General features: G+C 49.2%; 43 protein-coding genes (1 of these 43 running past the window's edge). 23 read left to right on the forward strand and 20 right to left on the reverse strand.

The window, feature by feature from the left end; all coding sequences use genetic code 11:
- From B5G10_RS03990 to B5G10_RS04015, 6 genes are all read right to left on the reverse strand, one after another.
- Positions 1 to 2, reverse strand: partial view of an alpha-galactosidase gene (locus tag B5G10_RS03990; RefSeq protein ID WP_087423454.1) — a 2-nt sliver only. The gene continues 2,194 nt to the left of window position 1, outside the view; only 2 of the gene's 2,196 nt are visible here; the start codon is cut by the window's left edge — 2 of its three bases fall inside, at positions 1 to 2; its stop codon lies off the left edge, out of view.
- Positions 3 to 21: 19 nt separating this feature from the next.
- The gene (locus B5G10_RS03995; protein ID WP_087423455.1) at positions 22 to 1,908 is read right to left on the reverse strand and encodes a DUF4980 domain-containing protein; all 1,887 of its coding nucleotides are present in this window, start codon (positions 1,906 to 1,908) and stop codon (positions 22 to 24) included.
- A gap of 241 nt (positions 1,909 to 2,149) precedes the next feature.
- Positions 2,150 to 4,513, reverse strand: a complete 2,364-nt coding sequence (locus B5G10_RS04000; protein WP_087423456.1) for a 2,6-beta-D-fructofuranosidase — start codon at positions 4,511 to 4,513, stop codon at positions 2,150 to 2,152.
- A gap of 236 nt (positions 4,514 to 4,749) precedes the next feature.
- On the reverse strand, positions 4,750 to 6,621 hold the full coding sequence (locus tag B5G10_RS04005) for an alpha-L-fucosidase (RefSeq protein WP_087423457.1): 1,872 nt from the start codon (positions 6,619 to 6,621) through the stop codon (positions 4,750 to 4,752).
- A 146-nt stretch (positions 6,622 to 6,767) separates the two neighbouring features.
- The gene (locus B5G10_RS04010) at positions 6,768 to 7,490 is read right to left on the reverse strand and encodes a LytTR family DNA-binding domain-containing protein (RefSeq protein WP_087423458.1); all 723 of its coding nucleotides are present in this window, start codon (positions 7,488 to 7,490) and stop codon (positions 6,768 to 6,770) included.
- Complete coding sequence (locus B5G10_RS04015; protein ID WP_087423459.1) at positions 7,487 to 8,497, reverse strand: histidine kinase; 1,011 nt, start codon at positions 8,495 to 8,497, stop codon at positions 7,487 to 7,489. The genes B5G10_RS04010 and B5G10_RS04015 overlap by 4 nt, the downstream gene beginning before the upstream one ends.
- Positions 8,498 to 8,727: 230 nt before the next feature.
- On the opposite strand from B5G10_RS04015, the gene B5G10_RS04020 reads away from it, so the two are divergent.
- The 3 genes from B5G10_RS04020 to B5G10_RS04030 are packed head-to-tail and all read left to right on the forward strand — an operon-like array spanning position 8,728 to position 14,380.
- Complete coding sequence (locus B5G10_RS04020; RefSeq protein ID WP_087423460.1) at positions 8,728 to 9,843, forward strand: efflux RND transporter periplasmic adaptor subunit; 1,116 nt, start codon at positions 8,728 to 8,730, stop codon at positions 9,841 to 9,843.
- Between the two features lie 9 nt (positions 9,844 to 9,852).
- The gene (locus B5G10_RS04025) at positions 9,853 to 12,999 is read left to right on the forward strand and encodes an efflux RND transporter permease subunit (RefSeq protein WP_087423461.1); all 3,147 of its coding nucleotides are present in this window, start codon (positions 9,853 to 9,855) and stop codon (positions 12,997 to 12,999) included.
- Between the two features lie 22 nt (positions 13,000 to 13,021).
- Positions 13,022 to 14,380, forward strand: coding sequence for a TolC family protein (locus B5G10_RS04030; protein ID WP_087423462.1), 1,359 nt, complete (start codon positions 13,022 to 13,024; stop codon positions 14,378 to 14,380).
- Positions 14,381 to 14,497: 117 nt separating this feature from the next.
- On the opposite strand, the gene B5G10_RS04035 is transcribed toward B5G10_RS04030, so the two are convergent.
- The 6 genes from B5G10_RS04035 to B5G10_RS04060 all read right to left on the reverse strand — a co-directional run bounded on the left by B5G10_RS04035 (position 14,498) and on the right by B5G10_RS04060 (position 20,410).
- Complete coding sequence (locus B5G10_RS04035; RefSeq protein WP_087423463.1) at positions 14,498 to 16,102, reverse strand: MFS transporter; 1,605 nt, start codon at positions 16,100 to 16,102, stop codon at positions 14,498 to 14,500.
- 4 nt (positions 16,103 to 16,106) lie between these two features.
- Positions 16,107 to 17,141 (reverse strand): HlyD family secretion protein, encoded by a 1,035-nt coding sequence (locus B5G10_RS04040; RefSeq protein ID WP_087423464.1) that lies wholly within the window; start codon positions 17,139 to 17,141, stop codon positions 16,107 to 16,109.
- A 6-nt stretch (positions 17,142 to 17,147) separates the two neighbouring features.
- A complete protein-coding gene (locus B5G10_RS04045) occupies positions 17,148 to 18,479 on the reverse strand; it encodes a TolC family protein (RefSeq protein WP_087423465.1) in 1,332 nt (443 codons plus the stop codon).
- Between the two features lie 241 nt (positions 18,480 to 18,720).
- Positions 18,721 to 19,152, reverse strand: a complete 432-nt coding sequence (locus tag B5G10_RS04050) for a MarR family winged helix-turn-helix transcriptional regulator (RefSeq protein WP_087423466.1) — start codon at positions 19,150 to 19,152, stop codon at positions 18,721 to 18,723.
- Between the two features lie 294 nt (positions 19,153 to 19,446).
- On the reverse strand, positions 19,447 to 19,851 hold the full coding sequence (locus B5G10_RS04055) for a DUF4878 domain-containing protein (RefSeq protein WP_087423467.1): 405 nt from the start codon (positions 19,849 to 19,851) through the stop codon (positions 19,447 to 19,449).
- 31 nt (positions 19,852 to 19,882) lie between these two features.
- Positions 19,883 to 20,410: a YiiX/YebB-like N1pC/P60 family cysteine hydrolase gene (locus B5G10_RS04060; RefSeq protein WP_241147709.1), complete on the reverse strand. Its 528-nt coding sequence runs from the start codon at positions 20,408 to 20,410 to the stop codon at positions 19,883 to 19,885.
- A 124-nt stretch (positions 20,411 to 20,534) separates the two neighbouring features.
- Between B5G10_RS04060 and B5G10_RS12680 the strand changes: the two genes are divergently transcribed.
- Positions 20,535 to 20,684, forward strand: coding sequence for a hypothetical protein (locus B5G10_RS12680; RefSeq protein WP_158098770.1), 150 nt, complete (start codon positions 20,535 to 20,537; stop codon positions 20,682 to 20,684).
- A gap of 179 nt (positions 20,685 to 20,863) precedes the next feature.
- Here B5G10_RS12680 and B5G10_RS04065 read toward each other — a convergent pair whose 3' ends face one another.
- Positions 20,864 to 21,268, reverse strand: a complete 405-nt coding sequence (locus B5G10_RS04065) for a DUF4878 domain-containing protein (protein ID WP_087423469.1) — start codon at positions 21,266 to 21,268, stop codon at positions 20,864 to 20,866.
- 503 nt (positions 21,269 to 21,771) lie between these two features.
- Here B5G10_RS04065 and B5G10_RS04070 point away from each other — a divergent pair.
- The 12 genes from B5G10_RS04070 (at position 21,772) to B5G10_RS04130 (ending at position 41,469) form a co-directional block, all read left to right on the forward strand.
- Entirely contained in the window at positions 21,772 to 21,975 is a 204-nt protein-coding gene (locus tag B5G10_RS04070) for a hypothetical protein (protein ID WP_143241049.1), read from the forward strand.
- Between the two features lie 173 nt (positions 21,976 to 22,148).
- Positions 22,149 to 23,426: an SPFH domain-containing protein gene (locus B5G10_RS04075; protein ID WP_087423471.1), complete on the forward strand. Its 1,278-nt coding sequence runs from the start codon at positions 22,149 to 22,151 to the stop codon at positions 23,424 to 23,426.
- A gap of 34 nt (positions 23,427 to 23,460) precedes the next feature.
- Positions 23,461 to 24,165: a hypothetical protein gene (locus tag B5G10_RS04080; RefSeq protein ID WP_087423472.1), complete on the forward strand. Its 705-nt coding sequence runs from the start codon at positions 23,461 to 23,463 to the stop codon at positions 24,163 to 24,165.
- Positions 24,166 to 24,180: 15 nt separating this feature from the next.
- Entirely contained in the window at positions 24,181 to 26,391 is a 2,211-nt protein-coding gene (locus B5G10_RS04085; protein ID WP_206396546.1) for a hypothetical protein, read from the forward strand.
- 40 nt (positions 26,392 to 26,431) lie between these two features.
- On the forward strand, positions 26,432 to 27,352 hold the full coding sequence (locus tag B5G10_RS04095; protein ID WP_087423473.1) for a hypothetical protein: 921 nt from the start codon (positions 26,432 to 26,434) through the stop codon (positions 27,350 to 27,352).
- A 2-nt stretch (positions 27,353 to 27,354) separates the two neighbouring features.
- Positions 27,355 to 28,380: a hypothetical protein gene (locus B5G10_RS04100; RefSeq protein WP_087423474.1), complete on the forward strand. Its 1,026-nt coding sequence runs from the start codon at positions 27,355 to 27,357 to the stop codon at positions 28,378 to 28,380.
- 2 nt (positions 28,381 to 28,382) lie between these two features.
- The gene (locus B5G10_RS04105; RefSeq protein ID WP_087423475.1) at positions 28,383 to 29,354 is read left to right on the forward strand and encodes a hypothetical protein; all 972 of its coding nucleotides are present in this window, start codon (positions 28,383 to 28,385) and stop codon (positions 29,352 to 29,354) included.
- A gap of 224 nt (positions 29,355 to 29,578) precedes the next feature.
- Complete coding sequence (locus B5G10_RS04110) at positions 29,579 to 30,673, forward strand: alcohol dehydrogenase (RefSeq protein WP_343285884.1); 1,095 nt, start codon at positions 29,579 to 29,581, stop codon at positions 30,671 to 30,673.
- 826 nt (positions 30,674 to 31,499) lie between these two features.
- Positions 31,500 to 35,828 carry a choice-of-anchor J domain-containing protein gene (locus B5G10_RS04115; protein WP_087423477.1) on the forward strand — a complete coding sequence of 1,443 codons (4,329 nt, stop codon included), beginning with the start codon at positions 31,500 to 31,502 and terminating at the stop codon, positions 35,826 to 35,828.
- A 60-nt stretch (positions 35,829 to 35,888) separates the two neighbouring features.
- Positions 35,889 to 38,084 carry a choice-of-anchor J domain-containing protein gene (locus tag B5G10_RS04120; RefSeq protein WP_143241050.1) on the forward strand — a complete coding sequence of 732 codons (2,196 nt, stop codon included), beginning with the start codon at positions 35,889 to 35,891 and terminating at the stop codon, positions 38,082 to 38,084.
- A 19-nt stretch (positions 38,085 to 38,103) separates the two neighbouring features.
- Entirely contained in the window at positions 38,104 to 40,308 is a 2,205-nt protein-coding gene (locus B5G10_RS04125) for a S8 family peptidase (RefSeq protein WP_143241051.1), read from the forward strand.
- A gap of 15 nt (positions 40,309 to 40,323) precedes the next feature.
- The gene (locus B5G10_RS04130) at positions 40,324 to 41,469 is read left to right on the forward strand and encodes a hypothetical protein (protein ID WP_143241052.1); all 1,146 of its coding nucleotides are present in this window, start codon (positions 40,324 to 40,326) and stop codon (positions 41,467 to 41,469) included.
- 88 nt (positions 41,470 to 41,557) lie between these two features.
- Here the strand turns inward: B5G10_RS04130 and B5G10_RS04135 are convergent, their stop codons facing one another.
- The 5 genes from B5G10_RS04135 to B5G10_RS04155 form a co-directional block, all read right to left on the reverse strand.
- The gene (locus B5G10_RS04135; RefSeq protein ID WP_087423481.1) at positions 41,558 to 42,157 is read right to left on the reverse strand and encodes a YqiA/YcfP family alpha/beta fold hydrolase; all 600 of its coding nucleotides are present in this window, start codon (positions 42,155 to 42,157) and stop codon (positions 41,558 to 41,560) included.
- 27 nt (positions 42,158 to 42,184) lie between these two features.
- A complete protein-coding gene (locus B5G10_RS04140; protein WP_087423482.1) occupies positions 42,185 to 42,484 on the reverse strand; it encodes a glutaredoxin-related protein in 300 nt (99 codons plus the stop codon).
- A 125-nt stretch (positions 42,485 to 42,609) separates the two neighbouring features.
- Positions 42,610 to 43,278, reverse strand: coding sequence for a hypothetical protein (locus tag B5G10_RS04145; RefSeq protein WP_087423483.1), 669 nt, complete (start codon positions 43,276 to 43,278; stop codon positions 42,610 to 42,612).
- Positions 43,279 to 43,493: 215 nt separating this feature from the next.
- Entirely contained in the window at positions 43,494 to 44,174 is a 681-nt protein-coding gene (locus B5G10_RS04150; protein WP_087423484.1) for a flavodoxin, read from the reverse strand.
- A 247-nt stretch (positions 44,175 to 44,421) separates the two neighbouring features.
- Entirely contained in the window at positions 44,422 to 45,732 is a 1,311-nt protein-coding gene (locus B5G10_RS04155; RefSeq protein ID WP_087423485.1) for an Ig-like domain-containing protein, read from the reverse strand.
- A gap of 268 nt (positions 45,733 to 46,000) precedes the next feature.
- Here B5G10_RS04155 and B5G10_RS04160 point away from each other — a divergent pair, with 268 nt between their 5' ends.
- The 5 genes from B5G10_RS04160 to B5G10_RS04180 all read left to right on the forward strand — a co-directional run bounded on the left by B5G10_RS04160 (position 46,001) and on the right by B5G10_RS04180 (position 50,121).
- Positions 46,001 to 47,236 (forward strand): site-specific integrase, encoded by a 1,236-nt coding sequence (locus tag B5G10_RS04160; RefSeq protein ID WP_087423486.1) that lies wholly within the window; start codon positions 46,001 to 46,003, stop codon positions 47,234 to 47,236.
- Positions 47,237 to 47,686: 450 nt separating this feature from the next.
- On the forward strand, positions 47,687 to 48,103 hold the full coding sequence (locus B5G10_RS04165; protein WP_087423487.1) for a hypothetical protein: 417 nt from the start codon (positions 47,687 to 47,689) through the stop codon (positions 48,101 to 48,103).
- A gap of 23 nt (positions 48,104 to 48,126) precedes the next feature.
- On the forward strand, positions 48,127 to 49,290 hold the full coding sequence (locus B5G10_RS04170; protein ID WP_158098771.1) for an OmpA family protein: 1,164 nt from the start codon (positions 48,127 to 48,129) through the stop codon (positions 49,288 to 49,290).
- Positions 49,291 to 49,323: 33 nt separating this feature from the next.
- Positions 49,324 to 49,704, forward strand: a complete 381-nt coding sequence (locus B5G10_RS04175; RefSeq protein ID WP_143241053.1) for a hypothetical protein — start codon at positions 49,324 to 49,326, stop codon at positions 49,702 to 49,704.
- Between the two features lie 75 nt (positions 49,705 to 49,779).
- A complete protein-coding gene (locus B5G10_RS04180; protein WP_087423490.1) occupies positions 49,780 to 50,121 on the forward strand; it encodes a hypothetical protein in 342 nt (113 codons plus the stop codon).
- A gap of 155 nt (positions 50,122 to 50,276) precedes the next feature.
- On the opposite strand, the gene pepT is transcribed toward B5G10_RS04180, so the two are convergent.
- Positions 50,277 to 51,644, reverse strand: a complete 1,368-nt coding sequence (gene pepT / locus B5G10_RS04185; protein WP_087423491.1) for a tripeptide aminopeptidase PepT — start codon at positions 51,642 to 51,644, stop codon at positions 50,277 to 50,279.
- 1,141 nt (positions 51,645 to 52,785) lie between these two features.
- Here pepT and B5G10_RS04195 point away from each other — a divergent pair.
- Both B5G10_RS04195 and B5G10_RS04200 read left to right on the forward strand, forming a co-directional pair.
- Positions 52,786 to 53,412: a hypothetical protein gene (locus tag B5G10_RS04195; RefSeq protein ID WP_087423492.1), complete on the forward strand. Its 627-nt coding sequence runs from the start codon at positions 52,786 to 52,788 to the stop codon at positions 53,410 to 53,412.
- A complete protein-coding gene (locus B5G10_RS04200) occupies positions 53,409 to 54,236 on the forward strand; it encodes a nucleotidyl transferase AbiEii/AbiGii toxin family protein (RefSeq protein ID WP_011966733.1) in 828 nt (275 codons plus the stop codon). The genes B5G10_RS04195 and B5G10_RS04200 overlap by 4 nt, the downstream gene beginning before the upstream one ends.
- Positions 54,237 to 54,354: 118 nt before the next feature.
- On the opposite strand, the gene B5G10_RS04205 is transcribed toward B5G10_RS04200, so the two are convergent.
- Positions 54,355 to 55,461, reverse strand: coding sequence for an ATP-binding protein (locus tag B5G10_RS04205; protein WP_087423493.1), 1,107 nt, complete (start codon positions 55,459 to 55,461; stop codon positions 54,355 to 54,357).
- Between the last annotated feature and the right edge of the window lie 125 nt (positions 55,462 to 55,586).

Raw genomic sequence — 55,586 nt, forward strand, 5'->3', positions numbered from 1 at the left:
ATGGAATACAAGTGATAGGAATTACAGATTCAATTGGTACACGTTCAGATTCTTGATTTGAGCTTCGCCGTTGACCGAATAGAAACGCAGGGCGCTATAAGGAGCGGTGGGGAATACCAGGTTGGTCATGGCAATGCGGCCACCGTCAACAAATATCTCAATCGAACATTTGTCCACAAACACATCGAGGTGATAGCTCTTGCCGTTGCAGAGCGAGAGGGGTGCCCAAGTGCCCAGCGCAAAGTCGTTGATATAGTTTACCGACATGGTCTTGCGATGGTCGTCGGTCTCCTTTTGGTGTACGGTCATTTCGCCATAACGGCTCAGGTCGGTGATACCGCTTTGTGTACGGTCCATGACCAGACGGCCGGCTTTCATGTCGAGATAGATGTTGACCTTTTCGCCTTTTGCGTTGTAGAGCTCAAAACCTACGGTATCGGCCTTACCCGGCGTGATGTCCATTTCCAGTTCGCAAGCACCTTCGGGACCGGTCTTAATCGGGTCGATGGTATATTCGTTTTTCAAGTCGATGGCGTTGACCGTCGAAGTACCTTTGCGCAGAGCCTGAGTCTCTTTCACCGCATTGGCAGCCATATAGATTTCGCCGTCTTTAGTGTAGAGCGAGAGCTCACGAGGCAGGGCGTTGGCACTGCGGTATTGGCGGGTAGGGGTAGCGTTGGCATACTGCCAGTTGCTCATCCAGGGTACGGCAATGGTGCGGTCGCCCGTGTTGGAGAAACAAACCGTAGCATAGTGGTCTTTACCGAAGTCGAGCCATTTGGTCACGCTCTTGTCGTTGTCGCATTTGAACTCTTTGCCGTCAAACTCGCCCACGAAATACTCGGTGGCGCTACCGCCGAAGGGGCAACCCGGGTTGATGTTGACAATCATGACCCACTTCATGTGGTTCTTGTCGCCATCGACAGGCAGTTGAATAAAGTCGGGACATTCGAACTGGTTGGGCTGAACGCCATATCCTTCGCCAAACTGGCTCAGGTATTCCCAGTGCTTCAGGTCGGTCGAGTTGTAGAAACGCATGTCCTTGTCGGCCGATACGATCATGTACCATTTCTTGGCCGGTTCATACCAGAATACTTTCGGGTCGCGGAAGTCTTTCAAACCGTCGAACGGGGTGAGAATGGGGTTACCCTCATACTTGGTGTAGGTGCGTCCGTTGTCGGTGCTGTAGGCCATGCACTGAATCTGGCCGTGCTCGTCGCTGGCCGAGGTATAGAAGGCAATCAAGGCATCCTTGCCATAGCCGGCACTGTTGAAGTGATCGACAACCGAGCTGCCCGAGAAGATGTGGCCCAGGGTGTCGCGGGCGATAGCCGGAGCCAAGTGCTCCCAGTGGATGAGGTCTTTGCTCACCGAGTGACCCCAGTGCATGTTGCCCCATTTAGACCCGTAGGGGTTGTATTGGTAATAGAGGTGATACTCACCGTCTTTGTAAACCAGACCGTTGGCATCGTTCATCCAGCCATAGAGCGGGGTGTGGTGATAGACGGGACGGTAGTAGTCGGTATTGGTCGTGTCGAAGGTGTCGGCCAGGCGCAGGCTGTCCCAACATATGGCATTGTCAGCTACTTTGCCTATGGTTACGGTAGCCTCTTTGGCTCCTTCGGGCAGGGCAAGGGGCACATAATAATCGACACTATCCACGGCCAGGCGGATATCCATGGTCACATCGGCCGGGCTGCCGGTATCGAGTTTCACTTTACCTTCGGGGCGAGACTCCTGGATGGGGAGAATCAAGTATTTCGAGGGGTTCGTAATGTGAACGATAGTGAGGCTGTCGCCCTGATGTTCGAGGCTGATGTTGCCTTTCTGCGACTGGCAGGCTGCGAGAGCCATTACTGCAGCTGCAGTAGCCAGTACATTTGCTGAATGTCTGAAATTTATTTTCATGGTTCTTGTAATTAATTGAATTTCCTAATAACCTTACTTTGTAAATAACCTAAAACAAATCTTTTTTACCTGTTCCTATTTATCGAGCCTGAGCAGGCAAGGCTTGTGATGGTCCGGGTCGGATTGTGCGGGTTAAGTGTCGGTTTCAACTTGTCCCGCCTCTCTTTTGTATTTTTGCTGCTTCTTATGTTGGAGATTTTTTCCGGCCCGGGAATTAATACCTGATGTATGTATGTGATCGTTAGAATTTGAGACTGGCGCTGAACTCGACGGTGAACGGCCGTATGTAGCTGCCCGCCATCACATGTCCGGCATACTGCCCGGCATCCTCTTTCTCGATGAGCTCGGCACCGGCGATACTACCTTTGGCTCCCGTCTGGTTCAAGAAGTTGACTACCGTGCAACCCAAAGCCAGCTTGTCGTTGACCTGCCAGTTCACACCGCCGAAGGTCTCCCAACGGCCGTTGAAGTAGTAGGCATCGTTGATGTTGGCGTAGGTCTTGCTGAAGTAGCGGAAACTGGTCCAGATTTTCAAGTCGTCGGTAATCATATAGCTGGGGTCGATCTCGATGATGATTTGCGGAATCTCGGCTACGATGTTGCCGGTAGCATTGATTTGGCCTACATAACCATCGGAGAAGGTGACCGAAGTCTCATACTTTTTGTAGGTAGGTTGCTGGTAGGTGAAGAGGAAGTGGAGGTCAAACCCTTTGAAAGGACGGGTTACCACGTCGGTTGTCCACCCCAGCGTCTGTATGTCGAAGTTGAGCGGTGCAGCCATGATTTCGGTCTGCCCGGCAGCCGTCTTGTGTTGCAGGTTCAGCGTCGAGTTGTTGTTGGTCTTCGAGATGTAGGAGAAGAGCGAAGTCAGGCTCAACCAGCTGTTGTTGTAGTAGATACCGGCACGGCCCAGAGGTACCGAAATCTGTCCCACGTTGGGCAGAGTGGCCGGTGCGAAGTTCTCGATTTTGGGGTGTTGGGTGATGTAGGTGAAGTCGCCCGTGAGACCAAACTGCTTGGTCAGCTTATAGGTAGCAGCGGCGGTGAAAGCATAGTTGAACCAGTCGTGGTCGATGTTGGTAGGAGCGATTTTGGTCACCCCGTCGGGAGCGGTTGCCCCCAGATAGTAGTTGGCAAAACGTCCCACATATTCACCGGCAGCATTCTTTACGGCTGCGTTTTCACCTCGCAGGGCCTGGTATTCTACCCGGGCACCGTAGTAGAGGTTCAGTGCGTTGGTGATATCCCAGTCGTGGGTGAAGTAGAGTGCTACTTTGTTTTCATATCCCTTGTAATACTCCGAGGCGTTCTTGTTGAAATCGTAGTAGTATCCGTTGCCGGCGTAGGTGCGTTTGGTGTAGGTGGCATAGTCGGCATTGTAGAGTCGCACGGGATAGCTGCCATCCATGGGTACCGACTGGTCATACATGGTGGTCGATGAGGTGTAGTCGATGTGGTAGTACCACTCGTTCACACCCAGACGCCAAGTGTTGTTGGTATTTTTTTTCGACAGTTCGCTGGTGAACATGAACGAGTTGATAAAGCCGCGGTTCAGACACGACATACGGCTCTGTACATAGTCACCGGTGTAGGGTTGCATGCTGCCGTCGGCCGATTCGTAGAGGTAGTTGATACCGGCTTCGTTCTGGTCGAGCGACATGGGCGTCTGATAGACGCACGAGCCGGTCGAGTGGTCATATTTCATAACGGCTTTCCAGCTGAGCCCGTTGTCCCACGTGTAGTTGTTCATGAGGGTCACCATGCTACCTATATTCTGCGTGGCATCGTAGAGGTTGGTCTTCTTAACCTCGCCGGTGCGCATGTCGCGATAGACCATCTCGTTGTCTATCGGCAGGTACGAGGTGGTACCCAGGGCAAAGTCGCCGAACTCGCGCACACTACCGTCGCCTACATAGATGAAGGGCGCCGATTGGGTGGCATAGTTGTAAACCGGGTGGCTGTTGCTGTAGTGGTAGATGGCGGTCAGTTCGCCCCGGTTGTCGTTATAGCGTTTGGTGAGGGCGAATTTGTAGATTTGCGTACGGTCTTGGAACGGAGTCGATTTGATCTTGAACGTTCCCGGGTCGAAGTCCTGGTAGATGCTTCCGCTGTAATACCAGTCCTTGGCGATGCCGCCGTTGACGTTGAGCGAGAACTCTTGCATCCCGAAGTGGTTGCTCTTGTAGTTGAGGATGCCGTGGAATCCCTTTTCGCCCAGCTGGGTGAAGGAGTTGACGGCATAACCGATGTTTCCGGTCGTGATAGCCGTCTCGGAGATTTTGAGCAGACCTACATGGCTCAGACTGGCATCGGCACGCCACAGGGTGTTGACCGTGTGGGGGTTGGTGGCGTAGGTCACGAGCATACCGTTTTCGAGCACGTTCACATCGGCCGAGGGTAAACCTATTTGTATTTCGCGGGGTCCGTTGGCGCTGGCGGCGTTGAGCATCACGTTGCGGTTTCCCTCTTCTTTAGAGGTAGAGGCTTCGTCGGTCTGAGCTGCATCGTTTTGCTCTTGAGCCTGGGCGGTTCCGCACGTCAGGGCAACAAGCAACAGGGCCAAACCTGTTTGTTTGAGAATTTGATTCATAATACCTTTTTTCATGGTAATGTAAAATTTGTAAGTTCTGTTTTTTGCGCTTAGCGAGACAAAAGTAGAATATTGTTCACCCCAAGGCATAGAACAAATGTTTCGAAAACTGTTACAAATGTTACACGAAACCCTATTGACAGCGAATGTAACATTTTTGACACGCGTTGGCAGTGGAATAAATGCACCGACCCCCGGTCTCGTGGTGAAGATCGGGGGTCGGCGGTATGTTGTAGTATGCAGGGGAAGGGTCAAGGCAACATGACACCCAACTCGGCTACCGAGGTTTGGGCTTTGCCATTGATCTCTTCGATGGGCTCGAGCTTCAAGTACCGAGTGGCCGGCAGATTCTCGAGAAGTACATACTGGGGAATGGGGTTGTTCTTGATGTTGCTGAACTCCTTGTTCCCGACGATGCGTTCCCAGCTCTTGCCGTCGTTGCTGCGGTAGAGATTGTAGCGGAAAATGGTACCCTCGGTATTGCCTCCTTCGGCTACGGGGGTATAGCAGAATCCTTTTATCGTCATCGCTTCGCCCAGGTCGATGATGAGTGGCACGAGTCCTTCGCAATAAACCACCGTCGAGGGGTCGCCGTCGATGGCTTGGGGCGCCTTGTGTTCACCCAGCAGGCAGCTCTTGGGGGTGAAGAGGGCCGTACCTTCGGTATCGGTGGCTTCGATGATGGGCTGGGCATAGAACAGCCCGGTGCGACTGATGGAGAAATTGGCCCTTGAGCGGTCGATGGTCACTCGCAACTTGTCGGCAACGAGGTCGTCGAATCGCACGAGCCGTTTGTAGCCCACGGTTGTCCCCTGGACTATCTGTCTCCAGCTGCCGTCGATCGAGGCTTCTACGGTGAAGGCTTCGATACGCTGTCCCTCTGCAATGTTCTCTTGCAGCATCAGGGTGTTGACCGAGGCATTGTCTTTGATTTCGATTTCGAACGAGTCGCCCTCGCGGCCGGTAATCTTGCGGTTGCCGTCGAGACTGTAGTCGGTGGCAAAGGTGCGGTCGATATATTGTCCCAATTCATGCAGGCGCCGGGCATCGTTTTCGTGAATAAGGCCCCGCGTATCGGGCGGGATATTGAGCAGCAATACCGAGTTGTAGCCTACCGACTCGAAATAGATATCGACAAGACGGGCCAGCGATTTTACCTGGTTGTCTTCGGCCGGGTGATAGAACCATCCCGGGCGGATGGATACATCGACCTCCGACGGGTACCAGAAGAGCTCGTGGGCACGAGCCAGCAGGTCGCGGCTACCCAGGTCTGCGGTCTTGTTGTTCAGTCCCAAGGCCTGGTTCACACTGTCGGCCCGTTGGTAGATTCCCGGGACGAGAGCCGTCGCGCTCCATTCGGTTTCGCGGCCGAATCCTTTTTCGTTGCCCACCCAGCGCACGTCGTCGCCCATGATGGCCATGACGGCATGGGGTTGCAGCCGTTGTATGGTAGTATAGAAAGCGTCCCAGTCATAGACCTGTTTCTTACCGTTTGGACCCTCGCCACAGGCACCGTCGAACCACACTTCATGTATTTCGCCATAGCGGGTGAGCAGTTCGGTGAGTTGTTGGATGAAAAACTGGTTGTAGCGGGGGGAGTCGCCATAGCACTCGGCATTGCGATCCCACGGCGACAGATAGACACCGAATTTAAGTCCATACTTGTCGCAGGCCTCTTTCAACTCTTTCACCACATCACCTTTGCCATCCTTCCAGGGCGACGAGGCCACCGAGTGCCGGGTGGTTTCGGTGGGCCACAGGCAGAACCCGTCGTGGTGCTTGGCGGTGAGTATCACCATTTTGAATCCTGCTTCCTTCAGGGTACGTGCCCATTGCTCGGCGTCGAGCTGGGTAGGGTTGAATAGGCGGGGATCTTCCTGTCCGTCGCCCCACTCTTTATTGGTGAAAGTGTTGATTCCGAAATGCAGGAAGGCTGTCAGTTCCAGCTCTTGCCATTGCAGTTGTTGGCGTGAGGGAACCAGGTGTGCGGCCATATCGACTTTCTGTTCGAGCGTAGCACCTTCGGGAAAGACGAGATGTTTTTCGTAATACTGGGTTTGGCTTGCCTGGCAGCTCATGAGCAGCAGACCGAGCAAAGCGCTGGTAATGCCTGTGTGTTTCATTGCGAGTAATTCATTGGTCTTGACGACAAAAGTAAGAATAAAAAGTAATAAATCGAAGAAATAAAGTCAAGTTGTTGATAAATAGTTTTTTTATGCTATTGATTGCGGCCGGTATTGAGCCTGTCCGCAGGTAGAGACTTGGATGGTCAGGCGTTGGGAAGTATGCCTCCCGAGTTGCAGGCGATGAGCATGTCGTAGATGTGGTTGGCAAACTGCCGGCCTACGGGTAGGAAGATATCCTGACCTACGAGTTTGATACGCTTTTTGGAAAACATTTCAACCTTGTCGATGGGCACGATATAGGAGCGGTGTATGCGCAGGAAACTCTCCTCGGGCAGAATCTCCTGAATGGCCTTCATGTTGGTGCGCGACAAGATGTAGCCGCCGCTCACTCTGAATATTTTGGTATAGTTCTCCATGGCCTCGACATAAAGGATATCGTTCACGGGGATGGTCACATTGTTGTACTCCTGTTTGACCACGATACTTTCGGGGGTGCGGTCGCGCCGGGTTTCGATGCGGCGGATGGCCTTCTCGACCGCTTTCTCGAATCGCTCGTAGGCAAACGGCTTGTGCAGAAAATCGACGGCGTCGAGCTCGAATCCGTTGAGGGCATACTGGGCATGGGCCGTGGTGAAGATAAAGCAGCACTCCTCGGGCAGGTCGCGGGCAATATCGAGACCGCTGATGCTGTTCATCTCGATATCGAGAAACACCAGGTCGGGTTTGCGGCGGCGTATCTCCTCGAGCCCCACGAGTGGTTCGCTGAAGGTGGTAAGCTCCAGCCCGCCGAATCGTTCGCAAAACTGGGTGATGACGAGCAGCGCCAGGGGTTCGTCGTCGATTGCCATGCAGGTTGTCTTTTTCATTGCAGTTGAATGGTTAGTTGGGTTTTGAATTGCTTGCCCTCCTGGACCGTCGTGAGCGAGAATCGGTCGGGGTAGAGCAACTCGAGCCGCTTGCGGCAGTTCTCGATGCCGATGGCAGGCGTGTTTTCCTTCTTCTCCTTCATGATGGTGTTTTCGGTTGCGAAGTGCAGCACACCGTTTTTCACGGCAATATGGATATAGATGGTGCAGTCGATATCCGACGAGGTCCCGTATTTGAAGGCATTCTCGACAAAGGTAATGAGAATCATGGGCGGTATTTGAGCCTGCTCGTCGTCGGTTTCGGTGTGGAAGTCGATATGCGTGTGGCGGTTGAGCCGGAGCGACTGCAAGTCAACGTATTGCCTGATGTACTCGATTTCGTTGCAGATGGGTATGGTGTCGAGTGTCGTTTGGGTGTACATGTATTTGAGGATGTCGGAAAACTGGATGAAGGCCGACTCCGTTTTGTCCGACTTGGTGAGCACCAGTCCATAGAGGGCATTGAGCGTGTTGAACAGAAAGTGGGGGTTGATTTGCGCCTTGTAGAGCGATAGCTCGGCCTTGTTCTTCTCGGCCTCGATCTCTTGTTTTGATAGTATTTGCTTGAAAAGTTCAAACATGAGTTCGATAGCCAGGCTGAACCCCGTGACCACGAGGAAGAAGAACCACACGCTCAGGCTCCTGATGTGCTGGCGTATGCCCCAGTCGCGCGGTGAGTTGATGAAGTCGTCTTTGGGGATAGGTATCTGGCTGATGGCCCAGGTGATGAAGAGGAGGACCGCCATCAACAAGACTACGATTCTGAACTTCCGTTGCATGATGAGCCCTGGAATATTGACCTTGCGGTAGGTGAAGTAGAGCAGGTAAATATAGATAATGAGGGTGAGCATGAAGTAGGTGTGGTGGATAATCCACTTCTCTACCGGCACCAGCATGATGAGGAGCGGCAGGATGATGAGGCAGAAAATCAAGTCGATATAGATGCTTATGCGAGTGTAGTTGGTCATGGTGGCTGAAGCAATTTGACTTGACGGGGCACAGCCCGTCCACTATGACAAAGGTAGTTTATTCTTGTGAATCTGTCAAATATTCACATTTGCCGTTCGGCATCACTTTTTTGTCGTTTATCAATAAAAATTCTTATATTGGCAGATAGTTTATAAATTTGAGAAACGGTTTAAGATAGGGAAATAATCAATACGCATTAATTAGTAATTTATCACATAAAACAGCAACCATGAAACGATTTATTATTCTGGCTATGGCAGTATTGTCTTTGCTCACGGCCTGCAAAGAGCAGCGTCCGAGCGAAGGTGAAAAATATAAAGTGATTACTGTAGAGCCTAAGGATCAGACGTTGACCTCGAATTATACGGCCACGCTTCGCGGTCGCCAGTTTGTAGAGGTACGACCTCAGGTGAGCGGCATCATCACCGAGATACGCATCGACGAGGGCGATGTCGTGCGCAAGGGCCAGACCCTTTTTGTCATCGACCAGGTGCCCTACAAGGCTGCCCTCGAGACGGCCGTGGCCAATGTGCGCAGTGCCGAGGCCAAACTGGCTACGGCACAACTCTCGGCCGATAGCAAAGAGGCCCTTTACAAGGAACGGGTAGTATCGGAATTTGACCTGCAAACCGCCCAGAATGATTTGGCCGAGGCCAAGGCTTCTCTGGCTCAGGCTAAGGCCCAGGAGATAAATGCCCGCAACGACCTCTCTTATACTGAGGTGAAAAGCCCCGTCGATGGGGTGGCCAGCATGATACCCTACCGGGTAGGCGCGTTGGTGAACAGCTCGATTGCCGACCCCTTGGTAACCGTTTCGGACGATGCCGAGGTCTATGCCTATTTCTCCATGACTGAAAACCAGATTCTCGACCTCATCCAGCAATATGGCTCGTTGCAGAAAGCCAAGGAGCAGATGCCCGAGGTGAAGCTCCTCTTGAGCAACGGATCGACCTATTCCCAGCCCGGCCGAATCGACGCCATCAGCGGTACGGTCGATGAGGGTACGGGTGCGGTAAGCCTGCGCGCTACCTTTGCCAACCCCGACGGTTTGCTGCGCAACGGCGGCAGCGGGTCGGTAGTCATTCCCACAGTCTATAAAAGCAGTCTCGTGATACCCAAGACGGCCACCTACGAATTGCAGAACCGTGTCTTTGTGTGGAAGGTGGTCGATGGCAAAACCCAGTCGGCACCCATCACCGTGTATAAATATGACGACGGGCAAAACTACATCGTACTCTCGGGCCTGACGGCCGGCGATGTAATCATTGCCGAGGGTGCCGGACTGTTGCACGAAGGCATTGTCGTCGATATAGCACAAGAACAATCGTCAACCCCTGCCAAATAACAGAGCCCTATGAAGATAAGAACATTTATCGATCGTCCCATCTTTGCCGGGGTTATCTCGGTATTGATTCTCATCCTGGGGCTCATAGGCTTGACTCAATTGCCTATCGAGCAGTTCCCCGAGATAGCACCTCCTACGGTGAGCGTGTCGGCCTCCTATACCGGAGCCAACGCCGAGACCGTGCAGAAGAGTGTTGTCGTGCCTCTCGAGGAGGCTCTCAACGGTGTGGAAAACATGACCTACATGACCTCCACTTCGTCCAACAACGGTTCGGCCCGCATCACGGTCTATTTCCGTCAGGGTACCGACCCCGACATGGCCACCGTGAATGTGCAGAACCGACTCGCCTCGGCACAAGGTCTGCTGCCGGCCGAGGTGACCCGCAGCGGTGTCAATGTGCGCAAGCGTCAAACAAGTAATATCAAGCAGCTGGCCGTGTATAGTCCCGACGATTCGTTCGACCGGGCTTTCCTGGCCAACTATATGAAAATCAATATCGAGCCACGCCTGTCGCGTATTGCCGGGGTGGGCGAGGTAAATGTGTTTGGCTATGAATATGCCATGCGCATCTGGCTCGACCCGAGCAAGATGAAGAAATACGGGCTTGTTCCCTCCGATATAACCGGCGTGCTCGACGAGCAGAACATCGAGGCGGCTACCGGTACCTTGGGAGCCGAGGCCGAGAACACCTTCCAGTATGTGCTCAAATATCGGGGCCGCTACGAAAAGGAGGTGGACTATGAGAATATGGTCATCAAGTCGCTCCCCAGCGGCGAGGTGCTGCGCCTGAAAGATGTGGCCACCGTCGAACTGGGTACACGCTCCTACGACTATATCGGCGAGGTGAACGGCCACCCGGGCTGTATCATCATGATTTCGCAAACCTCGGGCTCGAATGCCAATGAAATCATCAAAGAGATAGACCGCTCGCTCGAAGAGATTTCCAAGACGTTGCCCAAAGGCATCAAGATTGTCGATTTGATGAGTACCAAAGACTTTCTTGACGCGTCGATCAAGACCGTGGTCAAAACCCTGCTCGAAGCCATTCTGCTGGTAGTGCTCGTGGTATATATCTTCTTGCAGAGCTTCCGCTCCACCTTTATTCCGGCCGTCTCCATTATCGTGTCGCTGGTAGGAACCTTTGCCTTCCTCTATGTGGTAGGCTTCAGTCTCAACATGCTCACCCTGTTTGCCCTTGTGCTGGTAATCGGTACGGTGGTCGATGATGCGATAGTGGTCGTCGAGGCGGTGCAGGCGAAGTTCGACGAAGGATACAAGTCGGCCTACCTGGCCACCATCGATGCCATGGACGGCATCACCTCGGCTCTGGTCACCACCACCTTTGTCTTTATGGCCGTGTTCATTCCCGTGAGCTTCATCGGGGGAACCACGGGTACCTTCTATACCCAGTTTGGTCTCACGATGGCGGCGGCTGTAGCCATCTCGTTGCTCAACGCCCTCACACTCAGTCCGGCCCTGTGTGCCCTCATCATGACTCCGCACCAGACCGGAGCCGACGGCAAGAAACTCAGCTTCTCGTCGCGTTTCCACATGGCCTTCGATAGTGCCTTCCACCGACTGGTGATGAAATACAAGAACGGAGTGTTTTTCATGCTCAAGCGCAAATGGCTGGCCGGTGTGCTGCTGGTGATTGCCTGTGTAGGTTTCTTTGTGCTGTTGAAGACGACCAAGACCGGTCTCGTGCCCAACGAAGATATGGGAACCGTCTTTGTCGATGTGCGCACTTCGCCGGGCAACAGCGTGTATGAAACCCGCAAGGTCATCGAGCAGGTCGATAGCTGCTTGAACACGATACCGCAAATTGAAGTGCTCTCGAGCATCACCGGTAACTCGATGTTGAGCGGGCAGGGTGCTTGCAACGGTATGTTCACCATCCGGTTGAAAGACTGGAGCGAGCGTCCCAGGAAAGAGGATGCCGTCGATGCCATTATCGAGGAGATACAGCGTCGCACCGCCTTCATCTCGAGTGCCGACATTATGGCCTTTACCCGACCCATGATTCCGGGTTATGGAGCCAGCAGCGGTTTCGAGGTCTATGTGCAGGACCAGAAGGGAGGCTCGATTGAGGACCTTCTGAAATATACCCGCAACTTCCTCACCGAACTCAACAAGCGGCCCGAGATTGGCCGGGCCACCACCTCGTTCGATACCAAGTTCCCGCAATACCTGGTTGAGGTCGATGCCGCCCTGTGCAAGCGCAACGGGGTGTCGCCTACCGATGTGCTCAGCACCCTCTCGGGTTACATCGGTGGTAACTATGCGTCGAACATGAACCGCTTCTCCAAGCTCTATCGGGTTATGGTGCAGGCTCCGCCCCAGTTCCGTCTCGATACCGAAGCACTCAACAATATTTTCGTGCGCAACGATGCCGGCGAGATGAGTCCCGTATCCCAATACCTGAAACTCACCCGCATCTATGGCTCCGAGGTTTTGACTCGTTTCAACCTCTTCTCGGCCATTCAGGTGAATGGAGCTCCGGCCACGGGCTACAGTTCGGGCCAGGCCATCCAGGCGGTGAAGGAGGTGGCAGCCCAGACACTCCCCACGGGCTATGGCTTTGAGTTTGGCGGCATGTCGCGCGAAGAGTCCAACACGGGTAACACCACGACGCTGGTGTTTGTCATCTGCGTAGTCTTCATCTACCTCATCCTGTGTGCCCTGTACGAGAGCCTCTTCATCCCGCTGGCGGTGATTCTCTCGGTTCCCTTCGGGTTGGCCGGAAGTTTCCTCTTTGCCAAGATATTTGGACTCGAGAACAACATCTATCTGCAAACGGGTCTTATCATGCTCATCGGCTTGCTCTCCAAGACGGCCATCCTCTTGACCGAGTATGCCTCGGAGCGTCGTCGCCATGGCATGACCATCTCGCAAGCAGCCATCTCGGCGGCTCAGGTGCGGTTGCGTCCTATCCTCATGACCTCGCTTACGATGATATTCGGTATGTTGCCCATGATGTTTGCTTCGGGTGTAGGGGCCAACGGTAACATTTCGATTGGTGTGGGCACCGTGGGTGGTATGCTCATTGGTACGATAGCCCTGCTCTTCATCGTGCCGGTACTCTTCATCGTGTTCCAGACGTTGCAAGAGAAGCTCATGCCTGCCCGCAAGTTGCCGAAGATTGAAGAAAAAAAGTGATATGACTCCAAGACCATTCGATATGAAAAAGATAATGATAGGCTTGTGCCTGTTGACCGGCCTGGCCGGTTGTCAATACCGGACGTATGAGCGTCCCGAAATTGCCGGGGCCGACAGTCTCTACCTGCGCTCGACCGCCTCGACCGATACCGCCTCGATTGCCGACCTCTCGTGGAGGGAACTCTTTACCGACCCTCTGCTGCAGAATCTCATCGATAGCGGCATCGCAAATAATACCGACCTGAACATCGCCCGCCTCAAGGTGGACGAGGCCCAGGCGTTGCTCACCGCTTCGAAGTTGGCCTACCTGCCCTCGATATCGCTTACTCCGCAAGGTACCATCCGGAGTGTCGAGGGGAGCAGTGCCACCAAGAGCTACGATCTGGCTGCCTCGGCCGACTGGGAGATCGACATCTTTGGCCGCATAACCAACGCCAAGCGCGAGGCCAAAGCGGTGCTGGAGCAGAGCGAGGCCTATCGCCAGGCGGTACAGACCCAGTTGGTCGCCACCATTGCCAACAGCTACTACACCTTGCTGATGCTCGACAAGCAACTCGAGATAAGTCGCTCGACGGCCGAGATATGGGCCGAGAATCTGCGGGTGATGAAGGCCTTGAAAGAGGCCGGCCAGACTACCGAGATGGCCGTTGCTCAAATCGAGGCCAGCAAGCTCTCGGTCGATGCTTCGTTGCTTTCGTTGCAACAACAGATTATCGAGATGGAAAACTCCATTTCGACCCTGTTGGGCGATGTGCCCCGCCAAATCGAACGCTCCACGCTCGATACCCAGTCGTTCCCCGACACCCTGTCGGTAGGGGTGCCCCTGCAATTGTTGCAACGGCGTCCCGATGTGCGCCAAAGCGAGGCTGCCTTGGCGGCTGCCTGCTACGTGACCAACCAGGCCTATGCGGCGTTCTATCCCTCGATTACCCTCAGCGGTTCGGCCGGCTGGACCAATGCGGCCGGAGCCGTCATTACCAATCCCGGCCAATGGCTTTTCTCGGCCGTGGGCTCACTGGTACAACCGCTCTTCAACCGGGGACAGAACGTGGCCAACCTCAAGGTGGCCAAGGCTCAGCAGGAGGAGGCTTTGCTATCCTTCCGCCAGTCGTTGCTCGATGCCGGTACCGAGGTGAACAACGCCTTGCTGCAATGGCAGACGGCCCGTCAGCGTCTGGTACTGGACCAGCAGCAGATTGCCGCTTTGCAGTCGGCCGTGCGCAGCTCCGAACTTCTGATGCTGCATAGCTCGCAGAACTATCTCGAGGTACTTACCGCGCGGCAGACTCTGCTCGAGGCCGAACTCTCGGCTGTCTCCGACCGCTTCGACGAGATACAGGGAGTCATCAACCTCTATCACGCATTGGGCGGCGGTTATTGATACTCCTTATAATTGAAATAACAAAGGGCGAGGGCGACCGGCTTCACAGTCGGCCGCCCTCTATGTGTAGGGGTTACTTATGATGAAAAATTGACTTTCTTTTTATCGGTCGTCAGTTCAGGTCTCTATCTGTTTCGATTGGCGTTGAACCACTTGCCAGATTTGGGAGAGCCGCAGCATAGGTCGGGACTTGAGAAGCCATCGGTAGTCCGAGGCCAGGATGGCGAGCAGAATGAGAATAGCGGCAATGACGACAAAACCGTAAACCTCTTTCAGACTCACCAGAAGAATCTGCCGCTCGAATTCGCCATAAAGGGCTGTGAACGACTGGGCCATCGGGTGCATCGCATCGATTTCTCCACTCAGACTGGCTGTGTTTTCCAGACTTACGTATTTGAACAACCGCGAGAGAATCGCCGAGTTGAGCGGGGCTCCGAAACTGGTGCGGATAAACCCAATCACACACATGGCCTCGAAGTAATAAACAAAGGTGACACACCCTGCCAGGGCGTAGGTGAGCGATGTATATACCAGGCTCACCCCAGCCCCCTTGAATACCAGCGGCAGGTAGAGCATATACTTTTCGGTCGAGGCATCGATAAGGAAATAGAGCATCGTTTGGTAGAGCAGGAACGAGAAGAAGCCCGTCAACACGATGTTTTTCACCCGCCATTTCCATCGGTTCACCGCCAGATAAAAGATACCGGTGCCTGTGGCAATCCCGATGAGTACTCCCCAGTTCAGGTCGGCGTTGTGCTGGGCATCGAATCCCAGTATCGCGCTGGTGAAGATATTCTGGGTCGAGGTGGCGGTAGCCGACATCAGGGTCATGCACCCGAATAGGATAAAGATAAACAGCATATTGTGCTGCGAGAAGGTCCCCAGGCTGATGTAGGGGTGGCGTATCGTGGCCGCCCGCTGGATACACATGACCAGCAGCACTACGGCAAAGAGTATGGCTATCCGTATGGGTTCGCCGTCGAGCCAGTCGTAGTAGTCGCCATAGACACAGATAAAGACGATGCAAAGCAGCCACAGGCTCCACAAGATGCAACCCAGGTAGTCGATGCCCTTGAACGGGATGTAGGGACCTTGGCGATAGTTGCGTCGCATCCCGAAATAGACCAGGGCAAAAACCACGATAAAGGTGCCTATCGTGATGCGGTGCATGGCTTGCCAGTCGAAGGCGTAGAGGCTGTATCCCGTGACGATGTTGACCAGTTGCACGCTCCCCAGCACAAAGGTGAAGAGGAAGGGAAAGAAGACGGCAAAGTCGCGTTTGGGAGTAATCTTGAGTTGTACGTTGCTCCAGCAAACAAAGGTCCCCACAATCTTGAAGAAGCCGCTGATGAACGAGAGCAGCACGACCAGCGGTAGAAAGTCGGTGACCATGCACAGATAGTCGCTCACGACAAAGACTCCGGCCGAGAAAAGAAGCAGGTCGCGGGGTTGGAACCTGAACAGAATCCTGAATAACAGGGGGAAGGCGATGGTCAATCCCGTCATCGAGGCATAGCCGGCCATCATGATATCTTCGGTAATCCACGACAGGCTCCCCGACATCTCCGAAACGGCCGACATATAGACGCCTCCCGAAAACATATAGACGATGATGATGAAGAGTATCAGCGGGAAACGCAGGGGCAGAGGTATGAAATCTTTCCATACCTGGATGCGCCGGGCCGATGCAACCTCTTCGGGCGATGGTACTTGTGCGGGCATGGCGTCAATAGTTTACTTCGCACTCTACGTTCATGTCAGAGCGCAGCCGGTTGATGTTCTCACGGCTGTTCTCATCGGTAAAGATAATCTTGATGGGGATGCGCTGCTCTACCTTCACAAAGTTGCCGGCCGAGTTGTCCTGGGGGATAATCGAGTACTGTGCCCCGGTTGCGCTCGACAGGGTGGAAACCTTACCCAGGTAGGTAATTCCGGGCACGGCATCGACCTTGATGCTCACCGGCAGCCCTTCGGCAATGTGGCAGGTCTGGGTCTCCTTGTAGTTGGCGATAATCCACACGTGCTCATAATCGACCAGCGAGAGCAGGGTTTGTCCGGCCTGAATGAGTTGCCCTTCCTGAATGGCCTTTCGCGAGGTTACTCCGTCGCACGGAGCTACGATTACGGTATAGGATAGGTTCAACTCGGCCAAATTCTGGGCTGCCTTGGCCACTTCGATGTTGGTCTGGTTCTGTTCCAGTCGCTGGGTCTGTTCGTCTTTCACCAGCGAGGTGCTTCGTTTCTGTCGCACCAGCATGTCGTATTTGGCTCGAGTAGCCTCATAGTCGGCCTTGGCATTATCGTATTGCTGGCGGGTCACCGCCTTTTGGGCATATAGCTGGTCATATCGGTTGAAGTCGGTTTCGGCTTGTTTCAGTCGAATGTGCAGCTCCTCGATGTTGGCATCCGATACGGTCAGGTTGTTGGCCGTGGTCGAGATGACCGTCTCCATGGCGGTGTTCTCCATGAGTGCCTTTTGGTAGTTGGCCTTGGCCTGCACCACCTTGAGCTTGTATTCCGAACTCTCGATGACGACGAGCGTGTCGCCTTTGTGCACGAACTGGAAGTCATCGAAGCATACCTTCTCGATGAAACCCTGCACCCTCGAGTTGATGGGGATGATATTTCGTCGTATTTGGGCATTGTCGGTATATTCGACCCTCCCGAGGTGGATAAACCGGGAGCATACCCAGCCCAGCCCGCCGAGGATGATGGCTATCACGATAGTGTTGCGTACTATCTTTCTGGTTCTCTTGTTCATAGTCAATTATTCATTTATGGTGTGAATGACCCCTGTGGCATACAGAAGCCGGTAATAGTTGTAGATGATGTTTATCTGGGCGTTTACATATTGCACCTCGGCCGAGAGCCGCAGGTTGTCGGCATCGACCAGATCGGTTACCAGTACCAGGTCGTTGGCATAGCGGTTGGCGATGACCTCGTAGTTTTGGGTAGCAAGTTGCCGGCTTTTCTCCTGGGTCTTGAGCTGTTCGAACGAATCGAGGTAGCGGGTGTAGGCTTCACGCACTCCCAAGGTTACCCGTTCTTCGGCCGAGTGGAGCTCAAATCGGGCTTGCCCGATCGATACTCCCAGCCGCGATACCTCTTTAGGAGTTTTGTAGAGGTTGCCCAGGTTGAACTTTAGCCCTACACCCACATACCACACGTTGATGTTGTTGTTGAGCACGGGTATCTCGTAGGTGATGGGACCGTTGAGATTGTCGCCGGCGATGAGGCTTATCTTGGGCATGTATCCCGATTGGGCTGCTTGTCGTTTGCGGGTGAGCAGATCGATGGTGAGGCGGTTCTTGTTCAGGAGTGGAGCACACTGGAACGCCTGCTCTTGAAAATCATTTTCCGATGCTTGGGGTATGGAACCATGCAGCAGGGTCGTATCGGGGAGAATCTCGGTTTGGGGAGGCAGGTCGAGCATGGTCACGATCTTGTCGTTGTAGATGGCAATCGAGCTCACCAGCTCGGTGCGTTTGTACAGGAGGTTCTGGTACTGTACCTCATACCGGGTGATGTCGTTGTCGAGAGCCACCCCGGCAGCCTCGCGGGCCCGCATGTCGTGTATCACTTGCAGAGTCTGTTCGATGTTGCGGTCATACACAGTGAGCAGGTTGCGATATTTGTAGAGGTCGAGGTAGTAGTCGGTGAGCAGAAAATAGACCTCCTGCCGATGTGCGGCGAGGTCCCACTCGGAAATCTTTTGCTGTGTTTCGAGCGCTTTCACCTGGTGATGGATGGCTCCGCCGGCAAAAATGACTTGCGAAGCTTCGATAGAGAAACTGTTGCCGAAGTGTGGCGATGCGAAGGTCTGCCCGTTGGTAAAGTCGCGATCCGAGACCCATGCATTACCGTTGTAGGTCGCCGAAGCCGAGAAGTCGATGGTGGGGAGGTAGGCATTCTTGGCTACCGATATATCCTTGTCGGCTCCTGTTACGGCCGATTCGAATATCTTGATGCTCTTGCTCTGCTTGTCGGCCAGCGTAAAGAGTTCGTCGAGGCTCATGATCTGTCCCGGGGCCTCACCCCACAGGGTCATGGCACAGGTGAGGAGCGAGCCTGTAAAGAGAAGTTTGTTGATATATTTCATGTTATTGATTTGTAATATAAATAATTTATAATAGCAACGAATTAAATAAAAAAAATATTATTTGCATGGAGTTGCCCCGTACTCTCGCTCATGTAGAAACAAAAGTGCTCTCGAGGGTAGAGGGCCTTGTCATGTGTCCCTTTTTTCCATCTCGGTTAGTCTTCTCGCCAGCAAAAGTATTGTCGTGGAGCGAAGGCACATTCTCGTCTTTCGCCTGGGAGGTCGGGTAGGGTAGTCCGTCTTACAGACGATTGGCTCGTTGGGAGATACGGTCGATGACATCGAAAAACACCTCCACCTTTTCGGCCGGTATTCCTTCGAGCAGTTCGTTTGAGAGCCGCTTCTCGATAGCCTGGTATTGGGTTACCACCTCGGCCCCTTTTTCGGTAATGCTGAGCAGGTTTTCACGTCGGTCGTCGGGGTTGACCGTGCGTTTGGCCAGTCCTTTTTCCTCGAGGGCGTCGATCATGCGCATCACTACCGATTTGTTCTTGCCGGTAGCGATGGCAATGTTTTGTAATATCTGGTCGGTTTTGGCCTTGATCATATTCAAGAGAATAAACTCCTCGACCGTCAGTTTTATCTCGGCTTCGGCGGCATACCGTTGTTTCATGAGGCGGTGCAACTTGTTACGTAACTTGCCTACGGTTGTTCCCAACAGTTCGTTTGTCATGAGGTCTCTGTTTTTTCAGGCACAAAGGTAATACTATATTTTAAATTAGTTGCTATTGGCTACTAAATTTAATAATAAACGTACTCTCCTTTGATTGGGTACAGGGAGGGGTAATGCTATAATGAATTGTAAAGTATTGCCATATATGAAGTTAAATAGGTAGGGTAGTATGGGATAGTGTTTTCTGCCAGGTGTAGTTGACCCTCTTGCCTGTGGCGTTTTGAAAAGCCAAGCGCCTGCCCGGGGATAATTCCCAGGACAGGCGCTCTTGTTTTTGTGAGGGATAGACAGGATTTATTTGCCTACATCCATCAGCCATTTACCATCTCTCTTGACCATGGCTTGAGTACCTTCTTTTTCGGTTCCGTCTTCAAATACTTGTTTGTATTTGACCTCAGCGGTAGTTCCGTCTTCCGAAATCTCTTCCGAGATGATTTCAAAGCTTTTGATAGCACCTTGTTGTTCGGCGCTCTTTTCGGCTTTGTCTTGCAGTAAGGTAATCCATCTCTCTCTCACTTGTTGTTGCTGTTCGGGGGTGAGGCCCTCTTTGAAGGCAATACCATCGACTACCTCTTCGAAGTTTTTGTCGTTCATGGCATCCATGTAGTGTTTGAGAGCACTGCCCGGCGAGTTGTTTGAACACGAAGCAATCAACAGGCTCACGATAGCCATCAGGCTCAGATACAGAATCTTTTTCATAACTCTTTTTTTTAAGGTGAATAAATAGTGATTAGAATATATAAATTAAGTGTAATTTCTTGTTGAGGCTAATGTCGTTTGGCATGAGATAATCGCCGGTGAATCCCGGGAAGTTGATGTAGGTGAGCCTACCCTCCGAGAGGTCGATGCCCTCTTTGAGATATACATGATTCACCAGTTCGGTGCAATACATCTTTGTCGTATCGTTCAGGTCATATTCATGGTCAAACAGGATGTGGGCCCGATACAGGTCGAAAGCCCTTTGGGCGGCATGGCAAGCCTTCACGGAATCGATCTCCATGCGCATCACGGCCCCGCTTGAAGCCCGGTTGCTGGAGAAGAAACGCTCTACGGGGTCGAGCTTTACCCGGTCCACGTCACCTTCGTAGTCGGGCTCATCGGGCACGGCATGAACCACATACCATTTTCCATCAAGCTGTTTGAGAATACCGGTGTGAGAATAGGCGCCTTCTTTATCGGCCGACAGCACAACTTGGCTGGTGAGGCCTGTACCTTTTCGAAATACAATATCTCCTTCACGAAACAGATCTGCAGGCAAATCGAGCGGTTTTTCTGTCTCATGGTTTGTGCAACCGGATAGCATTAAAATTCCAAGCAATGCACTTATGATCCCCTTTATCAATATCGAGTGTGTCATTCGGTGGACAAATATAGGTAAAAAAATGAGAAATAGAATTAAAAAGTCTCTTTTTTTTCTATCATCTTTTGGTGGCAAGTCGTTGCTCGAGGTTGAACTCTCGGCTGTCTCCGACCGCTTCGACGAGATACAGGGTGTCATCAACCTCTATCACGTATTGGGCGGCGGTTATTGATATACACATGCTCACTTGTCTGAATGACAAAGTGCGAGGGCGACCGGCTTCACAGTCGGCCGCCCTCTATGTGTGTAGTTGACCCTCTTGTCTGTGGCGTTTTGAAAAGCCGAGCGCCTGCCCGGGGAATTCATACCCGCCGGACAGGCGCTCCTGTTTTTGTGTGGGATAGGCAGGATTTATAGACCTACATCTATCAGCCATTTGCCATCTTTCTTGACCATGGTTTGAGTGCCCTCATCTTCAGTTCCGTCTTCAAATACTTGTTTGTATTCGACTTCAGCGGTAGTTCCGTCTTCCGAAATCTCTTCCGAGATGATTTCAATGCTTTTGATAGCGCCATGTTGGTCGGTGATTTCTTCGATTGCGCTTTCCATTGAGTCAAACAAACTCTTTTTTATTGGCTCTGGTAGTTCGGAGGGGTTGCCATCTTTGATGGCATAACCATTGAATGCCTCTTCGAAGTTTTTGTTGAACATGGCTTCCATGTAGTGTTTGAGTGCACTGCCCGGCGAGTCGTTCGAACACGAAGCAATCAACAGGCTCACGATAGCCATCAGGCTCAGATACAGAATCTTTTTCATAACTTTTTTAAGGTGAATAAATAGTGATTAGAATATATAAATTAAGTGTAATTTCTTGTTGAGGCTAATGTCGTTGGGTATGAGATAATCGCCGGTGAATCCAGGGCAAGCTGTTTGAGAATACCGGTGTGAGAATAGGCGCCTTCTTTATCGGCCGACAGCACAACCTGGCTGGTGAGGACTGTACCTTTTCGAAATACAATATCTCTCCTTCACGAAACAGATCTGCAGGCAAATCGAGCGGTTTTTCTGTCTCATGGTTTGTGCAACCGGATAGCATTAAAATTCCAGGGAATGCACTTATAGTCCCCTTTATCAATATCGAGTGTGTCATTCGGTGGACAAATATAGGTAAAAAATGAGAAATAGAATTAAAGAATCTATTTTTTTATCGTCTTTTGGTGGCGGGTGAAATGTGAGTAGAGGTTGGGGGAAGCCGGGCCTGTGATTTGCAAAATTGTAACTTGTTCATTATCTTTGGTCATGACGAAACAGATACCATTATGTTTATACTCGAGGGGATAGGTTGGCTGATGATGACGGTGGTGGCATTTGCTGTTGTCGGGTGTCTGTTGGTTGCCTTTGTGGTATTCGGTCTATCATTCCTGGCTCTGCTTGGCAGTGCGATAGGTGCTGCGGGGTATTGGACAGGAGACCTGTTCAAACGGTTGGCCGCAAGGATTAAAAAGTGTCGGATGGTTTTGTAGAGAAGACTGGCCGTTTGGTGGGAGCACAGAAAGTGTGAATGAGTGAAAGTAATATTTGCATATTTGTAAAAAAATATTTGCTCATCAGATTTTTTTGCATATATTTGTCATCGCTGAAAAACATAATTAGGGGCATATAGAATTCAGTCAAAAAAATAAAATCAACAACATATATGGCAATTATAGATTTAGTAAGATGGGCACCGCAAGGTGACACGACGATTTATGCTTGGCGTTTCCCCGAGACGAACCTGAGTACATACACGCAACTCATTGTGCAGGAGTCGCAAGAAGCAATCTTGTTTTCAAAGGGCCAGATTGTAGGTAAATTCGGGCCGGGTAAACACACCCTCAATACCGAGAACCTGCCTATCCTGCGGTCGTTGTATGGATTGCCTTTTGGGGGCAAGAATCCGTTTACGGCCGAGGTATGGTTTGTCAACAAGATTCAGATCTACAATATCGACTGGGCCATCGACCGCATGACCATTCACGATGCCGACTACAACACCCAGTTGCCTCTCACGGCCAGCGGTCAGTACGGTTTGAAGATTGTCGATGCTGAGAAGTTCCTGATAAAGGCAGTGGGAACAAAGTCTCGTTTTACCGAAGATGACCTCACGTCGCAATTCAACGGCGAGTTCTCGACCAAAACTAAATCTACCATATTGCAATACATGCTCAAGCATCGTATCGGCTTCAAGCAGATATCGGCCTATCTTGATTCCATCTCGGAGTACCTGCGCAACGTGATGAATCCCTTCTGGGAGAATCTGGGACTGGAGCTGACCAAGTTCTATGTGAGCCTCATCGAGATTGACGATTCGACAGCAGACGGCCGTCGCGTGAAGGAGGCCATAGCCCAGCAAAGTTCCATGTCGATTACCGGTCATACCTGGCAACAGGAACAGATGTTCGACGTGGCCAACAATGCCATCGATGGCATGAGCAACGGCAATGGCGGTCTCTTGGGCGGTTTGATGGCCATCAACATGATGGGCGGCATGGGCGGCGGCAATGCCGCGGCCGGGATGATGCAACCCCAGTACAACCAGCCTACCTTTGGTGGTAACGGACAGATGCCCCCTCAGCCGGGAGCCGGGGTAGGAGGCGATGCCCAGCAGCAGGTGCGCATGGTCTATTGCTCCAACTGCTCGAAGAAGTTCCCCAGCAACATGAAGTTCTGCCCCCATTGTGGCGATCCCTATAACCCGTGTCCCAACTGTGGAACCGACAACGACATCAATGCCAAGCGTTGCATCAGTTGCGGTATTCCGCTCCAGCCCGAGACCCAGAAATGTCCTCATTGCAACGCACCGCTTGCCCCGGGCAGCTCCTTCTGTGGCAGTTGCGGCAAGCCGGTAATGAGCAGCGACGTGTGCAGCCGATGTGGTTCGCCATTGCCTCCGTCGGTCAAGTTCTGCCCCAAATGTGGAAATAGGAGGTCATAGAAAAGAATAGCTTTTTTTACTTAATTCTATACACATGAAAACAATTTTGTCATGGGTGGCTCTCCTGGCGGGAGAGGCGATTATCATTGCTGCGTTTTTTCTATGGCGGGGCAATGCACCCACCGATATCTTTACCTTGAACCTGGTAATGGCATCCATCCTGTACGGCGTGATGTTTGTCGATATGCTGGTGCCGTGGATCAACTGGAAGGACAAGGCCCAACGGCAAGTAGGGTCGATGGGAATCAGGTGGTTTATTACGGGCCTCTATGTGATTTTGGCACTCGCTGTCATGATTGTAGGCAATTGGAAAGTGAACCTGTCGTTTACCGTCCAGCTGATGCTGCACATTGGCCTGCTGTTCTTGTTGCTCCTGGGCTTTGTGGCGATGTTTCATGCTTCAGACAAAGTCGTGGAAATTCACAGTCAGGAGAGTTCGCACCGGCAAGGAGTCAATGATATGAAGCGAGCCATGATGCAGTTGAAAGACACCGCAATCGATTGCCCTCAATTAATGGCAATTTACGGGGACCGAATAAACAATCTGGAAGAGGGCCTGCGCTACTTGTCGCCCTCCAACAATCCCGAAGCCTCGGCTTTGGAAGATCAATTTGTAGAGGTGATAAACGATATAAACATTGCGGCACCTCAATTCTCGATGAATCAGGAAAAAATAGAAGCCGCCCTCCGCAGGGCCGAGCGCATTTATCAAAATCGTAAAGGGGTATATTCTAATTAAAAAACAAGTGTAGATATGAAAGGTAAAATTTTCTCAGATTCTGGTAATGTTTATCAGGACCAGGCCAAGATTTTATTCAATTACTATCAGCAAGCTGCTGAGAAGATCGTTCGAGAAGAGGAACGTATCGAGAAAGAAATCAAAGTTCTGGAAGAGAATAAACAGATGCTGGAGAAAGACATCGCGGGACTGTGGGTGTGGTTTCTCACCATTATTTTGTTCTTTGTCTATTTCATTAAAAAGAACGCTTTGCAAAAGAATATCGATGAAATCGATGCACGCATTGCCGAGTTCAAACGTCAGCACGAAAACATCTTCAGGGACTACAAGGTGTCGAAACTGGGCATCGCCTATGTGCCCGTGGCCGACCAAATCAAGTATGAAGACAAGAGCTTCATTGTCGATTATACCGGCAACGTAGCCGACTCGAAAATCACCCTGCAGATGTCGCGTCGCAACGACCTGCTCATCGACACCATCGGGCAGCTCGAGTCGCTCTCGAACGAAGCTCCTATCGTCGAGAAATCGGACGATGCCGAAACCATCGAAACCGACGAATACTCGACCTCGATACAAGAGCTCAACCAGTATGACTACCTGGGTGGACTGGAGCGTTCGTTGCGCACCATCTCTTATTGTATGGACGATCTCGATACGACCTCGGTATCGTTGCCTTTGGTCGCCGAGAACAGCGACTACCTCCATTTCTTGAACGACTATGCCACCCGCGAAATGCCCGAGGGGGCACCCGTCATATCGGTGTTCGACAAGAGCCGATATACCGGCAGCATCGAGAAGTTCCAGGAACTGAACCGCCTGAAAGATTCGCTCTCGACCAAGACCCAGCAGTTCGAAGATGTGCTTAAGTCGCTCATGGTCACCATGGCCAGTTCGGTACAAGCCATCTCGGCTCTGAAGGTAGCCTCGGTCGATAAGGTGGTGTTCGACTCCAACAAGATCCTGTTCAACATCCTGAAGTCGCCCTACAACCACTACTCGCCCGTGCTCGAGTATGAAGAGATAGAGCGCATCCGCAACGAGAAATTCGATTACAGCGAGGATGTGCAGAACTACGAACCCTTCAAGTTGCGCCAGAGCTCACGCGTGCGTTACAACCTGGTAACCGGCATGTGGACTTCGGAAGATGGCAACACCACCATGATGCCGTTTGGCGTGCACCAGATTTATGAAGAGATTGTGGCTCCCGTCGTACAGAACCTCATGAACGAGAACCGCATCGAGCGTCTGAAGATTTACAACCACATCAAGGACCAGAAGATAAGCTACCTGAACAAGTGGCACCAGGATACCGATGCCTTCTATCGGGCCAACCGGGCCGAGAGTGCCGACCTCATCAACCTCATGCAAGAGAGCTTGCGCGAGTATGTGGCCGCCTACAACACCCTCGTTTCGCTGCAACGTACCGAAGACAGCATGGTACAGTCGAATGGCGAACTCGACTCGACCGTAGTCGATGTGGTCGATAACTCGGCCGAAACCCTGGCTGCCTTTGAAATGCAGTCGCAGGAGTTCCAGAAAGCCCAGTCGAATTTCGAGGAATATATGGATCGCCTCAAAGACGATATCGACAGCAAGGCCGAGCGCTTTGGACACATCGAGTACTACGATGCCAAGTTGCGCGATGGCTATTCCAACGAGGTGGCTGTGGCTGCCAGCGAAATACACGACCTCGAAGACCGTCGCAAGTCGTTGGCCAGCGTGAATCCCCTGTTTGCCAAAAATTCGGAACTGCCGCCCAAACCCAGTGTCGAAGAGATCACCTTCGAGCACATCTCGCTCAACCTGCCGGCAATTGCCAAGAACGCTTTGGAAGAGTTGGACAAGATGTCGGCCGCACCCCAACCCGACGAGGAGCCGGAAGCCGAGTTTGACCCGATGACCGGCGAACCTCTGGCTCAGAAAGAAGAAACCTCCGATGCCGAAAATTCTGAAGCTCCTGCCGAGGACGATGACGAGCAAGAAAAATCCCCCTTCTTCGAGGTGGACGAGGAGGAAGATAACGCTTCGGACGAAGAGGAAGAAGATGAAGAGGACTCCGACGACGATGAGGATGAAGACGATTCCGACGATGACGAAGAGGAGGACGATGATGACTCCGATGATGAAGATGACGACTTCGACGAGGATGAGGAGGAAGACGATGACTCCGATGATGACGACGAAGACGAGGAAGATGACGAACCCGATTCGAAGAGCAATCGTTGAGAGATAGATTTCTATAAACGCAATAATAAAATTTAGAATTATGGCATATATAGATTGCGTGGTGGATACCCACCCGATGGCAAAAGAGATGCAATCGGTATCCACCCATATAAAGGGGACGACAGCTGCCGTAGTAGGTATGCGGGCAGCTGTGATTCAAGCCGAAGAGGAGGCTGCCGATCACGTGTGTGACAATGTGAACCGCGGTTTCTATACATTGATACATTCGCAGATATCGCAAAAGATAGCCAAGTTGCAAAGCGAGGTCGATTCGCACCTGATGAAGTTGAACCAGCTGCGCAAGCAACTGTTGTCGATCAAAGGCCGCATGGAACGCGACTACGGTATGATTTCGCAACGGTATATCAAGCTCTTCAACGGGTTGAACAAATCGTTGCAGCAGCGGGTCTATGAACTGGACAAACCCACCATCGAGTTCTCGGTCAAGGAGGTAAACACCTGCTTCAACCGCACGAAACTGTTGACGGCCACAGTGCCGGTTTCGCAGTGCGAGTCGTTGAGCATAAGCCAGAAGATATTGGCTTCGAACATGAAATATCGGGGCTTGCGAGTTATCGACTCGATGACGAAGTTCCTGGCTGACATGAATACCCAGAAGCAACTCACCGACCAGATTCTGCTGCCCGAGCAGACCGACGTGCCCGAGCAGCACCTGGTGATACCCGTTCTCATCAGCGAGTCGAATCTCGACAAGTATGGCAACAAGCGGGTCGATATATTCATTACCCAGGCCGGGTTGTCGCCCAAGTCGCAAGAGCGCATCAAGAATGCGGTCAACGAGGCTGCTCTCTCCTTTGAGTGGAAAGAGGGTGCCATCAACGATGAGGTGAAGAACGAGTTCAGTAAAATCCTGTCGGCATCCACCTCTTCGCAACGGGTGAAAGATATGGCTCATAGCCTGTTCGTGTCCCACAGTTTCCAAACCATTAAAATGCAGTAATTATGAGTTACAGCCGAAGTTTTACCAAGCGGATAGCCGTCCACTATTCGGGGCGAGTCAGTTACCCGGCATCACAAAACGGCGGAACTGTCTCATATAGCGGTACCGAATATGAGGATGTAACCGTAAATATCAAGGTCGATACCGACGCTTTCGATTCGAGTGTGCAGAATTGCAACTCCTCGGTCAATGTGCTCACCGGGGCTGTGGTTGCCACCGAAGGGGCCCAGGTAGTCTCGATTAGAAACAATGCGTTGAGGGTGGGACAGACGATTATCGATGGCTTTTTCAAGACGGTGCGGTCCGAAATCAGCCAGCAAATCATGGAGCTCACCAACAAGATAAATGCCACGTTGTTGCAACTCAACGAGATGGTCAAGCGCTGCAACGACAAGCAGCACCAGATGGAGGTAGATTACAACCGCATTTCCAAACGCTATCTGAAGATATTCGACGATCTCAACAACGAGTTGGAAAACCGAGTTTACGAGTTGGACAAACCGGCATTCCTCTTCAGAGAGACCTGCGACGAGAGTTCATACAGGGCCATTGGCAGCGATCTGGTAGGTACGGTGGCTGTGGCCGGTTCGGAAAACAGCCAGCTCGAGGCGCGCATCAGTGCATCGATAGCCAAGAAGCGGGCACTGGATACCATCCGAAAAGCCCACACCTTCCTCGAGAAGCAGAAACAGACCGACCATATTCTGCACGACCACATCCTGCACGAGAACCAGGAGGCGGTCTATTACATGCCGGTGTGCTTTGTCGAGAAGAATGACAGCAGAAACCAGATAGACCGGGAGATATACCAGTCGAATGTCTTGGGCCGCGTGGACGATAACGAGCTGATCGACTCCTTCCGGGGCGAAACGTGGAGCTCCATGTCGCCTCAGGAAGCCCAGCAGATCAAACTCTATTTCAACAACGAGCTTAGTGCTCATTATACCGCCGCTTCAAACGAGCATGATGATCGGGTGAGAGCGTGCATCTCTCGATTGTTCAATATTAATACCATTCAAGTAGTTTAGTTATGAAAGAGCTTAAAGAAATCAGATTCAACGAAACCGATATACAATTGCAAGACAATCTGGTGAGGGGGTCTATCCTGCCCGAGAAGATTGCCGAATTGAACCGCAATATCATATTCAAAGGTAACAATGTGGTCGAGGGTCCCGTATATGCCCATCGGCTCGAAATCCAGCAGGGCGACCTTGAGATTCAAGGTGCCGTGTTCGCTCAGAACGAGCTGTATGTCAACTCCGAAGCCAAAGGCTCCATCTCGTTCAAGAAGAGTGTGGGCTGTGCCAGTTCGGTCGTGTCGCGAGCCTCGAATTGCAAACTTATCTTCTACTCCGACATCAATGCCAAGTCGGTCACTCTCTACAACGCCTTTGTGGCCGGTAGCATCTATGCCGATGAGGTGGTGCTGCAGAATTGTGTAGTGATAGGCGGCGTGTTTGCTACCCAGGAGATCGATATGACCGACTCGGTGGTGGGCACCTTCAACACCCCTTCGATACGGGTAGCCGGTATTATCCATCTGCTGTTGCCCAGTGCCTTCTCAATCGAGAAGATGATTGTCGCTGCCGGTACCAAGATGTACAACCTGAGCCTGGCCGATTTGGGTTCGCTCTACAAAGGGTTGCCTCAGTCCGAGAACTCGGGTAAAATCGAGATGGATATCGAAACCGATGAGGTGACGAGTAAACTGGTGGGCGACGACATGCAGAAAACGTTGCGCAGCTACACGGTTGTGGGTAAAGTTTTGGCTGCCGACCTGCTCGATACCGACAAGTTCCAGAATCATTTCTTGCTCACGGCTGCCAGCCTCGGCTCGCAGTTGTTGAAGACCTACGATCTGGGTGTCGATAAGGATGGAAAAACCGCTTCGCTCACGGTCGAGAATATTCGCAATTTCTTTTTCGATATTTTGGCCGGGAAGATCGAAATCCAGGAGATGGATGGAAAATTCGATCTCTCTCAAATTACCAGAGAGGGGTAGTCTCTGTATTCGTGTAGAGCAGCTGGTCATGGCTACTCTGTTAAGATAATAGGTGAAATAGGATGAGCCTGTCTGTTCGTGTGGAACGGGCAGGCTCCTTTTTGTTAGGAGCATAGGTCGGGTGTGAAAACTTCGTTTTTCCGTTTGTCTCTGCACTCACCTTTCGCTATCTTTTCAGAAGACAGGATACGGCTCGGCATAACCAAACTTGAAAACTATGTTTTCTGTTTGTCTCTGCACTCGCCTTTCGCTATCTTTGTACAGGAAAGGAGAGATTCGTTATGAAGGCTTATACTTATGTAGAGCATGGTAGATTTGAACTGCGTGAGAAGCCACGGCCTCAACTCATCGACCCGCGCGATGCCATCGTGCGGGTAACCCTTGGCAGCATCTGCACCAGCGACCTGCACATCAAGCATGGCAGTGTGCCGCGGGCCGTGCCGGGAATCACCGTTGGCCACGAGATGGTAGGTGTTGTCGAAGAGGTGGGCGAGGGGGTTACGACTGTTGCTCCCGGCGACCGCGTGGTTGTGAATGTAGAGACTTTCTGTGGCAAGTGTTTCTTTTGTCAACAGGGTTACGTGAATAATTGTACCGACCAGCAGGGTGGTTGGGCCTTGGGTTGTCGTATCGATGGCGGGCAGGCCGAGTATGTGCGGGTGCCTTATGCCGATTGCGGTCTTACTCCTATCCCTACCGGGGTGAGCGACGAGCAGGCTCTCTTTGTAGGCGATATTCTGGCTACCGGTTTCTGGGCTACACGCATCTCCGAAGTATCGGCCGACGATACGGTGCTCATCATCGGGGCCGGGCCTACGGGTATCTGTACCTTGTTATGTGTGCTGTTGAAGCATCCCCGCCGGGTAATCGTGTGTGAAAAGTCGCCCGAGCGGCAGCGCTTCGTGCGCGAGCATTACCCGCAGGTGCTGGTGACTGGGCCCAACGAGTGTGCTCCTTTTGTGCAGGCACACAGCGACCATGGAGGCGCCGATGTGGTAGTCGAGGTCGCCGGTGGCGACGATACCTTCCGTTTGGCCTGGGAGTGCGCGCGACCCAACGCAATCGTCACCGTGGTGGCACTCTACGACAAACCTCAGGTGCTCCCGTTACCCGACATGTATGGCAAGAACCTCACCTTCAAGACCGGCGGAGTTGATGGCTGTGACTGTGCCGAGATATTGCTCCTTATTGCCGACGGGAAAATAGATACCACCCCACTCATTACTCACCGCTTTGCCTTGAGCGATATCGATGAGGCCTATCGTCTGTTCGAAAGTCGTCGCGATGGCGTTATCAAAGTAGCTATCGAGAATAGATAGTGATAGTCTGGAGAATATATCGATAGATGTCCCAGCCCTATTCCCTGTTTGGGGGGGCGACGGGTGTCAAATGCGACATATATAATAATGTGTAGCTCGGGATATCCTGGAGGCTGTTCGTCATTATGAACCCGGGAAGAGCAGGAGGGGGCGAAGTGTTATTTTTGTATGAGGCTTGATCGTTGAAGCATATTCTGTCATACCATTTTATTGTAAAGTTTTTTATTGAAAAATGAGACTGTGAGTCAAATGAAGAAGCAGAATAATATCTTTTTTTAGATTCTGTTGCAAAATTAGTAGCCGAAATAGCTTATTATTGTAATAATGTTATATCTTTGCATGGATTTCTAAAAAAATGGTGACAAGATGCAGTGGTTAAAAAAAGTCATCGATACTATACGAAATATAGGGGGGAGTGTATTACACATTGCCTCATGTGATGGTTGGTGCCGTAATCTGCAGCAGGCAGGATATGGTGCGAGCTTTGTTGTATATTGGTCGGTGGTTTCTATGCTTGTTGTTACCTGTTGAGAGTCGGTTGTTTTTCAAGATATTCTTGAACTTCACCGTAGATTCTCTTCGATGTGAAACATGCAAATTTGATGAATATAAACATTTTTGAAATTGGAAAATTTCGGGCGATTGTGTGTAAGGAGGCAAATCATGCCCCTATAATAAAAAAGGAAAGAGAAAGTAAATTAATTATACATTATTTTGCATATAAATGCAATATACATGAAAGTAGAGCGCTTTTATGAATATTTCGATATGCACTATTTTAAATTTTTATAACTTGCGAATATAATATAACTTAATAACAGTTGATATGAGAAAACTAATACTTGTAGTGTTTACATTTATTCTCCTTGCGGGGGTAAATGTCGGTAAAGCGCAGACCGCGTTGCCGTATTCGATTAATTTTGGCAATAGCCAGGAAGGCTGGACGGCGGTCGATAACAGTACCACGCCGGGTACCACCTGGGGATATAATGCCCGATGGGCCTATATTGGAGGTACCTATTATGGCAGTGTCATGATGATGATGGATTATGCGTCGGAGTGTAACGACTATTATGTGTCGCCCGGGTTTACGCTCGAAGCTGGTAAGGTATACACGATTGAGAGCAATGCCTGTATGGAATTTAACGGGAACGGCAGCAACCTTTCTATCGGTTATGCGAGCTCGGCCAGCGATATGAGCACGTTCGTAAAATTGAGCGATATTACCCTCGATGGTACTTCGCAGTATCCCGCAGCCCAAAAAACTCCGTTCGAGGCACCTTCGAGCGGAACTTTCTATTTTGCATTTCACAACACGAGCCCGCGGTACAACAGCTCATGTTTCCTTTTTGAGTTCAAATTGTATGAGGGCGATGACTCGGGCGAGACTCCCGAAGAGGTTGTCGTAGAAGTGCCTTACAGCATCGACTTTACAAATAATTCTGAAAATTGGACATCGGCCGACAACAACGATGACGGCCAGACTTGGACTCCATCGAGCGGCTTCGGCGTTATGCTCGGTATGGGATCGCACGATGACGATTTTTTCTCGCCGCAGGTAACTCTCGAGGGTGGTGTAGCTTATAAGATTACAACCAATATTGCGATAGACAATGCTCCCAAGGATTACGATGTCGTTACCCTTACTCAAGGTACCGATAAGGCTCAAATGCAGCCCATCAAACAGCTTGACTTTGACGTGAAAGGAGAAAACATAGAGGAAATTATCTTTACCCCGACATCGAGTGGCAACTACTATTTCTCGTTCCATAACACATCGACTACGGGTGGAAATACTCTGATGATACAATCGTTTGCCATAGATAAATATGTAGAGGTGATGCCCGAGGAGAACGAAATTTATTCGACCCGGTTTGACGAGAGCGAGCCTCTTAATGGCTGGACTGTCATCGATAGCAACACCGATGGTGTGAAATGGGCCATGGAAGAAGGTTATGCCGGTCCTGCATATAATGGCAACATGGCCATAGGCGAAGCCAACGACTGGCTCATCACGCCGGCCTTGAATATAGTTGCCGGCAACGACTACGTGATTCGTTACACCCTCTCGCAAGCCGGTGCATTCGATGCCGACGAGGTTGTTATCAAATGGGGTACTACTCCTACGGCCGCAGGCATGACCAACAGTCTTACGACCGAAAGCATCAATTTGGGCAGCGGGTCGGTAGACAAAGTGATTCGTTTGACTTGCAGCCAGTCGGGCAATGTGTATATAGGTTTCAACCTGACAACGGCCAATCCCAACGGCATCATTTCGTTGGATAAGATTTCGGTATCGCAAACCTCGAAAGCCAAGCCCCAACCGGTAGACGGTTTGAGAGTTTCTTCCAATCATAAAGAGCAAACGGTAACCTTGAACTGGACCAACCCCGCGTTCGATGTCACCGAAGCTCCTATTATCGAAACTCTCGACATCACGATTTATGAAAACGGTGTTAAGGTGGCTACCTTGGAAGACCGCGCTGTCGGTGAAAAAGATACCTACACCTATTCTCCTGCCAAATTTGGCGGTATGGCTCTGTATCGTGTCGTAGCTTCGATTAACGACATAGAATCGTTGCCTGTCGAAGCAAGCATCAACCTCGACGATATCAATGGCGAGGCAATTCTGTTGCAGGATATACCTTTGGATACGGCCGACGATTTTGCAAAATGGGTTATCGAAAATAAGGACGGCGGTGGCACGTGGAACTATTCGGCCTCGGCTATCACCATTCCTACGACCAGCTCGGGCGACCACAACGACTGGGCCATTACTCCGGGTGTACAACTCGAGCCGGGCAAGCGTTATGTCGTTAAATTCGATGTAGCTACAAGTGAAGCGTTTGCAGGCAACCTCCAAGTATGGTTGGGCGATGCTCAAACCGCTGATAACATGGATACCGAGCTTCTGTCGCTCAACAACATTTACTACAACGGGTTCGTAAGCACGAGCACGCCGCAGTTCAGTGTAGAGACCGCCGGTACCTATTATATAGGTTTCCAAGCCGGTAATATAGAAAACGGTATGCGTGTGAGAAATGTAAACGTATGCTACATTCAAGAGTATCAAGAGGCACCGGTGATGGAGCTTCCCTATTTCGAGAATTTCGACAAAAATACCGAAATACCCACCGGTTGGAGAATGGAACGCAGCAGCGATGAGCTTGGTTTCTATGTGCGCAATGTCTCTCAAGCTGCTACGATTTATATGAACGCCTATTCGCGGCCCAATGCCTTGATGGTTAAGGGCAATGCTCCCGAGGCACGGGAAGAGGTGGCCTATACGCCCAAGTTCTCGTTCGAACCGGGTAATGTCTACACGGTTAGCTTCCAGTTCAATATGTTCCAGTTGAGCGGGAAAGCCAATAATTCTATTGCCATTTACAAAGCTACGGATCAAAATCAAGAGAGCATCGTGGGCGAGCCCGTCCTCGAGGTGAATAGTCAGACCGGCATGACCAGTTGGGAAGAAAAGAGCTTCGACCTTACCGTCGATGAGGCTGCCGAGTATTGCTTCGTAATCAAAGTCACGAGCGATGGTGCCAGCAATGTCGATATTAAGATTGACGATTTTGCCGTAGACCAAATCGTTGAGATTGAACCTGTGAAGCCGGCAGCTGTCATGAATGCAAGGGCTATGGTTATCAGCTCCAATCAAAGCATAATCTTCAGCTGGAATCACCCCCTTGTCGATGTCGACGGCGAAACGATACAAAAGGGTTCTGTCATAAAGACTCAAATTTATGACGGCACCGAACTCATTGCCGAGCCTACGGTGGTCATGCCCGACGCAAGTACGGTCGATTCCGAAACGGGTATCCCCATGTCGTTTACCTATACTTATGCCGACATTGATAAATTCACAGGCCAAAAGATTTATAAATTTGTGCCTTGCATCGATACCGAGGCCGGCCCTGCCACGACTGCCGTGGTTTCGCTCAGCAGCTTCACCTTCGGCTACCTGAAAGAACAAATCCAAATCTTCGACTTTGCCGAGGGCGATAACGGCTGGACCGCTGTCGACAATGACAACGACAGCAAGACTTGGGCTGCCGAGGGTGGCCAGATGGTAACCACCGGCAAAGACGAGTGGCTCATCTCGCCCGAACTTACTTTGAAGCCGGGCAAATCGTACTATGTATTGTGCGAGTTTATGACCGATGTCGACCAATATGCCGATGTTACTTTCACCCGCGGTAACGGTTCGAGTGTGAAAGATCAGACCGAGGTAATTTACAGCTTCGACAATGTCATATTGAGCAACTATGCCTTGATGGAAGTCGGTGGTACTTTCCTCCCCGAGGACGAAAGCAACTATTTCGGTATCCATGTCGAGAGCGAAAACGGTTCGAAGGTTCAGGTGAAGAGCTTCAAGGTATACCGCCTGATGACCAAGGACGAGCCGGTAGAACTCCCCTATGAAGAGGATTTCGAAAACCGCACGGATGTCGACGATACGAATTTCACCAACAAGTGGGGTTGCCGCACCTCGAGCTCTGCTCTCTTCCGGGTAACTACCATGCCCGAAAATACCGTGGCTGCTCACTCGGGCGAATATGCTGTTGTCGCCAACGAGTACACTTTGGGTGCAAGAGACGAGCTTCTGTATACGCCTTATTTCTCGCTCGAAGCGGGTAAGACCTACGAAATCTCCTACTACTTGTATATGCCCGGCAATGGCGAGAACATCACCGGCGCCCAAGTAGAGGTGGCCTATACGCAAGAAGATAGCGGTATCGAGCTGCCGGTAATCCAAACCATTCTCGAGCCGGTAACCGAGTGGACCAAGTTCTCGGTGAAATACATTCCGGATTACACCATGGAGTACTGCCTCTATTTCAGGTTTGCTGCTGTTACGGCAAATGCCGGTATCATTGCTATCGACGATTTCAAAATCGAAGAGGCAGATGGCATGGGTATCGACGAACTTGTTGAAAACAGCAACATGTACTATGCTCAATCGACTGCCATGCTGTATGTTCCCGAAAATGTAGAAAGTGTTTCGGTATTCAACATGCAAGGCCAGTTGGTAATGAATGCCGACAATGCCGACGGCATGATTGCCTTGAACGGTCTCAATCGCGGTGCCTATATCGTGAAAGCTGTAACCGGCGAAGGCAATACTCTCACGCTGAAAGTGATTAAGAAATAAAACCCATCAACAATGGCACTGCTCCTGTCAAGGGGCAGTGCCTTATTTACTAATATAACTATGAAGAAAAACTTATTTAAAGGTTTCCTGTGGTCGGCCGCATTGCTTTTGGGTGGTGTGAATATGGCCGTCGCTCAGGAGTATAATCAGCGAATCGCCATGGAGGGTGTCGAGATGTATGGTATAGTGACCTTCTCGGCAGTCAATCAAATCGACGAGATGACTCCGGGTATGTACAAGTTCGGGTATGACCAACAGTTCAAACCCGACGATAACGGAGTCTTGTTCAGTCGGTATATTGCAGGTGGCGGTGTATATCACGAAGGTAAAATCTATTGCAACGTATACAACGACGAGGCCAACCTGTCTACCCAAAAACCGGTGTGGACCATTCTCGATGCCGAAACCTATGAGGTGCTTTACGAGAAAGAGCTGCCCGATAATGGCGTATGTACCACCAAATCACTTGCCTATGACATCACCAACGACAAAATCTATGGTATTGTTGTCGATTTTACCGATTCTCATTTGGTCGAAATCGATCCCGCGACCGGCGATATGACCCGGGTAGGCGACAACTTTGATCGCAATCTGCGCTTTAAAACTCTGGTCTCGACAAACAACGGTATGCTTTACAGTATCGTAATCGATTCGGGCGTATCGAGCCTCTATAAAATCAGGAAGACCGATGGCCTGGCCGTGAAGGTAAGAGACATTACCGCCAAGAACCTGCTCGGCCCGGATGACTATCTGTTTAATAGCGGAACCGAACAGGCCATGTTCCTCAACCGCTCTACGGGCAAGGCCTATTGGATACTCGAAAGCAACAGCTACACGCTGGACAGCGAGTATTCGCCCATCTTCGAGGTGAACCTCACGAATGCCGAGGCTACCATGGTCTCTTATTTGAGTCGTTGCTATCAAGTGAGCGGCGCTTGGTTCAAAGAACCCAACAACGGAGCACCGGGCATTATCTCTGATTTTGAATATGTAACCCCCGAAGAGGGGTCGGCAAGCGGCTCTATTCAATTCCGGTTGCCCGAGAACGATTATAGAGGCAACCCCTTCACCGACTCCAACTTGAAGATAAAGGTTGTCGAGGGCGACAAGGTGCTTGTCGACGCTACGGCTCAAGCCGGCACATTATTCAAGAGCGAGGAGCTTGCCTTGCTGAACGACAATCACACCGTATCGATTACCTTGTCGAACGAAAAGGGATCAGGGCCTACTATTCAACGGACATTCTATGCCGGCTATGACCTGCCTGCTGCTCCTACCAACGTAAAACTCTCTTATGAGGGCCTCACGACCACGCTTACCTGGGAAGCTCCTACCACAGGCGTGAACGGTGCTATTATCGACAAAGACAACATTCGTTACAGAGTAATTAAACAAACCGGTTACTACCAGGGTACCAATAGCGTGGTAGCCGAGAATCTTAAAGAGTGCACCTTTACCGAGACGCACCCCGCCGACATGAATTATTACAGATATTTCGTAGTCTCGACCTATGAGGGCGAAGACGGTGGCTATTCATTCTCCGAAGATCTTGTGCTCGGCTTGCCTCTCAATCCTCCTTATGGCGGACTGTTCTCCGAACCGAACGATATGTTTAGCTACTATACGCTGATCGATTCGAACGGTGACGGCTACTGCTGGAATTTCGATAAGAGCATCGGCGCTGCCATGTATATCTATAACGAAACGCAGGCTGCCGATGACTGGCTGATTGCTCCTCCCATCAATTATAAGAAGGGAGTAAACTATACCTTGCTGTTCAAAGCCTATTCGTCGATGGCCGAATATCCCGAGTCGATGGAGATAACATTCGGCAAAGGCCGCACTCCCGAAGAGCAGACCAAGCAGCTGCTCGATATTCCCGAGGTACCCAGTGTCGGCGAAGATAATCCGGTAACCGAATATAAAATACCTATCACGGTCGACGAAGATGGCGTTTACTACTATGCGTTCCACGTGACCTCCGAGAAATTCCATGAGTACCTCCGCGTATTCGATATTCGTCTCGATGCACCGTCGGGTATCGAAACCGTGAAGGGCGAAGACAGCAAGCTCGTGATTACGACAGGAAAGAACAGCGTGAGAGTGGACAATCCCGATGGGCGGGCCGTTGCAATTTACAGCGCCGGCGGTATGCTTGTCGACTCGTTTACCGAGACGGTTTATGAGCGTTCGCTTTATCCCGGTATCTATATAGTCAAGAGCAATGACTCGGTTCAAAAGATTATTGTTCGGTAAGTCTTAATTGCAGATCAACATGAAGAAACTATTTATAGCGACGCTGCTCGCTATAATGTCACTGTCGGTATGGGGACAATCCAAATTGTCCCCATACACGCGACATTATGTCGAGCGTATCCAGAAGGAGAAATTGGCCGAGAGCCGGAAACAGGGCAATGCTCTGCTCCAGAAGAAAATCAACACGCGGGGCCAACTGGTCATCCCGGCCTTCATCTACCTGAACGAAGGGTATACCCCCGACATACTCACCCCCTGCGGGGTCGAGGTGCGCTCGGTCATCGGCCAGATACTCACGGCCGATATTCCCTTCGAGGCCCTGGACCAGGTAGCCGCTCTCGAGGGAGTGAAATATGTCGAGATGGGAACGCCCGTCAAGCCGAGACTCAACGAGGCCCGCAAGGATGCCCTCGTCGACGACGTACAAACCGGCGTATCGCTTCCCCAGGAATACCGGGGCAGTGGGGTAGTAGTGGGTGTTGTCGACAACGGCTTCGACTACACGCACCCCAACTTCTACTCCCGCGACAAGAGCGAGTTGCGCATCAAGCGGGTGTGGGATCAGAACGCCTCGGGCACGGCTCCCGAAGGGTTCGGCTATGGCTGTGAATATACCACTGCCGAAGACATTCTTGCCAAGGGCTGCGACATTACCGAGTCGACACATGGTACCCACGTGACAGGTATCGCTGCCGGAGCCGACAGTACCGACGGGAAGGGCCTCTATGGCGTCGCTCCCGATGCCGAGATTGTGTTGGTATCGCTTAATACGACCGAGTTGTACAACGGCGATAATACCTCTGTGCTCGATGGCGTAAAATATATTTTCGACTATGCCGAGTCGGAGGGCAAACCCTGTGTTGTCAATTTGAGCTTGGGCTCCTATTTGGGCCCGCGCGACGGTTCCTCCACTTTCGACCAGCTGGCCGACGAGCTGCAGGGCAGCGGCCGCCTGCTGGTAGGCTCGAGCGGCAATAGCGGCGGTTCGAAATACCACGCCAGCAAAACCTTCGAAGGAAACAAGGTCGACACGCTGGCCACCTTCTTCGACTTCAACTATACCTACGGACAGTATGGAACCGTCGAGGTCTGGTGCGATCCCGGCATGGAGGTGACCTTCGTGCCCATTACCTACGATCCCGCCGAAAACAAGGTGAAGAAGGCCTACGAACCGGCCCGGTTCAACGCTACCCAGTGCGAAAACAAAACGTACAATTTCGATACCAATGTCGACGGCGTGTGGGGTAGTCTGTCGGTCGAGGGCGAAATTAATCCCATCAACGGGAAAACCCACCTCGTTCTCAGCCCCGACTTCTATTCCATCTCCAACTACGACCGCGGATTCTACATCATCTCTTCGAACCCGGGAACGATAAACCTGTGGACCGATGAGTACACCACTTTGCTCAGCAGCTTCGACCGTCCCGGGTTTGTCGATGGCAACGACCAGTCGTCCATGGACGAGCTGGGAGGTACCGGCAAACGCATCATCTCGGTAGGGGCCTACGTCACCCGCGACCACAGCACGCAATACGGCATACCCTATAAGTCGGGCGAAACGCAGGACGCAATCGCTTCGTTTTCGAGCCAGGGGCCCACACCCGATGGTCGCATGAAACCCGAGATTACGGCTCCGGGCTCTTACATTATCTCCTCGTTGTCGAGCTACTACACGGGTAGCAAAATCAAGTACAGCAGCGTTACATGGAACGACAAGAAATATGAGTTCGGCTATATGCAGGGTACCTCGATGGCCTCGCCCTTTGTGACAGGTGTAATGGCTACCTGGTTGCAGGCCTTCCCCGAAATGACTCCCGAGATAGCCCGTGAGATTTTGCAGAAAACCTCCCGTCAGGACGATTTTACCGGCACAATCGATGGTGGGTCCAATCTTTGGGGCTATGGTAAAATCGATGCTTATGCAGGTATCAAAGAGTGTATCCGTTACGAAAGCGGCATTGAGCCGAGTCTGGCCGACAACCGCTCGCATCTGGTAGTCAACGATGGCAACTGTGTGCGGGTGCTCTTCGGTTATGACGACAGTCAGGTAGCCTTGCAACTGTATAACCTGCAAGGCGCCTGTGTCGCTACCCGTGCCATCGGCAAGGTTGCTGCCGGCGAAGAGCTTGCACTCCCCCTCGACCAGGCTGCTGCCGGGATATACCTGCTGCAACTCTCGGGCGACAACACCCCCTCAATAGTCAAAAAGATTATCGTTCAATAAATAAGAAAACAAACAATGTTAAAGCAATTTTTACTGGCCACGGCAGTGGCTGCCGCAGCTTCGGTTTGCGCGCAAGAAACTACGACAATCCCCACGCTAAGTGAAATGGCTGGCGATTTCATCGTTTTAAATTCACAATCCTATAATGGCGTGAAAAGCCTCGCGTCGATGAAGCCGTTCACCATCGAGCCGGCTGACAACGACTCGATTACACTCAGCGGATTTTATATGAGAAACTGCCTCGATTTCAAAGCCGAGTATAGCGAGACGACCGGCAAGATAAGTATCCCCGCCGGGACCCCTGTGTTCGATTACTGTGGATCCTATTTGATTTATCTCTATCCCTGGAATACCGAGGACGAAGAGGTAATCATGCGCCCCATCGAATACAAATATATCGGCAACAACGTTTGGGAGTGTAATTCCGATTTGATGCTCGTGGCCATACAAGGAGAAGAAATGCAAATGTCCGTTTTCTCCAGCGGCTCGCGCATTGCTCGTTGCAATGGGACTACCAACAATACCTCATATGTAGGAACAGCCGATGAACAGGACGAGTATATCGAATCACGTCCTTCCTACGTCACCATCTCGGGCAATAACATCGATATTTACAACATTTTGCAGGCCGACCAGTATGGCTATGGCGTGCACCTGAGCGGAACCATCGATCGCACAGCCGGTAAAGTGTGGTTTGGCTATACTCTCACCGGGCAGGCCAATGATGGGAATTACCGTATCCTCACTGGCTGCGAGTATGACGAAGATACCAATATGCCCACCAAAGTAGCCTATTCCGGAACCAATAACTATGGCAAGGTGCGTGCCTCGATCGACCTCGAAAAAGGCGAAATCGCCATCGACCCCATGGCTATTTGGGTAGCCGAATATAGCGAGAGCGGCATCATGGTCGATGAGAATCAGTTCTACGAGTTTGTCAAAACGGTAAACGTGACTTACGACGTCTCCAAGACCGACATCTCGGCTATCGAGGCTCCCTCCATGACTAATGTCGAAAAAGAGGTTTCGCACATCGACTACTATGCCATCGATGGTCGCAAACTTGCCGAGCCGCAAGAGGGAAGCCTCGTCATCAAAGTCACCGTCTATACCGACGGCACTCGCAAAGCCGACAAGATTGTTTACTTGAGAAACCGATAATACATCGTTTTTTCCCGGATATGGCAGCGGGGCACCCAAGATTGGGTGCCCCGCTCTGTTGTTATGCCATACTGTTATGCCAAAAGGCTTATGGTTCATTCTTCAACTCCAGCAACTTTACAACCAGCGGCACGTAGTAGCGCAGCACCTCGTCGGGGGTAGGGGTGTGGGCCCCGGGAAAGTGGAAGGCGTGGGTGTAGTGCTCGAGGAAGAGGGGCTCGTAGTGGGCCAGGGTGTCGCTCTCGCCGAAGATGCCCCAAATGCGGTCGCGGGTCGCAAGGGTGCAATAGTCCCACTGGTGCTGTTGCAGGCTGGCGAATTCGTCGATGAGGGGTTGGTCAATGACAAAGTGCTGGCGGTCGTCGGCCCGGGGGGCCTTGTATTCGTGGGGCCCGAGGCGCGGGGTGAGGAAGCGGGTCATCTCGAAATGGGGATTGCCCAGCAGGGCCGGGAGTACCAGGCGAGAGGCTGCTATCTGGGCCAGGAAGGCGCCATTGCTGTTGCCTACGATGACCGCAGGATGTTCCTGCCGGCACACCTGCTCGATGAGGACGAGCGCTTCACGAGGATGTAGCGGCAGATCGGGCGATATGACTTGTGCTCGTCCTGCGAGTCCTTGTGTCAAGGCTTGGGCGGTGGCATAGGTACCCGAGGCGAAGAACCCGTGTAGAAAGAGAACCTTTTGCATAGTCGATGATGGTAAAAGTTGGTAGTTTCAGCAGCCGCTACCGTCGAGGTTGCAAGCCGCACCGTCGGCCGTGGGGCGTGAGTGCAGGCCGGCCTCTTCGGCGACAAGTGTCACCGTGCCGTCGTCGAGTACAAAGCAGGGAATACCTATGGCTCCCACACGTTTGGCTCCGTCGAAAGCGGGGTGGGTGTCGCGAAGCCGCAGAAAGGCTTTGAGGTTTTTCACGTGTTGCCCGATGTCGATGATTTCGTAGCGGCTGTCGCCTTTGACCTGAGCCTCGACAAAGGTACAGTCGGGGCAGGTGCTCATGCCATATATCTTTATCATAATGGTCTGTTTCGATTGGTTACAAAGACAAAGGTAATAAATAGACCAGATATGCCGGTGCGGCTGAACCGTAAAAATGAGGCTGTGCGAATGAATGGGTGGCTTGAAGTCGGGGCAAGCGGTGATTACTTGAGCAAAGCGTTATATACCGACTCCGACTCGTTGGGCAAGATTTTCCTGAACTGGTCGAGCATGCGTTCGTGCGACTCTTGCGGAGTGCAGTGGGGGTGACAGGCCTCCCGGCCGAAGAGCGACTCGGGGGTGGAGAGCAGAGCCCAGCCCCACCCATATTCCCGCCCGTGGCGGTCGTGGGGATAGATGAAATCTTCGATTACCAGGTAACTGCCCATCTCGAGGCGGGTGAGGTAGGCATCGAACCGGCTGCGCATCTTGGGCCCCGTGAAACCGCATGCCGCACGCAACTCACGGGTGATGAGGCTCCCTTCGCTCTTCAGGGTAGCGAGAATACTGTCGGCTATGCTCCCCTCCTCGAGCCGGGGATAGACACTGCGCCGATAATTACAGAAGTGGGGCCACCACTCGCGACTGATAAATGCTACCTTGCCGTCGAAAAATTTGCCATAGGCACAACCACTTTCTTGCAGAATAGCGCTTTTCCACGACCAAAGCGGCCACTCCCATCCGCCATCGGGTAGCTGGGTATATTGGCAATCTTCATCGACCATCTCCTCGGCCGACCACCCTTCGACTCCCATATGCAGCAGGGGCAGGAAGCCCACCTGATTGATGTAGTCGATGAGCTCGGAACAAGAGTGCAGAATCTGTTTTTCCATTTTTTAGAACCTTAGCCAATACTCCTTGGTAACCATGCCTGGGACAATAGCTACCGTGCTGTTGTCGAGTGCTAAACCGGGGGAAATATCTCCCCCGGTTTCACGCTCGTTGTACCATATGCAAAAATAAGAAAAGGAGAGCGCCGAGGCAAACAAAAATAAAATTTTCAGGGGTGACTCGGCTAAACGGCATTCCACTTTCGCCCCTGGGTCGTTTAGTACCCGATAGAGGTCAGCCACTCGGCAATCATCGAGTGACAGTTGGCCGTCTGCGAAGAGCGAATCCAGAGGCTGGAGGAGAAGAATTTCCCATTGGGGATGAGGCGTTGGGCATCGGCCTCCACCCCGCTTATTCCGCTGCTGGCGCTCGATACAATCAGTCCTATGCGTTTGCCCGCCATCTGAGGCCCGTAGTTGAACAGGAAGGTTTGCAACGGGGCTGCCATATTGCTCCACCAGAGCGGAGCCCCCACGATAATCGTGTCGTACTCCTCGAGATTCACCTCCACCGGGTCGATAGCCGGGTAGGAAGAGGCATCGTTGGGATTTTCGCGGATGGCTGCAATGAGGTCACTGCCTATGGCATAGTTGTTGGCCGCATAGTCGATACCTTTTTCGGCCGGTTCTACCCGTATGACATCGGCCTCGATTTGCGATTGCAGGTCGGTCACGATTGTGTGCGTGTGGTTGGTAAAGCTGTAATAGACAATCAAGGTGCGTCGTGATGGAGCGGAAGGGGTGTCGCCCTCATCGTCGTCGCTGTCGTCGGTAGTGCCGTTGCTGTCGTTGCCGGTATTTGCCGTTTGTGAATTGTTTGCAGCAGGCTCTTCACCCTTGCAGGCCGAGGTGCTACAGGTCAGCGAAGCTAATAGAAAATAAAAAAGAACTCTTTTCATAGGTCGAATTATTGGGGTGTGATACATAACGATTCGGGACAGATAGCCCAATGGATATTAAGTCTCGAATTTCAATTACAAAAATAGGGGAGAATGGAGCGAAAGAGTTTATTCAGAAGCCCAATTAGTTTTGCTTATCGGCTCATTCTGAAGAACGCATGGCGCCTGTGGCAGACAACAAAAGTCGGTAGATTCTTCAAAGAATCTACCGACTCACTGGGAAACAGTAATGGTTACATGTAAATGTTTAGATAGCAAATTTGTAGGAGCGAGACCCGATGCGGATGATATAGACCCCGTTGTCGGGCAGGACGAAATGGCTCTCCTGGGTTGATTTCACCAGCGTCCCGTTGAGAGAGTAAACGTAAACCGTTTCGCCTTGGGGCAGAGCCGATATGGAGACTTCGTGGTGCGACACCGATATCGCGATTGGCTCATTTCCCCTTTCGACCGACTCGATGTGAGTCGCAAGGTTATCGACAAAGACCACATTCAGTTCGGCACTGTGAATTAGCTTGTCGAGTGTAAGTTGTGTACCGTCGGCCTCGACCGATAATGGTTGGCCATCCAGCGTGATGGAGTGTATTTCATACCCTTCGTCGGGCATAATTGACAACTCGACGGGATCGATATCGGTTACATTTATCGCGAATGAACCGTTGGGCAGGATTACCGACAGCCAGCAAGGCTCGGGCTCGACAACCGTCAATCGGCATACGGCCGATATATCGCTGTCGCTGGCCGATGTACATGTGATATTGCACGACCCTAAGCCCACGGTCGATACAACCCCGTTGTTTACGGTAGCCACGTTGGGGTTGTCGGTTGACCAGGTGACCTCGTGATTCGAAGCCGTGCTCGGGAGTACAGTAGCGGTCAGGGTAAATTTCTCTCCGAGAGTCAAAGTCTTTTCCGAATCCGACAGTTCGATAGATTCAACAGGATTGGGGTCGAAGACAAAGACCGAGCAATAATCAGACCACCCGCTGCCATCTCGTGAATAGACCCAGATTTGGGTTTCTCCGGCACTGCGAGCTGTCACCAGTCCGTTGCTGCTCACCGAAGCAATGTTGCTTTCGTCGCTTTCCCACCTCAGACTACGGTTCGTCGCATTGGTCGGATAGACAGCCGCCGATAGTTGATAGGTTTCGCCAATCTCCAAGGTCAAGTGCGATGACGATATTTGTACCGATGTGACATAAATTACCGAGGCCTTGACGGTAATCTCGTAGTAGAAATTCATGGTGCGGTAGAACCCGTCGATCCAGTAGGAGCAGCGATAGTTCAACCGGGCATCGGTAGAGGGCGATACACCGTAGATGGTCGCCTGTGTGTTTGTTTGCGAGGTAATCGATATCTCCGAACTCGATGTGGACCAGGTGGCCGAGACGCTTGATGCCTTATTCAAGGTGCGGATGTAGGTATCGGCCAGTCTTATGGTGGTAGAGGTCCCTTGAGTCAATGTATATCGGCCGTCCAGTATTTGAGCATTAGCAGTTTCGGTTACGGTAAAAAGGATAATTGCAGCGATGCATAATATTCTATAGAAGCGTTTCATGTGAGTAACTGTTTTTAGGCTTATTCGTTTCTTTTCGGTTGTTTGTTTTTACATGAATAAAGAGCGATAAAGCTATGTGAATCTATCTTTGGACAACAAAAAAATTTGTTTTACCGTGTTGATGATGTAGAATTTCTTCGGCTGAGTTATGTGTAGTGTTTAGATTTATTTATATGAATAATCAAAGAGAAACGGATAAGTTTTAGTCTTTGTGGTAAATAGTAAATTTATGAGATAAATTTATAAAGAATATTCTAAAATTGAGTGTATGGCAAGTGTAAAAGTCAAATTTCGGGCCTCTACTGTAGAGGGAAAACAAGGGACAATATTTTATCAAGTGATTCATAATAGGGTTGTCCGACAAATAAAAACGGGATATCGAGTTTATAGAAAAGAGTGGAGTGTAAGTTCTGATGAGGTGATATTACCACAATATGATGATGAAAGAAGAAATTATTTAATTAAGATAAAGTGTAATATAGAGTATGATATATCTAAGCTACAACAAATCATAGCTTCGTTGAATCATCAAGGTAAATCGTATAGTTCGGCTGAAGTAATATCATCTTTTAAATTATTAACTTCACAAAATTCTTTTTTTGGATTTATGGAGGAGGTTATAAATGAATTGAAAAAGTTAGGAAGGATAAGAACATCAGAAACCTATACTGCGGCATTAAATAGTTTTCGTCGTTTTAGAGACGGTGAAGATTTGTCATTGGATAAGTTAGAGCCTAATATGATATTATCATATGAAGCATATTTAAAAGCAATAGGTGTTAGTTCAAATAGTTCATCATTCTATATGCGTAATTTGAGGGCTGTTTATAATCGTGCAGTAGAGAGGGGAATTATTCAGCAGCAGTATCCATTTAAGTATGTATATACAGGAGTAGGTAAGACAGAGAAAAGAGCTGTCTCAGTAGAGGTAATTAAAAGAATTAATGAGATGGATCTATCGATTAGTCAACACTTGGATTATGCAAGAGATATGTTTATGTTTTCATTTTATACACGAGGTATGTCGTTGGTTGATATGGCATATCTAAGGAAAAAAGATCTTGTAAACGGCCTCCTTTCTTATCGGCGACGTAAGACTGGTCAACATCTGTTTATCAAATGGGAGAAACCTATGCAAGACATTGTAGATAAGTATAAATTTGAAACAGAATCTTCGGTCTATTTATTACCTATTATTAAGCCGTCAAGAGGGAATGATAGGAAACAATATATTTATGCAGGGCATAATATAAATCGTAATTTGAAGATTATAGGAGAAAAATTAGGATTAATGGCATCTTTGACAATGTATGTTGCGAGACATTCTTGGGCAAGTATAGCCAAAAGTAAAAATATACCGCTATCAATTATAAGTGAAGGTATGGGCCATAATTCAGAAACTACTACACGTATTTACTTAGCTTCATTGGATCATATGATAATAGATAAGGCTAATATGTTAGTAATTAAATCTATACAAAATAGTGAAGTGATTGGAGAATGAAATAAAATTCTCTTTATAAGAGAAAATCATTACAACTGCAAATATAAAAAAAATATTATAAATGAGTCGAAACCGAACAAAAAAAATCGTCAAGTAAATTTTTTACTATACAGAATTTTAAAAAGGCTGCATAGATAGACATCAATAACGTGCTATTTTTCTAATAATTTCTTTATATCATACTCTCTTATAAAGAGTAGTTGATTAAAATGGGACTTTGATAACTGTATAGTTAAATCTTATCTTATGCCAGGAAATTGTTGTAAATCCACTCAGGAAAGATGTATGCTTGAGGAATGATTAATGCAAAATCAAGAATAATAAGAATTAAAATAATTATGCCTATGAAAAACTAATAGAATCTGATTCAATTATTAAAATCACAGTTGGAAATTTTATTTATAGCGTACCAGGTGCAATAATAAATCCCAAAGGTATGGGTAAAATACAATGAATAAAATACGAATAATAATAGCAATAGGAGTCATATGCTTGATAACGAGCTGTGCAACCTCCTACAAATTAGATAGGACTATTTGGTACAATACATCTCTTGTAGAGAAAGATGGGACAAAAGCAATAATGACAACAAGTTTATATTTCTTTCCATCTGGTACTATTGATGTGTATAATTCGGTGCGAATGGATACTTTAATGATTGTTGAGCCATTTAAATATGCAACGGGTATATATTCTGTTTCTGGAAACCCAAAGAGCGAAGCAAAGATAAAAATTGAGGCGGTAACAATAGATAACAAGAATATCATTTATAATGGAGCTTATCATAAGTCGGACGCGATGTATTTAGTGTCTTCTGATTCTATAACGAAGGTTTATGGAAAATTGAAGGGTGTCTCTTTGCCGTAACTATAAATTAATGAATGTACATTATGAAAAATAGAATTATAACAATTATGATAGCATTATGCCTATTAGGTAGTTTTAATGCTCAAGCTGGATTTTGGAAAAGTCTTGCAAATGGTCTTAAAGATTTGGCGGGTGCCGCAGGTAGTGCTGTATTGTATGAATCTTGTGTTGCAAGTGGATATACTGAGGAGCAGTCTCGAGAGATGATTAATAATACATATACTGCATTGGGCTTGAATACGGATAATGCAGATTTGGGTATCTCCTATGTGGAGGCTGATAATAAATATGAACGACAAAATTTGGTGAAGGATATTGCTTTTGATGTGGTTTCGGAGTCGTCGAATAATCCTTCTCTAGTAGAAAAGTTTAGGATAATGACCGATGCTCAGCTTACGTATCTAGGGGATATGAAAGAGGCAACTTCTGAGGAGGAAAAATCGGAAATATTTGATAATAGAACAAGGGCTTATGCAGACATGTTTTACGATACATATCAAGAAGCTAAAAAACGAAAAGCAGCATATTTGTCAGAAAAATTACGTATTAAAGAGCAATTGTTAAAACAAGGTTATACAGATAGTAATTTGGCATTAGAAGTAGCTGGTAATATTCTTGCTGTTCAGAAATCTGATATCCCAGAACAAGAGAAAACGGCAATATTGAAGTCTTATGGGTTTAATGAGGATGTTGATGAACTCCAAAAGATATCAACAGAGGTCATAGCAATGGATGATGCTGCATTGGCACAAGTGCAGGAAGAAGAAAGATGTGACTCTATTTTACGAGAAAAAGAGGAACAAGAAAAGCTGGAGCGAGAAAAACAAGCTCAATTATTAGAGAAGAAAGATGCGATAAAAAGTATTTCTAATCTTGTTGTACCTGTATTCGCTTTTGATCAAACAGATTTAACTGAATCTCAGAAAAAAGTATTAATTAATGTTGCTCAGATTCTCAATAAATATGATGATCTAACATTGAAAGTTGTTGGGCATACTTGTAAGATTGGATACAAGAGCATTAATTTAAAGAAAGGCATGAAAAGAGCTGAAAGTGTTAAGGCATATATGGTAGAGTGTGGTATTCCCGCAAATCGTATATTTGTTGATAGCAAAGGAGAAGCTGATCCAAAATCCAATGTTAACTCTGAAAATAGAAGGGTTGAATTGTTTATAAGTGAGAATTAGTATAATAAAAGCCTAAAGTTGTAGATAAATATTATGAAAAGAATATTGATTATGATATTAGCTGCATTAGGTGTATTAGTATCTAGTGCACAAGAAAAAATAAAGGTTTCAGATGGATTATATATCGTTAGTTATGGTAATGTTGCCGTTATAGAGGATGATGTTAATCAACGTTCAATAAGCATTACTATCTCTCAAGATGGTATAGACAAATCTAGGCGAGAGAAAATGTATAAAGTGGTGTGTGGTAAGTGGACAAAAAGAGTAGTTAAAGACGGGTTGAAAGCGGCTATTGCAGCCGGAATTGCGGCGTCTGCAAGTTCGGTAGGAACATCTCTGATCGCTTCAGGAGTGGCTACGCTGGCATCATATATATATGATGATGTGTGTGAGTACTATGGATCTAATCTATAATAAAAACTATATTGTAAGTAATAAATGTTGCGAACCAGATGCACAAAAAAGTTCCAAGGGTATGGACAAATTATTATGAAACGAGTATTTACTATTTTGTTAATGGTATTATGGGGATTGTCATTGAGCCTTTATGCAGAAAAGCTCGCAGTAAAGAAAGATGGAAAACAGATTGGTTATATTGAATACTCTTATTCTGAAGGGGATTACATTCAGAAAGAAGGTTGGGGGCAGGAAGTTAAAGTGTCATTATATAATGATACGGAGGAAAGTGTTTCAGTTACTATATATTTAAAAGGCGCTAATGACTGCTCTCCTAAATTTGAGGACCTGAAACCGTATGGTACTGCTAATGTCTCTTTTTGGACTGAAGAACAATATAGAGGTATAGCAATAACAAATGTTTATGTGAAATAGATATTTTTTCTTCGGTCAGTAATATAGACAGAGGGAGAGGAACCGCTGCAGGTTCTTCTCCCTCTGTCGTTTTTCCCGGGGGAATAGTGGATGTTTGTGGGTAGATTGAGGCCGGGACCCATTTCAGTCGGTGATTCTCAGACGTCAAACTCGTTTTATTGCTCTATTTGCGAAACCTCATCGACGGCGTAGAGCAGTAGGGTGTAGGCATCCATCATCTCTTCGAGACAACTGTATTCGTGCACGCTATGGTCGTTGTGCTGCCCGGCAAATATACCCATACCGCCTTTCAGCGAGCGGGTCGTGAACATGGCGGCAGTGGTGCCTCCTCGCTCGGCTACGAAGTTGACCTCCTGTCCAGCTCGGGCGGCGGCTCGTGCTATGACGTTGTGCGAGGCAGGGTGCATGGAATACTCTACGTTGTCATATTGAATACCGTCGAAGAGTACTTCGGTCTTGACGTAGGGGAAGTCTCGGTGTACTTTCGTCATCGACTCCTTTATGATGTGATCGAACAGTTCGCCTTCGCTCTTGTCGAAGTATCTGATGCGGCTCATGACCGTGTAGTTGACACCATTCGGGTCTTGATCGATTTGGTAGTGATGTATGTATCCGGCTTTTCCGTCGGTATGTTCGGGGCGGTATTTTATGGGAACATCGGCAATGAAGGTCGCGGCTGCGGCAAGAGCGTCGCCCATCTGCTGGGCTTTGGCTTCGGCCGGGTGAGCCGGATGGCCGATAAACTTCACGGTCAGTCCACGAGCCGTGAAATTCGAAGCCATTATCTGATTGCCGCCTGTGCCATCGACGTCGAAAAGGATATCGGGGTTGAACAGGGTCGTATCGATTTTCAGTTGTGCCATTCCGATATCTTCATTGGGACAAAATACAAACTGGATGTGTCCGTGCTTGACAGCCGGGTTCAGAACTGTCTTTAACAGCGACATGAGTATGGTGCAGCCGTTTTTGTCGTCGCCCCCGAGTAGCGAGCGGCCATCGGTGTGGATGAGTGTCTTCCCTACAAGTGCGGGCAGGTCCTTGCCATCGGGTTTATTGGGCGAGATTACACTGCCGTCGGCCAGCTTGATGTCATCCCCTTGATAGGTGATGACTTGCGGTTTTATGCCTTTACCCGGAGCCTCGGGCGAATAGTCGAGGTGGCAGGAGAAACCGAGAGTCGGGACCTCCTTGTCGATGTTTGACGGAACATCTACATAGACATAGTGCCACTCCGTCAAAGTCACATTAGCCCCCATAGCCTCGGCGTCGGCCTTGAGCAGACGGGCCATCTCTATCTGTCCTGGAGTGATAGGATAGGCGGTGTCGCCGGGTGCCGGAATCTCCGAACCGCTCTCGACGGCGACATACTTGAGAAACATCTCCAACATCTCTTGTTTTTGCACGGTAGGATATTTCAAAGCAGGAGCCAGATTGTCGAGGTCGATTGCCTGCGACTGTGCCTTGGCGATGCCCCCACCAACCAGCATCAGGAAGGCAGCGGCCGATAAAACAGTACGTCTCATGGTATAACTTTTTTTATGATAACAGTTGCGAATATAAAGAAAATAGATGTGAAAGTCAAGTGTTTATAAGTGCAAAGTAATCAATCTTGTTGGTAGCTGGATAATTTATTCCAGATTGAATGAGACGACTGGTGAATTTGTGAGTGTAAGAGACTCTGAGATATGGGAGATAAAGGCCGATGGAACGATGATACGCCATATGGGAATGTATGCATATATACCTATGATAATGGCGTATTGTTGACGCATGGTTAGAACACTCGGATCGGGAGCCAGTATTCCACTTACTGGATTCCGATTCGATTCTGTTTTGGATATGCTGCTATTCTTAAATGGATTTCTATATGGAGTAGAAAGATGGTTTGATTATGAAATTTACGTCATTTAATAAATCTGTGGTTAATAGAAATATAACTGTTAGAGTAAGAATATTATTCTATAGATAAGAGTTTTATATAATTAGTAATCTGAATATTTAGTTGATTTATATTTAGAATTTTAATTATTTGCTACTTTTGTATTCCGATGCAGTATGTGTACATCATTGATTATCAATAGCATAGCGCTCTAAAAGGTACAACCAGCAGGTTGGCAAGTGTCTGAGAATGTGTAAGTTAGTGATTTTTAGCACCATTCTCGGCATGTACCTCCATTTTGGAAAGTAAAAGTAAGTGTAATTTCTTGAATATCAAAATGTGCGGTACAAAAACTTGTGAAAAATGGCGTTTATTGATGAGAAAAGGTACAAAAATGGCTCTGAAAAGGAGGGGACATTATGATTATTTTGCGAAGTACTCAGTCTTCAACCAATAGGCATAAAATCGGGTCCTGAAACGAGATTTCACCGGCTTTATTATCCAATTATCATTCTTGATAAGGACTGACTTTGAACGGAATATTGAGGTTGTTGAAGAGATTTGATAGCGATGCATCACTTCGGTCGAACTGATGGCCTTTTCGCCGGCAATAAGAGCTTTGAAATAGTTCAATTGCTGTGTGGTCAGTGTTTCGGTGATTGTCACAAACAACAGCCTTATGTGGCAGCGGTCGCTATTTCTTAAGATTGTTTAAGTAGTAATAATTTGAACAGAAAAGGAAGTTTCATTTCTTTTATTGTTCAAATTATTGCTATATTTGCAGTATGGATAGACAATTAACTGAAATAGGAACTATTCCTGTAACGACTTCAATCATCGAATCGTTATACCCGGAACTTAAGTCTGCGAATAAAAAAGTGACCTGGCTTGAGAAGCAAGGATTTATCATCAGACTGAAGCGAGGACTTTATGTGATCAACCCCGAATATTCAGGAAAGACTCTATCGAGTGAGTTGATAGCCAATCATCTCTATACACCTTCGTATATTTCAATGTCTACTGCACTACGATATTATGGACTTATCCCCGAGGCTGTATATGTTCATCAATCAATGACGGTAAAGCATTCGCGTAGCTTTCAAACTCCTGTCGGCTGTTATGACTACAAACATATCTCAAAAATAGCATTTCCAATAGGAGTAAGGAGTATGTATAAGGATAATTATGCTTTTCTTATTGCATCACCGGAAAAGGCTTTGTGTGATTTGATTGCCAATTCCTCGCAGGTCAATCTTCGCTATATGAAAGATGTGGAAACATATCTTGAACAGGATATTCGTATCGATATGGATGAGTTCAATAAGATGGATAAAACCATATTCGAAGACTACATAAAAGTTGGCAAAAAGGCCGATTCAATTTCGACACTTTTAAAATTCTTAAGACGATGAAAAATGAAATATTCGACAATATGCTCTCCCGTTATGATTTAACAACAGAGCAACAGAAGAGAAACGCTATATTTGAAGTGAACCAACAAGTGATACTTGCTGGCTTGTATGCCGGAGGCTTTTTTGAGTCGGCGGCTTTCTATGGTGGAACTTGCTTGAGAATCTTTCATGGCTTACAGCGTTTCAGTGAGGATATGGATTTTTCATTGCTTACGCAAGATGATAAGTTCGATTTTACGAAATACTTTCCTGCTATCGTTGATGCTTTTACAATGGTAGGCCGTGAGGTTGAAATAAAGAAAAAAGACAAGAGGAATTTCGGAAAGGTCGAATCGGCATTTCTTAAAGATAATACCGATGTGTATGATGTGACTTTCCAAACAGAGAAATCTATAAAGATAAAGATAGAAGTAGATACTTGCCCACCGTTGAACTTCAAGACGGAACAGAAGCTATTGCTTCAGCCATATTCATTTATGACCCGTTGTTTTACACTTCCCGACTTGTTTGCAGGCAAGATGCACGCCTTAGTATATCGTGCGTGGAAGAACAGAGTAAAAGGTCGTGATTGGTACGACTTTGAATGGTATGTACGCCATAATATTCCACTTGATTTTGCTCATTTGGCAGAACGATGCAAGCAGTTCAACAATGAGAATATCACTCCAGAGTTATTCAAGGAGAAACTCATTGAGCGTCTCTCTTCAGCTGATATAAAACAAGTGAAAGAAGATGTATTGCCTTTCGTGCGCAATCCAAAAGAACTTGATATTTGGTCAAATGATTATTTCGTGCAGTTGGCCGGGATGGTAAGAATAGAATAATACAACATTAAGCTTTCTCCAAGAAATAACTACTAAAGTATTTATAGCTTTAGTAAGCCTGCACCTTTTCTTATTGGCGAAGTCAATCCAAGTAAGGTTATACTTATTCATAGTCTTATTATTTTGCAAAGAACTCAGTCTTCAACCAATAGGCATAAATCGGGTCTTGGAACGAGATTTCACCGGCCTTATTATCCAATATATCATTCTTGATAAGGGCAGCCTTTGAGCGGGATATTGAGGTCGTTGAAGAAATTTGATAGCGATGCATCACTTCAGTCGAACTAATGGCCTTTTCTCCAGCTATAAGAGCCTTGAGGTAGTTTAGTTGCTGTGTGGTCAGTGTTTCGGTAATTGTTACAAACAACAGACTTAACTGCTCCACCAATGCCGAGTGTGCCTCACGCACGATTTCAACTGTACATACATCCTTCGTCCTGAGCCATGACAGCTGTGCCAACTGCTGTGCGTAGTATGGATGGTTATCTACGAGCGTTACAATCAAAAGGCTTGCTTCATCGTCAATGTTCTTACCGGTATCAGCGAAACGACTTTTGAAAAATTCCACAAGGCAAGGCGTGTCAATCTTATTGAGAAACATCAGGTTGCCAAACTTGTAGAACGGTTTGGATGAGTCGCTAAACACTTCTATCATCATGTGGCGTTTGCTACCATAGAGACAATAAGCCACACTCTGGTGCAGTTGCCAATGTGAACGCAACTTTTTCTGGAAATAGTCTGGGTCTGTAAATTCCGCGATATTTTGGAACTCATCTACGCAAATCACGATTTTCAGCCCCTTCTTCCTGGCAATTTTTTCAGCAAGATCGAGCACTTCATCAGGATTGCGCTTTACCTCCTCCCAATCAAAGTCGATTGAAACCTCATTGGTGGGGTCTGTACCGATTGAAATTTTGGGAACAAGATGCGAAAAGAAACTCTTCGCACTCTCGATTGCCTCCTCCCATTTTGTGGAAGTGGCGGCAATGACCTTCTGGGCGAGCAGCGAATAAAAATGCTCCTCGCTACGTACATTGAACAGGTCGATATGACAGATTCGGAGGTTGCTGTCCTGCGCCATCGCTAATTTTGCAGCCTTGTTTACAAGTGAACTTTTACCCCAGCCACGAGGAGAGATAATAATGGCGTTGATTAACGATGTGAAATACTGGACCAAGTAAGTCGTTTCTTTTTCACGATCGCAAAAATCTTTTCCGATGGCTATTTTTCCATATCACTAGTGTCCGGAGAAAAATTCTCCGACAAGGGTTTAATTATTAAACATCAATAAGTTATAAGCATTAGAAAATTTTTCGATTAGAACATCAGTAACTTTGCGGTAGCCATCAA

Source organism: Barnesiella sp. An55, from assembly GCF_002161555.1.
Lineage (GTDB): Bacteria > Bacteroidota > Bacteroidia > Bacteroidales > Barnesiellaceae > Barnesiella > Barnesiella merdipullorum.

What these genes read in the sequence shown, in the direction of transcription:
- B5G10_RS03995 (WP_087423455.1), bottom strand. Translation starts at nt 1,908, where the DNA reads ATGAAAATAAATTTCAGACATTCAGCAAATGTACTGGCTACTGCAGCT.
- B5G10_RS04000 (WP_087423456.1), bottom strand. Translation starts at nt 4,513, where the DNA reads ATGAAAAAAGGTATTATGAATCAAATTCTCAAACAAACAGGTTTGGCC.
- B5G10_RS04005 (WP_087423457.1), bottom strand. Translation starts at nt 6,621, where the DNA reads ATGAAACACACAGGCATTACCAGCGCTTTGCTCGGTCTGCTGCTCATG.
- B5G10_RS04010 (WP_087423458.1), bottom strand. Translation starts at nt 7,490, where the DNA reads ATGAAAAAGACAACCTGCATGGCAATCGACGACGAACCCCTGGCGCTG.
- B5G10_RS04015 (WP_087423459.1), bottom strand. Translation starts at nt 8,497, where the DNA reads ATGACCAACTACACTCGCATAAGCATCTATATCGACTTGATTTTCTGC.
- B5G10_RS04020 (WP_087423460.1), top strand. Translation starts at nt 8,728, where the DNA reads ATGAAACGATTTATTATTCTGGCTATGGCAGTATTGTCTTTGCTCACG.
- B5G10_RS04025 (WP_087423461.1), top strand. Translation starts at nt 9,853, where the DNA reads ATGAAGATAAGAACATTTATCGATCGTCCCATCTTTGCCGGGGTTATC.
- B5G10_RS04030 (WP_087423462.1), top strand. Translation starts at nt 13,022, where the DNA reads ATGAAAAAGATAATGATAGGCTTGTGCCTGTTGACCGGCCTGGCCGGT.
- B5G10_RS04035 (WP_087423463.1), bottom strand. Translation starts at nt 16,102, where the DNA reads ATGCCCGCACAAGTACCATCGCCCGAAGAGGTTGCATCGGCCCGGCGC.
- B5G10_RS04040 (WP_087423464.1), bottom strand. Translation starts at nt 17,141, where the DNA reads ATGAACAAGAGAACCAGAAAGATAGTACGCAACACTATCGTGATAGCC.
- B5G10_RS04045 (WP_087423465.1), bottom strand. Translation starts at nt 18,479, where the DNA reads ATGAAATATATCAACAAACTTCTCTTTACAGGCTCGCTCCTCACCTGT.
- B5G10_RS04050 (WP_087423466.1), bottom strand. Translation starts at nt 19,152, where the DNA reads ATGACAAACGAACTGTTGGGAACAACCGTAGGCAAGTTACGTAACAAG.
- B5G10_RS04055 (WP_087423467.1), bottom strand. Translation starts at nt 19,851, where the DNA reads ATGAAAAAGATTCTGTATCTGAGCCTGATGGCTATCGTGAGCCTGTTG.
- B5G10_RS12680 (WP_158098770.1), top strand. Translation starts at nt 20,535, where the DNA reads ATGAGAAATAGAATTAAAAAGTCTCTTTTTTTTCTATCATCTTTTGGT.
- B5G10_RS04065 (WP_087423469.1), bottom strand. Translation starts at nt 21,268, where the DNA reads ATGAAAAAGATTCTGTATCTGAGCCTGATGGCTATCGTGAGCCTGTTG.
- B5G10_RS04070 (WP_143241049.1), top strand. Translation starts at nt 21,772, where the DNA reads ATGTTTATACTCGAGGGGATAGGTTGGCTGATGATGACGGTGGTGGCA.
- B5G10_RS04075 (WP_087423471.1), top strand. Translation starts at nt 22,149, where the DNA reads ATGGCAATTATAGATTTAGTAAGATGGGCACCGCAAGGTGACACGACG.
- B5G10_RS04080 (WP_087423472.1), top strand. Translation starts at nt 23,461, where the DNA reads ATGAAAACAATTTTGTCATGGGTGGCTCTCCTGGCGGGAGAGGCGATT.
- B5G10_RS04085 (WP_206396546.1), top strand. Translation starts at nt 24,181, where the DNA reads ATGAAAGGTAAAATTTTCTCAGATTCTGGTAATGTTTATCAGGACCAG.
- B5G10_RS04095 (WP_087423473.1), top strand. Translation starts at nt 26,432, where the DNA reads ATGGCATATATAGATTGCGTGGTGGATACCCACCCGATGGCAAAAGAG.
- B5G10_RS04100 (WP_087423474.1), top strand. Translation starts at nt 27,355, where the DNA reads ATGAGTTACAGCCGAAGTTTTACCAAGCGGATAGCCGTCCACTATTCG.
- B5G10_RS04105 (WP_087423475.1), top strand. Translation starts at nt 28,383, where the DNA reads ATGAAAGAGCTTAAAGAAATCAGATTCAACGAAACCGATATACAATTG.
- B5G10_RS04115 (WP_087423477.1), top strand. Translation starts at nt 31,500, where the DNA reads ATGAGAAAACTAATACTTGTAGTGTTTACATTTATTCTCCTTGCGGGG.
- B5G10_RS04120 (WP_143241050.1), top strand. Translation starts at nt 35,889, where the DNA reads ATGAAGAAAAACTTATTTAAAGGTTTCCTGTGGTCGGCCGCATTGCTT.
- B5G10_RS04125 (WP_143241051.1), top strand. Translation starts at nt 38,104, where the DNA reads ATGAAGAAACTATTTATAGCGACGCTGCTCGCTATAATGTCACTGTCG.
- B5G10_RS04130 (WP_143241052.1), top strand. Translation starts at nt 40,324, where the DNA reads ATGTTAAAGCAATTTTTACTGGCCACGGCAGTGGCTGCCGCAGCTTCG.
- B5G10_RS04135 (WP_087423481.1), bottom strand. Translation starts at nt 42,157, where the DNA reads ATGCAAAAGGTTCTCTTTCTACACGGGTTCTTCGCCTCGGGTACCTAT.
- B5G10_RS04140 (WP_087423482.1), bottom strand. Translation starts at nt 42,484, where the DNA reads ATGATAAAGATATATGGCATGAGCACCTGCCCCGACTGTACCTTTGTC.
- B5G10_RS04145 (WP_087423483.1), bottom strand. Translation starts at nt 43,278, where the DNA reads ATGGAAAAACAGATTCTGCACTCTTGTTCCGAGCTCATCGACTACATC.
- B5G10_RS04150 (WP_087423484.1), bottom strand. Translation starts at nt 44,174, where the DNA reads ATGAAAAGAGTTCTTTTTTATTTTCTATTAGCTTCGCTGACCTGTAGC.
- B5G10_RS04155 (WP_087423485.1), bottom strand. Translation starts at nt 45,732, where the DNA reads ATGAAACGCTTCTATAGAATATTATGCATCGCTGCAATTATCCTTTTT.
- B5G10_RS04160 (WP_087423486.1), top strand. Translation starts at nt 46,001, where the DNA reads ATGGCAAGTGTAAAAGTCAAATTTCGGGCCTCTACTGTAGAGGGAAAA.
- B5G10_RS04165 (WP_087423487.1), top strand. Translation starts at nt 47,687, where the DNA reads ATGAATAAAATACGAATAATAATAGCAATAGGAGTCATATGCTTGATA.
- B5G10_RS04170 (WP_158098771.1), top strand. Translation starts at nt 48,127, where the DNA reads ATGAAAAATAGAATTATAACAATTATGATAGCATTATGCCTATTAGGT.
- B5G10_RS04175 (WP_143241053.1), top strand. Translation starts at nt 49,324, where the DNA reads ATGAAAAGAATATTGATTATGATATTAGCTGCATTAGGTGTATTAGTA.
- B5G10_RS04180 (WP_087423490.1), top strand. Translation starts at nt 49,780, where the DNA reads ATGAAACGAGTATTTACTATTTTGTTAATGGTATTATGGGGATTGTCA.
- pepT (WP_087423491.1), bottom strand. Translation starts at nt 51,644, where the DNA reads ATGAGACGTACTGTTTTATCGGCCGCTGCCTTCCTGATGCTGGTTGGT.
- B5G10_RS04195 (WP_087423492.1), top strand. Translation starts at nt 52,786, where the DNA reads ATGGATAGACAATTAACTGAAATAGGAACTATTCCTGTAACGACTTCA.
- B5G10_RS04200 (WP_011966733.1), top strand. Translation starts at nt 53,409, where the DNA reads ATGAAAAATGAAATATTCGACAATATGCTCTCCCGTTATGATTTAACA.